Below are 57671 nucleotides of genomic sequence, written 5' to 3' on the forward strand. Positions count from 1 at the left end.
AGCCCTGGATCTTCTTGCCACAGTCTTTGTAATAATCTGAAGCTCGAACCACTTGTACTAATAGAAAATTGGGGATATAGAGGTAATATAACGAGATGTTCTATTTGGTCTTGGGTGATTTTGGCGATCGCTTCTTCTGTGTAAGGATGCCAGTAGCGCATACCAACGTAAATATTAGCTTCTTGCCCTTGGACGCGAAGTTGTTCTTTCAGGGCTTCCCCTTGAGCTTCAGTAATTCGCCGTAATGGTGAACCCCCGCCTATCTGCTTGTAGTTTTCTTGGGATTTCTTTGTACGCCGTGAGGAAATCAACCAGGCTAGTGGTCGTTGCAACCAGGGAAACGGTAGGCGAATAATTTCTGGATCTGAAAACAGGTTGTACAAAAAGGGTCCAACATCCTCTAATTTATCTGGACCACCGAGATTGAGAAGTAAGACGCCTACGCGACCCATAGCAGTTACTATCCCCAAATCTTTTCAGCTTTTTTACTAATGTTAACAATATATCTTGATTGAATAGCTAAGTTAACAACAAGGAAAGAAACTGTGGCAACAATTTTACGAGATTGGAGTTACCGGTACCAATGGCTCTATGACGGTATATCCCGTGTAGCTGCTTTGAGTGTAGGCGGGGAAAGGCATTTCCGGCAACTGACTTTACAAGATGTCGCAATTGACTCAGATACTAAAGTCCTAGATTTATGTTGCGGCAGTGGACAAGCAACACAATTTTTAGTGAAATCTTCACAAAACGTAACTGGTTTGGATGCTTCCCCATTGTCTCTCAAACGGGCACGTAAAAATGTTCCCCAAGCGCAGTACGTAGAAGCTTTTGCTGAGGATATGCCATTTGCAGATAATGAATTTGATATTGTGCATACGAGTGTAGCACTCCATGAAATGGAACCACAGCAACTACGACGGATTGTTCGAGAAGTTTACCGGGTGCTGAAGCCTAAAGGGGTATTTACGCTCATGGATTTCCACAATCCCACGAATCCCTTATTTTTACCCGGTCTATGGATATTTTTACTTTTGTTTGAGACAGAGACTGCTTGGCAATTGCTAAAAACTGATTTGACTGGATTATTGGTAGAAACTGGATTTAACGTGGATAAGCCAAAATTGTACGCAGGTGGCAGTTTGCAGGTGATTCAAGCTAGGAAATAAGTAGGTCGGTAAGAAACAACGTCATTGGTTAGGGACCGTCCTTTGTCATTTGTCATTAGTCATTTGTGATTTGTCCTTAGTCCTCAGCCATTTGTCATGGGTTAGGGTATCAGAGATATTTACAATTTGTAATGTATTTCTGTTTATTCCTGCCCACTGACTGAATACACCTATATCTGGCATTGGTTTCATCTCTGTTTCAATAACACAAATTTAGGGCAAGCACAATGCTTACCCCAAACAAAATATGCTTAAGTTTTTGCTCGACTTAACGCCGCCAGAACCAGCCTAAAAGTATGCTACCTAGCGCCAGTTTTACTGCTTCTAATACCCAGTAACTTATATGTAATAAGTTCATAATTGCTGGAGTATCAATAGCCGTTTCAAAGAGATTCAGTTGAAGACCGAGAGCGGACATTTGCGGAGTCAGGAAATAAGTATCAACTAGAGCTATGGCTAGTAATACCACGGATAGAACAATTGCACTCCGACGCCATTTAGCTTCGGTATTACACCAAGCTAACACACTAGTTAATACCAAGCTGGCAAACAATAATTCGATGCGATTAAAATTCCAGAAAATTACGTAACCTGCTGATGCAAAACCGGGCTGACCCATCATACCCGAAACGTATAAGCTAGGCATAATTACCCAACTTAAGAGAAGGCTCGCACCGAGCCAAAAGCCCAAAGTGATTACAGCAACTGCTTGCCAAATTGGTCGTTTGAGTTCGACGTTAGAAATAGCATTCATAGGAAAATTGCATAGATTTATATCTCCAGTCTCTAACTTAACAAATCCTTTTGACAACAAGTATCAATTATCTTTTACAATTGGTAGCAATTTGACAAAGAATTACGGTTATCTCTAGTTATTCCGTACCTTATCTCAATAACTTCTTAATAATACTTAAATATTGTTATTAACAGGAAACAGGGAGCCCCTATAGATAAGGAACGAGATTTTATTTTATTTATAAAGAAATTCAGGGAAGTCTTCGCATCTGGTAGATTGCAGTGCTGGAAGTGTTAGTATATTAGGTGTATGTACGTAAAATATTAAAGTATCGAGCAGGGTGTGGAACCTGTTGTCTCTCTAAACGATAGGAAGCAATGCGCGTTGTATATTTACTCAGTACAGCAATGGCTTGTACGGTAGCAATTGGTGATTGGTCGGGAAACTTGAGTCAAGCAGTTCAGTTACAGGATGGGAAGGTGTATTTCACTCAACCACCATCCCTTGTAGAGGCAGTTACAACTTATAAGAACGTCAATGCATGGGGTGCGACATACTACTTCACTGTTAGCCTACCGGAAACTGCTGGTGAACCCCTACAAAAGATAACAATTAATCAACGAGAGGGCGTGGATCGTATTCGCTTTGACCTTAAAGACAGTGTTGCTTTTGAAGGCACCCGTTCTAATAAAGGACAGCGAGTGGAACTGAAAGATATGAGTAGCGATCGCAAGACAAAAACAGTATCGCTGACGTTCGAGCCACCTTTGTTACCTGGTAAAACCGTTACCATAGGTTTAAAGCCAAGACGAAACCCAATGGTTTCCGGAGTTTATCTTTTTGGAGTGACAGCGTTTCCACCAGGAGACAAAGCCCACGGTCAATTTCTTGGCTATGGAAGGTTACATTTCTACAATAATGGATTTGATTCTATAGCTCCATCTGGATTTTTTAGAGGTTGGCATTAAAGAAGTCAGTTAGCGACCCACCAATCTCTGAGATGGTGGGCAGTACCTATCCTGGGTAAGGGCAAATATTTATGTATTAACTTTAACGAAAGTATTGGGAATAGTTTCAGTAGATGCACCATGACAAACAGAATTTATTTTTCCTTAAAAGTCCATACCCCGTCATCCCAATCACTATCTGACGGAGGTTTCTGCAGCCAGTAGTGACAGCGCTGTAAATGTAACATTGCAGCTTGGTCTTTGCTATCGATTTCTAAGACTTTAGCAAATTCATTTCTAGCATGGGTAAATTGTCGCCTTATATAATGTTCGCGACCTAGATGATAATGCTCAATGATTTGCAGTTTTTTACTAGTAATAGGATCGGAACGCAAGCCAACAAGTTCATAAATGGCAACTGGTTCTTGTCTCCCTTTGACGCGAATAAAATCGAGTTCTCGCGCCCACACTTGAGATCGGCAAGGTTCATAGGTATTGTCGCTAATAATAATGTCGCATCCGTACTGTTTGCTAACGCTTTCTAGTCTAGAACCAAGGTTGACACCATCACCGATCGCTGTAAATTCCATCCGTTTGCTAGAACCAATGTTACCGCTGATTACAATATCAGAGTTGATGCCAATACCAATGTTGATTTTTGGTTTGTTAGCGGCGTGACGGCGTGCATTAAATTCTTGCAACCGATGGCGCATTTCTATAGAGGATTGGACTGCCATCCAAGCGTGTTCCTGTAAAGGCAATGGAGAACCGTATACAGCCATAATGGCATCACCAATATATTTATCTAGGGTGCCTTTGTATTGGAAAACTGCCTCTACCATTGATTCAAAATATTCGTTGAGCATACTCACCACTTCCTCTGCTTCTAGGTTTTCTGTTAAAGTGGTGTAGCCTCGAATATCAGAAAATAAAATCGAAACTTCTTTTCGATCGCCCCCCAACTTCGCATCATCCAATTTCAGGAGTTCTTCTGCTAATTCCTGAGTCATGTAGCGGTACATGGTACTCTTGGGTTTATCCAGGTCATAAACTTAGGTAAAACGGCGTTGTGGTGACACAAAATTACGGGCTCTCGAAATCCATTGAGATTAGAGAGCCTTAATTATTTAAATTTAAATATTGGATGTGAAGGCTGATAGTAGTTATTGGTTAGTGGCAAAATATCAGCTTCTCAAGCCATAGAGGCACTCACTACTTCACTACTAACCACCAACAACCGAAACCTTCTGAAAAATTGTGGCTGCGCTCTTCAGCGGAAAAATTTGTGTAAGCTCTTCTTAATTTTGGGAACAAATACGCGTTAGAATCGCAGGAATTAGGTTAAATTATGGTTAAAGCTGTAAGAAATTGTTACAAGTAATTGATTCCGTGTTTTCAGCTTCGGTCTTTAAACTTAACAACGGTTTAACACTGATTCATCAAGAAATTCCTACTACCCCTGTAGTAGTAGCAGATATTTGGGTACGTGCTGGTGCAAAAGTTGAGCCAGAACCCTTATTTGGTATAGCTCACTTTTTAGAACACATGATTTTTAAGGGGACAGCAAAACTACCGCCTGGAGTGTTCGACCAAAGGATCGAAAACCGGGGCGGGGTGACTAATGCGGCGACAAGCCATGATTACGCCCATTATTCTCTCACCACAGCTTCTTCATACTTAAAAGATACGTTACCTTACTTAGGAGAGTTGCTGTTGAACGCAGCAATACCAGAGGATGAATTTATTCGCGAACGGGATGTTGTTTTCGAGGAAATTCGTCAAGCATACGACGATCCCGATTGGATAGGATTTCAATGTCTGGTGAACAGTATCTACCAACATCACCCTTACGGACGTTCGGTGTTGGGGGGCGAGGAAGAATTGATGCAAACCTCACCAGAGATTGTGCGCTGTTTTCACCGGACTCACTATCAACCAGAAAATATGACGGTGGTGATAGTAGGGGGAATAGACCAAGAACAATCCTTAGACTTGGTCAGCCAAACTTTTACTGATGTTGCCCAACACAATTGCGATCGCCTGCCAAGCCAGAAAGAAGTTGTAGAGCCAATTATAGCTGGAATTCGCCGTCAAGAATTACACTTACCGCGATTAGAACAAGCACGGTTGTTAATGGGGTGGACCGGACCTGGAGTAGAAAAACTCCGAACCTCTTATGGTTTGGATTTACTCTCAGTCCTTTTGGCGGAAGGAAGGACATCACGTCTGGTGAGGGATCTGCGAGAAGAACAGCAGTTGGTACAAGGTATTTGCAGTAATTTTTCCCTACAGCGTGATTCGAGTTTATTTACCATTACAGCTTGGTTGGAACCAGAAAATTTAGAGCGTGTAGAAGCTTTGATTCGCTTGCACTTAAATGATTTGCAAACCAATGGTATTACCAATCAGGAATTAGTCCGATGTCAGCGGTTGCTATGTAACGACTACGCCTTTTCAACCGAGGCTCCAAATCAACTTGCAGGGCTGTATGGTTACTACAACACGATTGCAAAAGCTGAATTAGCTGTAACCTATCCCCACCAAATAAAATCCTACACGACTCAAGAACTGCAAAAATTAGCACAAGAATTTCTTTCTCCCAACCATTACGCGGTAACAGTTTTGAAACCTTGTTAGTCATTAGTCATTCGTCATTAGTCATTCGGACAAATGACAAATGACAAAGGACAACTAACAAATGACAAATGACAAAGGACAACTAACAAATGACAAATTCGCTGCAAAAATCCTCTATCCAACGCTCAGTATTAAATAATGGCATTGTGGTTTTGGTAGCAGAAAATCCGGCTGCGGATATTGTTGCAGCGCGGATTTTTGTACGTGCTGGAAGTTGTTATGAAAACCAAGAGCAAGCTGGTTTGGCGCATTTGCTATCAACAGTACTTACTAAGGGATGTGATGGGCTTTCCAGTCTGGCGATTGCTGAAAAAGTAGAGTCTGTGGGAGCAAGCTTGAGTGCAGATACAACGGCTGACTATTTCCTAGTATCTTTGAAAACAGTTACATCAGATTTTGCAGAAATCCTGAAACTTGCAGGGCGAATTTTGCGCCAACCGACGTTTCCAGAAGCAGAAGTGGAATTAGAAAAGCGTATTGCTCTACAAGATATTCGCTCCCAACAAGAACAGCCGTTTACAATTGCTTTTGACCAACTTAGGTATGTGATGTACTCCAATCATCCCTATGCTAAATCGGCATTGGGAGATGAAACAACTATGAGCCGCCTAACTCGTAGAAATTTAGTGCAGTTTTATGAAACTCATTTTCGTCCAGATAACATCGTTATCAGTATTGCTGGGCGAATTACAGCAAGCGATGCAACGACGCTTGTAGAAGAAGTTTTTGGAGATTGGCAAGTTCCTTCCAATCAACCTCAACCAGTACTCAATTTACCAGACCTTAAGGTAGAACCTCAGGTGAAAATTACACCCAAGCAAACACAACAATCCATTGTCATGCTGGGTTATTTAGGTCCATCCGTAAGTTCTGATGAGTATGCGGCGTTGAAATTGCTGTCTACTTATTTAGGAAACGGTCTTTCCAGTCGCTTGTTTGTTGAACTGCGGGAAAAACGGGGTTTAGCTTACGAGGTATCTGCATTTTATCCAACAAGGATTTTTCCTGCTTCATTTGTTGTGTACATGGGGACAGCACCAGAAAACACCAAGATAGCCCTTTCTGGGCTGTGGAAAGAAGTTGATTTACTGTCTGCAAGTCTGTTAGACGAAGAGTCCCTCCAAACCGCTAAGAACAAAATACTGGGACAGTACGCTTTGGGTAAACAAACTAACGCCCAAATTGCTCAGATTTATGGCTGGTATGAAATTTTGGGGCTGGGAATTGATTTTGATAGGGAATTTCAGAAGGCGGTTGCATCTGTGAGTGCTTCAGACGCAATGGAAACGGCTTGTCGGTATTTACGGGAACCTTATGTGTCTCTAGTCGGTCAAGAACAAGCGGTTTATAGTGCAATCGAGTAGCCGTTCGCTTTAATCCTTAAGAGGGATTGTATCAGACTGGTTTCTAAGTTGCATTCTACACCAATATATAGATAAGTATATAAACATGAGATTTCCCAGGGGCAATTTTCATGAAAAGCAGCATCAAGACAAGTCTTTTAAACGGCTTAAGATTCCCTTATCTTCTGGTAAATGGTTGTAGAATCCAGCACAAGCAAAGATCGAAATCCCGATTGAGTATGGAAGTATTAATGTGTATTTCTGTACCTGTACTCCTTGGTTTTTCTCCTACGCTATCAGTTGCAGCACCAACACAAACCGTTGCACAAGCATCTCCTAGAGTAGGAGTGAACCGCCCTAATCTTAAAGTAGGCAGCCAGGGAGAACCAGTTTCAGAACTGCAAGCAGCGCTCAAACTTTTGGGCTTCTATACAGGTACAGTAGATGGGGTTTATAGCGAAAGTACTGCGATCGCTGTTTCTCAATTCCAGCAAGCCGCCGGTTTAAAGCCAGATGGTGTTGTTAATGCTACCACATGGCAAAGACTTTTCCCCAGTGAATCGGTTGCATCGTCTTCTGTCTCTTCTTCTAACTCTGAAAGCTTCCCCATTCCATCTCAAACTTCAAGGAATAATACAGTTGTCATTCCCAGCACCGAGCAAAGAACAACTACGACGACTACCACTAATACGAATAACAGAGCTGAGAATTTAAAACCAGAGCCAAGACCTGTAACCGCCACTACCAGCAGATCGGTTACTGCAAAGCCCGAACCAAGACCCACAACAAGAGTTGCAACAAGTACGTCAGACAAACCCTCTTCAAGACTAACATCATCTACTCGGTCTGGTTCATCTACTTCTTCCCGACAAGCGACTCGAAGCCGACAGAGCACGAGTTCTCAGTCATCTAATTCTCGCCAAACGACTCGAAACCAACAATCAGCCCGTTCTGGCTCGTCCGCTAGAACTCAGCAAATCGCATCTCTTCAGTATACTTCAGATGGATTGCCGATTTTACGTCCGGGAATGCGTGGTTCTGAAGTTGCCCAGTTACAACGACGACTGCAAAGACTTGGTTATTTAGACGCAGGGGCTGTTGATGGAGACTTTGGTTCAGCAACAACGGCTGCAGTTATATCTTTACAGAAACGTTATGGCTTAGAAGCAGATGGTGTTGTAGGAGGAGCCACTTGGGAAATTCTCAATCGGCGACGGGAACGTTAAGCAATATCGGGTTTGGTTGAATAAGACGAGCATGGGGACGCGGGGTAGTCGATGGGAAATGTTTCGGCGCAGTCCCCAAATTCAAATAGTCATTTTTCGCTGTTGTGTCTCAGAAACTGCGGATACGAACGAATCCAATTTAGGTTGGACACCATTGTTGTGAAGCGGTAATCTTGATGCTAGTAATACAGCAGTAGCTCTCGAAACCATCGAGCGTAACACAAAGTGACAAGTCCAACTGATTGCAAAGCTGAAAGCTCAGGAGAAGGAAAGGGAGCAACTTTTACCGTCACGCTGCCTTTTGTGCCGACTCCGATTTCAACAACCCAGGAGGTGGCATTTATGCAAGACGCACTCACTTTGCAGGGGATTCAGGTTCTGACCGTGGATGACGACACAGACAATTTGGAGTTAATTACCTTTATTCTGGAACAAGCAGGTGCCAGTGTGATTTCCGTGTCCTCTGCAGAAGATGCGCTGCAAATGCTCCATCAAGCTAAATCTGATATTTTGATTGCCGATATCGGTATGCCTCACATGGATGGTTATACCATGCTGCGCCATGTGCGGGCTATGCCACCAGAACAAGGAGGGCAAATTCCCGCAATCGCCCTCACTGCCTATGCAGGAGAAATCAATGAGCAGCAGGCATTAGCAGCAGGATTTCAGTTGCATATTCCCAAACCCGTCGATCCGGAAATCTTGGTGAAAGCGATCGCTCACATTATGAAGCCAGCTAATTGTGAGAATGCATAATGATTGTTCCTAAGACTGTTATTTTCTATACAAAATTCCAAAATTGCTATTGCTACATCGAAATTTGATCCCAAAATTGTAACGTCATTGAGAATTGTGTCAAATCAGCCATCGGTCGCTAAGATGGTATCTGACCGCTCTTTCGATGCTTGCTCAATAAAAAAATGTCAGGAGAATACTAATGACACAGGCGAAACATGGTGATACCGTAATGGTTCACTACGAGGGTAAACTATCCGACGGCACAGTATTTGATGCCTCTACAGACGGTAGCCCTTTGCAGTTCACAATCGGTGAAGGAGAAATCATTCTTGGATTTGAACAAGCAGTTCTGGGTATGAGTGTTGGCGAAACAAAAACCGCAGAAATTCCTTCAGATCAAGCTTACGGTCCACATCAACCAGAATTAGTACTCAACGTTGAGCGCAACCAGTTACCCCCAGACTTTGAGGTCGAAGTTGGTCAGCAGTTGCAAATTCAGCAAGCCCCCGGACAATTCATACCTGTTACAGTCACTGATGTCTCAAGCGAAAATGTGACCTTAGATGCCAATCATCCATTAGCAGGAAAAGACCTAGTCTTCGATATCCAGCTTGTAGACATCGCCGCTTAAAAGTTTTATTTCTTACCGGGCAAAGGCATCTAGAATTTAGATGCCATGCTAACCTAAATATAAAAAGCAGATGCACCCCAAACAGAGATTCTGCTAAGGTCATATTTATAATTCCCAAAATTTACAAAAAAATAACATTAGTCATTAGTCATTTGTTATTTGTAAGAACACACGTAGGTTGGGTTGAGGCACGAAACCCAACTTTACCAAATTTTGCCTCAAATTTCCGAAAATATACGTAGATTCAGTTGAAGAACAAAACCCAACACTATGTGAAAATTTTTTTACTTCGGAATGTATTATCTGCATCTGTCTTGAGCAGCGATCGCCATTATCGCTTTTTCTGTCTGCGGCAGGGTTAATCTCTCGTGGTGGATTTATTAAATATTGTAAAGCAGGTGATAGTAAATCACCTTGAAAACACTGAAAAGCGATCGTGCATTTGAGCAATTGGAGATTATTATGACTTTTACTTCTGATGCAAAAACAAAGCAGCTTGTACAACAGTTCCGCAGCTTTGATGCAGATACTCAACTCGCCCTTCTTTGGTTTGGCTACCTAGATATCAAAGACCAACTGACACCAGCAAACCAGACTTCCGCACAAGATACCGCAGCAGCTGTATACGATACAATCCGCGCACTGCCTAAAGAACAGCAGCTTCAAGCACAGCGCGATATCGTTAGTGGTGCAAATAGCGATATCAGCCATGCCTACAAAGCTTTAAGCTCCAGCGGTAAATTGGATTTGTGGCTCAGACTCGGAAGAGCTATGGAAGATGGTACCGTCATTCAAGTGCCCTCCGACTATCAACTACCCTCTCAAACACAAGAGTTTGCGAACAATATCAAAGGCTTGGATTTTGAACAGCGCATTGATTTTACCCGTAGCGCTGTATTCGAGATGGGTGCTTAGGTAGCGGCGCAATGCCTTGAGCCAATAACTAACAAATAATAAAAAGAGCCCGGTTTTATAGAAAAACTGGGCTTTTCAAGTTTATTGACTCACATCTTGCACCACCATTTCCCAAGCGAAAATAATAGGCTAAAAAGCTTATTTTTTCGTAGCTTATTTTTTCGTAGGGCTGGCAGTGCCCACCCTACGAAACTTTTCAATTAAGGGGTGGTGGGCAGTGCCCACCCTACGGCACTAATACTAAATTGAAAAAAGAACGCAACACACGGATAATACCCCTCCCCAACCCTCCCCTTAGTAAGGGGAGGGTGCCCGATAGGGCGGGTGGGGTCGTTTATGTATCAGAGTTAATACTGAAGAACGGTTATTCCTACACCTTAAACTTCTCGGTAATGCGCTTCATTGCTTCCTCAACGTTTTCCCGGCTGTTGAAAGCGGAAATACGGAAGTAACCTTCACCTGCAGCACCAAAACCAGAACCGGGTGTACCGACAACGTTACAGGTGTGCAGCAGTTTGTCGAAGAAATCCCAACTGGACAAACCATTGGGAGTTCTTACCCAAACGTAAGGCGCATTGACACCCCCGTAAACTGCCAATCCGGCTGCTGTCAGTTTTTCGCGAATAATTCTGGCATTTTCCAGGTAGAAGCTTACGAGTTGCTTGATTTGTGCTTGACCTTCTTCTGAGTAAACTGCCTCTGCTCCACGTTGTACGATGTAAGATACTCCATTGAATTTGGTGGACTGGCGGCGATTCCAGAGTTTCCACAGTTCTACGTCGGAACCATCGCCTGCTTTTGCCGTGAGTGTTTTTGGCACAACAGTTAGCGCACAACGGGTTCCGGTAAAGCCTGCATTCTTGGAGAAAGAACGAAACTCGATCGCACAGTCTCTTGCTCCTTCAATCTCATAAATGGAGTGGGGCAGTTCTGGATCTGTAATATAGGCTTCGTAGGCTGCATCGAAGAAAATGATGGAACCATTGGCTTTGGCATAATCCACCCATGCCTTCAGGTGTTCCTTAGTAGCGGTTGCTCCTGTAGGGTTGTTGGGGAAGCAAAGGTAAATTAAATCGACTTTTTGTGAGGGAATTGTTGCGGTGAAGTTGTTTTCAGCAGTAACGGGCAGATAAACTAAGCCCTCGAACTCCCCTTTATCGTTGGCAGGCCCAGTATGACCCGCCATGACATTAGTGTCAACATATACAGGATAAACGGGGTCGGTTACTGCAATAACGTTGTTATCGCCAAAGATATCGAGAATGTTGCCATTATCACATTTGGAACCGTCAGAGATAAAAATTTCGTCAGCCTGAACTTCGCACCCCCGTGCTTGAAAATCACGGGCAGCTATTTTCTCCCGCAACCAAGCATAACCTTGCTCTGGGCCGTAACCTTTGAAGGTAGAGCGATCGCCCATTTCTTCAACGGCTTTAATCATAGCTGTGCGGCAAGCTTCCGGCAAAGGTTCTGTAACATCACCAATCCCCAACCGAATAATCTTGGCATCAGGATTTGCTTCTGCAAAGGCATTCACCCGTCGCGCAATTTCAGGGAACAAGTAACCTGCTTTCAGCTTGAGGTAATTATCGTTAATAGTTGCCATAGTAGATCGTGAAAAACGCCACAAATAAACAGCTTACTGCTAATTGCCATGTGTTATTTGATGAATGAGTTGCGGCAAATCCTCAAACGCTATCAAAACTCTGAATTGCTGTAAACCCTTCAGCCTCAAATGAGTGATTTCCTGGGCGGATGGAAAAGAGCGTTTGCATCCTAGCAGTTCGAGCTGCTTTCAATTCAGCCGTGACATCAGAGATAAAAAGAATTTTTTCCGGCACACATCCAATGGCATTGGCTATTTTACGATAGCTCTCGGCTTCCCGTTTATTCCCAGTTTGAGTGTCAAAGTAACCGGTGATAAAACTCGTGAGGTCTCCCTCTTCACTGTAGCGAAACAGAAGTTGTTGTGCTTGAACACTTCCAGAGGAGAAGATAAACAGTTGTTTGCCAGCATTTGTCCAGCGTTGAAAGGCAGGTTTAACGTCTGCAAAGATTTGCGATCGCAGCGTCCCATTCCGATACCCTTGATTCCAAATTTTACCTTGTAACGATTTCAACCCTGTAGATTTACGGTCAATGGAAATCAGATAATCGATATAAGGAACTGCAGCCGTAACTCCAGAGTGCCAATTGGGTACTGGCAAACCCTGCGCCAAGTCTTTTTCATACTCTTGTCTCAACCATTGCAGGTCAGTTTGAACCTCGCTATCCTGGTGGTGGGCTGTGAGAAAATCAGCAACGCGATCGCGAACAAACGGAAATAACACCCCGAAGACATAATCAACTGGGGTAGTTGTCCCTTCAATATCTAGGAGGATAACGTCTGCGGTATGGGAATGGGGTACAATCATGACTGAGTAATTAGTGATTCGTAGTTAACGCAATAACACATTAACGGCACCCCAAACTATCGCGAGTTGCCACCCCTGTAACGGGATTCACCCCATCAGCACGCTCGCACATCAACTTCACCTCGTAAGTATCGAGAATGGCATCGGAAAAATCCGCTCCCGTAATCTTTGCATCGTAGAAGCGACTGCTTGTGAGAATGGCATCGGTGAAAATGGCATTCGTTAAATCGGCTTCAGCAAAGATGACGCGGTCGGCAAACGTTTGCCTAAGATTTGCTCCACTCAAGTTGGCTTTGAGGAACGAGCTCTTAGTCAGAATCGTTCCTGTAAGATTTGCCCCTTGGAAGTTTGCCTCCTGCATATTAGCACCCGCCAAGGAGGTTCCTTCTAAATTTTTGTAGGAAAAGTCTTGATATCGTAAGTCAGCAAGAGTGTAGTTGACGGTATTTTCCTGTGCCAGAACAACGGGAGTATTCACACAAAACCAGCATCCTGTTAGCAAAAGAACAAGCAGAACGCCGAAAACAGATTTTAACCAAGTCTTTACCTTGCGCTTCATTGAGAGTTTTTAGAACTTGTAACCAATTCACATCCTACTGCTGTTCAGCATGACCTGAATGAGCAATTTGCTCAGTACTTAAGCTAGCAAAGTCAAACAACTGGGGATCGGCGAGATGGGATGGGCAAACATTCTGAAGGCTGCGAAACAAACTTTCAGTCCTCCCTGGGTAGGTTTTTTCCCAAGCTTGCAACATCTGTTTTATTTGTGCCCGTTGCAGGTTCTCTTGTGAACCACAAAGACTGCAGGGAATAATCGGGAATTTTCTGAGGTTGGCGTATTGCTCAATGTCGCTCTCGGAACAGTAGGCTAATGGTCGGATGACTACGTGTTTTCTGTCGTCACTCAACAGCTTGGGTGGCATAGCTTTGAGTTTTCCAGTATGGAACATATTGAGAAACAGGGTTTCCACAATATCGTCTCGATGGTGCCCAAGGGCAATTTTCGTAGCACCTTCAGAGCTAGCAACTCGATAGAGAATGCCACGGCGCAGGCGCGAACACAAACCGCACATGGTCTTCCCTTCGGGAATAACACGTTTTACAATACTATATGTATCTTCTTCTATGATTCTGTAGGGCACTCCCAGAGATTTTAAATACTCTGGCAGTACGTGTTCTGGAAACCCAGGCTGCTTCTGGTCTAAGTTCACGGCAAGAATATCAAATTTCACTGGGGCTTTGCGCTGAAGGGCGAGCAGTAGGTCAAGCAAAGTATATGAATCTTTACCTCCAGATACGCATACCATAACGCGATCGCCATCCTCAATCATGTTGTAATTGTGAATGGCTTGTCCTACCAAACCACGCAAATGCCCTTCTAGTTTTCTCAACGCTTTCGAGGTAAGAACCTCCGTTACTTCCATGCGATATCCCCTTAATCTTGAACAATGCTCCTACAACAATCTCAGGTAAAAATTTAGAACGCCGTTCAGCAGCTTCTCATATTCGTGACATATCTTAGTATGAACTACTCATGAGTGAGCCATTTTCTTACAGACAAAAAATTGGTATCTCTAAAAGGTAGCATTCTTAATTTTGCCCCTGCAAAAGCGACACTCAAAAAGTTAACTTTGCATTTTTGAATCAAGGAGCGATCGCCAATGTCAGAATTACCCCCAATTTCACTTCGTCCGATGGATGAATACAACCAGACATTGGTATCCTACGTCCATCCACCAACTTGGGTCAATCCTCAACCTGCCGATTGTTACGATTTAGTAGTCATTGGTGCCGGTACAGCGGGATTAGTGATAGCAGGAGGTGCAGCACTTTTAAATGTGGGTTTAAAAGTTGCTCTTATTGAAAAACACCTTATGGGAGGGGATTGTCTGAATTTTGGCTGCGTACCATCCAAGTCCATCATCCGTTCTTCTCGCGTAGTTAGCGAAATGTGGAATGCCAAACAGTTTGGCATTAATGCACCAAAATACGTTGACGTAGATTTTCCGGCTGTCATGGAAAGGATGCGGCGTATAAGAGCTAACATTAGCCATCATGACTCAGCGGAACGCTTTCAAAAAATGGGGGTGGATGTCTTTTTAGGTAGTGCTCGGTTTGCAAGCGATGATACTGTGGAAGTTGGCGATAAGACTCTCCGCTTCAGAAAAGCAGCGATCGCAACAGGAGCTAGAGCCGCACAACCCCCAATTTCAGGAATTAAAGAGGCAGGATATCTCACAAGCGAAACGGTTTTTTCCCTCATCCAAAAGCCTCAACGTCTAGCGGTGATTGGTGGTGGTCCAGTTGGTTGTGAATTAGCACAAGCTTTTCGACGGTTTGGTTGCGAAGTCACCCTCTTCCACCAAGGAACTCACATCCTGAATAAAGAAGATACTGATGCGTCTGATATTATGCACAAGGTTTTTCTTAGAGAAGGAATTCGCTTAGTGTTGGGGGGAAAAATAGAGGAAGTAGAAAAGACTATTGAGGGCAAAACCCTTTACTTCAGTCGTAATGGTAAGCAGGATGTTATTTCAGTAGATGAGATACTAGTAGGTACGGGACGGGTTCCAAATGTAGAAGGGCTGAACTTAGATGCCATTGGGGTAGAGTACGATCCCCGCCAAGGTGTTAAGGTGAACGATTATCTTCAAACCACAAATCCCAGAATTTATGCAGCTGGCGATATCTGCATGAACTGGAAATTTACTCATGCTGCTGATGCAGCTGCGCGAATAGTCATCCGAAATGCGCTGTTTTCCCCATTTGGATTGGGGCGTCAAAAACTGAGCAACCTAGTGATGCCTTGGGTTACCTACACAGATCCTGAAATTGCCCATGTAGGGATGTACGAACATGAGGCGCAGGAAAGGGGTATTGATGTTGCGACAATTAAAATTCCTTTGACTAATGTAGATCGAGCACTCACTGACAGTGAGGAAGAAGGATTTGTCAAAATTCTTCTTCCTAAAGAGTCCGATACGATTCTAGGGGCGACTATTGTTGCTCGTCATGCAGGTGAGATGATTTCACAAATAACGATGGCAATTGTTAACAAGATAGGTTTGAGTAAATTAAATCAGGTCATTTATCCTTATCCAACTCAAGCTGAAGCGATTAAGAAAGCAGCAGATGCTTATTATCTCTCTACCGCCCTTACACCAACTACCAAAGGATTATTAGCTTGGGTGAAAAAGTTTTCTTAACCTAGAGACGCGTCATGGCGCGTCTCTACTCTACATTTGTGTGTTGCACTTAGCATTTGATAATGATGTGATGTTTGGAATCCAAAAGGATATCACCTTGCTTTTGTAACTTACCTAAGATTCTAGTAATTGTTACCCTAGTAGTACAGCAAGCACTGGCAAAATCTTCATGAGTAAAACGGGTATTCAAGCGAATTCCTTCAGCAACTGGTTGACCAATTTCTTTTTTTAATAGTTGTAACAAATCGTGAAATCGGTCTTGTACCCGTCGTCTACTTGCAATGGCTAAAAAAGCTTCGGTTTGTTGTAATCGTTGATTAATTTTTGGTAATATATGTTGACAAATAGTTGGTGAAGCAGTGATTTCTGTCAAATTAATTGATACTAACTCCACATTAGATAAGGCTGTTGCTTGATAGGTATGCAGTGAAGTTAGGCTCGAACTAAAAACCATTCCTTGTGTTGCTAACCCAACGAGAACTTCTTCACCTGTCTCACACAACGTACTCAGCTTAACCAAACCCTGTTGAACGCACAAAATTGTTCCTGGGTGAAGAGGGATAGTTTCTCCCTTACAATACTTATATATAGAACGTCCTTGACTGAGGTCAAATTTCTCCTCAGAAAAAGTTAACTCCGTCAACTTGCGTTTTGTGATATCCCGTATTAGCCAACGCAAAGCTATTGGGTTCCTCTTTTCATTACAAACAACTCCCACCGAAATTGCAGCCTCAAAAAACTCTCCATTGCGTTTTTGCCAAGATAGTACCAACTCTGTGACTTTGTCACATTTGCTTAATTGAAACAAGTAGTTGCGAAAATTTTGACGTTCTTGCAATGCCACGTAGTTAATTATTGGTTTGCCCAGTAAATACTGTTGTGGAACGTTAAACAAATGACTAGCTGCATGGTTGACTTCTTGAATGATGCCAGTCATATCGGTTACTAAATAGGCGTCTGGTGCAAATTCAAATAAATCCTGATAACGTTGCTGTTCTGCCTCAAGTAAATTTCGTGTTTTTATCAGTTCTTCATTTTGCTGGTATATTTCTTCCGTAGCAAGCTTCACCATTTCAGAAGCATTACCCAGTTCAACAAGTGCTTTTGGCACAAGGTTTGGTGCTACAGGTGTAGTGCTGCTAATACTTTCATACAAGTTTGTTAGCCGCCTGTGCATTCCTTGGGCGCGTTGCGTGAATGTGTCTGTCTCTAAGTCTATATTCACTAGAAAATCCCTATCCCATTACAAAGCCTGCAAAACTTAAGCAATTTATCTGAAGAAAAGGCTAAAGGCAAACAACAAAAAAGGATAAAGGATGAAGGATAAAGGATAAAAAATAAGTTGATAGATGGATACTTACCCACGGCAGTTGCTTTAATCTTTGGGAAACAAGCCAACGAACTGCCTCCTCAATTTGTTGATGGGATCTACTTCATACTTCATCCTTCATACTTTATCCTTCAGTTAACTGGTTATAATTACGTGCCTAATTATACAAAAAATCTGACCGCTTGACTTCCCAATTGATAATGGTAATAGATATATATGCTACATTGCTTCTATCTTTGGTGAGAAATTTTTGCAGTTGAGGAGTGGTGCCCACTAAGATTCGGGAGCGGTTTTGTCTATTTCACCTAATTCTTAAGGAATTCTGTATCAAAACTAACTTTTTCTATATATTAATGTCAGTTGGTAATTGACGAAAACCAGTTGCTGTTTTCAATATCAATTCTTTTTGGGGATGAAGAAAAGGCTAACTCTACCTCATTGTATTTAGGTAAAGTACACTCTCAAAGTACCACTTTCAATATATTCTATGCAATCGCAAAACGTTATAAATTCTACTCTTCAAAATATGTCACGCAGGGAACTACGAGATTTAGTTAGAGTGCAACTGCAAATGTTACTACAAGCAGGAGACTTGCAGGGAGCAAAATCTATTCTAGTCCCCGTACAGCCTGTGGATATTGCCGAAGCAATAGAAGGGTTGCCAGAAACAATGCACGCTTTGGCATTCCGTTTGCTTTCCAAACACGAGGCTATTGAAGTTTATGAGTATCTGGACTACAGCGTTCAAGAACGACTGCTAGAGGAATTAAAGAGTCAGGAAGTTCTTCATATTGTCGATAAAATGTCACCAGACGATCGCGCTAGGTTATTTGATGAACTACCAGCAAAAGTTGTCAATCGTTTGCTAGAACAGCTGAGTTTGCAAGAACGGCAAGCAACAGCTCAACTACTCGGTTATGAACCAGGAACAGCTGGGCGCATCATGACCCCAGAATTAATCTCTCTTAAAGAGAATTTCACGGTAACTGAAACCCTAGAGCGAATTCGCCGCTTGGCTAATGCAAGTGAGATGATTTATTACCTCTATGTGACTGATGGGGCAAGGCGCTTAACAGGAATTTTGTCTCTACGAGAGTTAGTCACAGCCCAACCACAGCAACAGATTGGTGAGGTTATGACACGTGAGGCGGTTTTTGTCTACACTGATACAAACCAGGAAGAAGTTGCCAGATTGATACAAAGATACGACTTTTTAGCTGTGCCTGTAGTGGATCGAGAACAGCGTTTAGTTGGTATTATCACTGTAGATGATGTGATTGATATCCTGCAAGAAGAGACTACAAAGGATATATATGCCTTAGGTGGTGGAGTGCAATCTGAAGGTGACAATTACTTTCAGTCAAGTTTACTCAAAATTGCCCGCAAACGGGTTGTGTGGTTGCTGGTTTTACTTGTTACCAATACGGTGACGGGGACTATCATTAAATCCCAAGAGGATATTTTATCACAAGTGGTGGTTTTGGCAGCATTTATTCCCTTGCTTACTGGTACGGGTGGTAATGTCGGTGCCCAATCATCTACTGTGGTCATTCGCGGGATGAATACCGAAGAAATTCGTTCCCTTGGTCCATTGCAAGTCGTTGGGCGGGAAGGGCTGGCTGGTGCTTTGCTTGGGGGAATGTTAGGCATCATCGCTACCATTTGGGCTTTTGTGCTAGAACAGAATTTAGAGGTAGCTATTGCAGTAGGAACAAGCCTCATAGCCATTTCGATTTTGGCTTCTATTTCCGGTTCTGCATTGCCATTTTTATTCCGCCTACTCCGTTTAGATCCGGCATTGATGTCAGCACCATTTATCACCACAGCAGTCGATGTTTTAGGTGTTTTGATTTACTTTAATTTGGCTCGGGTTATTTTGAAAATATGAAAATATTGTAGTTAGTGGTTGTGAGTTAGCAGTTTGTCAAAGCAGACTACCACTAACCATTAACCCTCCGGGTTCGCCAGTCCCCCTACGGTGGAAAACCCGCCTAAAGGGCTGGACTCACCACTAACCACGCTTAAAGTTCTGATGGCGTATCTGGGGCAACGACTTCACCAGTACCTATAGTCAATATCATGTCTCTGTCAGTAATCAAATCTGAGAGTTCCTTAACTTGTAAATTCATTTCTTCACACGCTTGTCGCAATTCTCGCGCAAAGGTGTTAAGGTCATCTCCATAGCCGCATTGATGAGCAGCAGTTTCAATTCCCTGCTTGGCATTTGCTCTTGCACTGGTCGTATTTGCGTAAATCTACAAAAGGTGAGTCATTAGTCATTGGTCATTGGTCATTAGTCATTGGTCATTTGTAGAGACGCGACATGGCACATCTCTACGATTTTTGACTTTACTGTGTTACTGTAATTTGTTTGGTCGGGGATGGTGATTGTGGAACAGGTTGGGATGCATTATTTAAGCGACCGTTGTGTTGGCGTAATTCGTAGAGTTTAACACCAATTTGATATTCATATTGGCTTAAAAGGCGTCCGTAGATGTATCCGGCTTTGCCATCTAAAAAACCGCGTTGAATGATGTAGAACAAAACAAATCGCAAAAACGGTTTAAATGGCAATCGCACCCAAAGTTTTTTTAAGAAACGCTTGCGTTGTACCGCATCTCCAAAGAGACTTGCGCCAATAGTACCGTTGTCGTCTTTGCCTGTAAGCAGATTGTGGTAAACACGGGCTTCCCAGTTAGAGTAACGGTTGTGTCTTTCTATCCAATGGTAGAGGTCGCGGAAATCCTCGTGTAACATGTCATTTTTCAGATACCCAACTTTGCCATTCAAAATAACGTGTTCGTGAACTTCGTTATCACCTGTATTGGGGATATCCTCAGTATTGAGGTTTTCGTAGCGACCTTTCTCGTGCTTAAACAACCGTAAATTCCAGTCAGGATATTTACCACCGTGACGAATCCACGTACCTAAGAAAAAGACGCGGCGGTTGAGGTAATAACCGTTGTATTCAGGATTTTGAATTGCTTGGGCAATTTCATCCCACAATTCGGGGGTAATACGTTCGTCACAATCGACAATGAGAACCCATTCGTTGCGGAAAGAGAGGTTCTCTATGGACCAATTTTTCTTTTTCGGCCAGCGTCCATTAAAATAGAATTGCACAACATTTGCGCCGTAGCTTTGGGCTATTTCAACGCTTTTGTCGCTACTCTGGGAATCAACAACAAAAACCTCATCTGCTCTTTGGACGCTTTCCAGACAGGCTGGCAAGTTGGCTTGTTCGTTTTTTGCTGGAATGAGTACGCTTACTGGTATTTTTGAGTACATAATAAATAATTGTTACTTGTGATCTTTTTTGGATGTGGATAGAAGACCCTTGATAGCAGCGTTTAAATAACCAATTTGACCATAGGCATATACAAGTTTATCAAAGCGTTCTGCCGGGTCGGAAAAATACTGTAATGATTTATACAGACCACGCAGAAAGCGCTCGCTGCCACGCAGCAATTGACCCATACCAGCTTTACCAATTAGTTCTTCCCGATAGCAATCACTGATACCTTGCCACCAGCCTCTGTTAAGGAACCATGAGCGCTGAAGCCTCTCTGGAGCAACGTTATGAGCCACAAGTGCGTCTGGAATGTAAGCAACTTGCATTCCTCTTTCAAGAGCAAGTTCAGTCATTTGCAATTCTTCATGCGATAGTAACTTTGTACCAATTCGACCGAGATTAGTATCAAAACCCCCTATTTCTTCTAGGAAACTACGACGTATGGAGTAATTCAAGCCTCTAGGGGTCGATCCCGGATCGCTGATGTAAACTATGTTATCGCCTAAATCGTATGCTCCTAAGTTAGCGGCTAATCCCGTTGACAGCCAAGGTGGGGCATAATGACCTTTGGGCCACAATAGGGTGACTTTGCCACCAGCAATTGCTAATTTGGGATTGTCTTGATACGCCGACCACAAAACTTGCAGCCAGCGCGGGCTTGCTTCTGCATCATCGTCCAGGTATGCCAAAATTTCCCCACTAGCAATTTTAGCTCCAGTGTTACGAGCGACAGAAAGTCCAAGAACTGGCTCAAAAACATATTTGAGTCGGGGATCGTGGCTTCGTTGTTCTACAACTTCACGGGTGCGATCGCTCGATCCATTGTCCACAACTACCACTTCAAAGTCTCCAGCAAAATCTTGTGCCAAAAGACTATCTATGGCAGCCCCTAAATACAGGTCTCGGTTATGAGTACAAATAACGGCAGAGATTGGCATTTGTGGCATATCAGTCATCAGTTATCAGTTATCAGTATCAGTTGTCAGTTATCAGTCATGACTGGTAACTGTTTACTGATTACTGTTTTAGCCTGCTCTGGAGCTAATCTATACCAAAGATTTCCAACTCACCAACCGAGTTTTTTCGGAGAAATCGAGATAATCCTTAATTTTTCTGGTATTTGCTTGGAAAAACGGTGTTTGCAAACGTTAATTAAACTTTTGAGTTCTTTCCGGGGGAAGAACCGGAAAGCCTCAACTTTTGTGTTATTGTCCTTGGATGTGACCGTGCAAAATCACAAGAGTTTCTGCCAGTTGAGCAAGACGGGTTTCTAAATATTGCTTGCGTCCTAAGAGTTGGCGCAACTTTTGGTAACGTGCGATCGCCATACTAACACTTGCAACCTGTTCTGTTGGGCATGGACGCGACCACACTTGACCAGAAGCATCCAATCCACACAGACGATATCCTGTGCGGGGCGATTGACAGGCAACTTTCTTATCCGTACAAATTTCTTCCACATAATCCATCAGTCGATCGACTTCTGCATGACGCAGTGTTGCAGTTCCTCCTGCATCCGGTTCGCGATCGTGGGACTCCAACCAACCATTGACAATGGGTCCTGCTAAATAAATATCTTGAATTTGCTTAACAATTTTTTGTAATTCTCTTTGCCAAGAAGCAACTATTTCTTCGATGTCTTGCAATATATTCATAGCCAATGCCGGATTAGCTGCATTCCGATGGCTTGTAAAGCTAGGAGTTTTTAACTTTGGTAGACTTGGCGCTTTGCAACCGTTCTCTTGTGCTGGAAAAGTCTGTACGCAATTATCTTGGGGAGGTACATTCTGCTCCTGTTGTGTGGTTACCTCACTTTGAGATGGTTTTTCTTTTCCAGAAGATGACTCTGATGTCCCAACGCTAATCCGAAACGATAGAGAGTTCTTTGTTGTACTATCTGGTTCGGTGGAAGCAGTGCTGCGAGTTCCCAGATCGTGTAGAGTTGCCTCTATGCGTTTTACTCCTGCTTTCATATAAAGATCTCTTTGATAAGGGTAAAGTATCAAGGGTATAAGGATGAAGAATCAAGCAAAAAGGATAATGATTTTACACTTCATACTTCACACTTCAACCTTCAGATAAGCCCAATCTTTCTATTTAAAGTGATCTGGGCAACAAAATACCAGTCTTGAAATGAAAAATTTTGGAAAATAGCTGATAGCTTTTTAAACAGTACAACCTTAAAAGTAAAAGATACGCGGTAAATCGTTTTGAGTAAAGTTATTTTAGTAACCGGACCTGCACGTTCTGGTAAGAGTGAATGGGCAGAAACTCTGGCAGCGCAGTCCCAGAAAGCAGTTGTCTACATTGCAACGGCAACTGTTGGTGCAGACGATCGAGAGTGGGAGCAACGCATTCAACAGCACCAACAACGCCGTCCCCAAGATTGGGTCACGTTGGAAGTTCCTGATGAATTGTCTGTCGCACTTGCTCAAACCAAGCCAGATACCTGCCTTTTGGTAGATTCTTTGGGAACTTGGGTTGCTAATCTTTTAGACCGGGATGAGTGGAACTGGCAAAATACCGTTGAAGAGTTTTTAGAAACCGTGCAGCTTGTTGCGGCTGATATGATTTTTGTTGCAGAGGAAACAGGCTGGGGTGTGGTACCTGCTTATTCTGCGGGCAGAATATTTCGCGATCGGTTGGGTTCTTTAGTACGTCAGTTAGGAGCAATTTCCGATACTGTTTACTTGGTCACTGGGGGTTATGTTCTCAATCTAACTTTAGTTGGTTCTCCGTTACCTAATAAGCAACGCTAGAGCCCCCAGCCCAGTCTTCAAAAATTATGCTAAAGGTATAACGCTGTCAGCACAGCCTTCTGAATTTTCTTTAGCTTCCTTGAGAAGAATGCCACTCCGTTGCTGCTGAGTGTTACACCCAACATACCAACTACCAGGATTCCCAAAACAGTTGTCGGTTCAGGAATCGCAGATGCTTTAACCCGATTGGTGCTCGAATCGAGTAATTGACTATAGTCTGCTGTAGTATTTTGATAAAGATAATAGGTTGCTCCTGGAGAGATGAAGATACGGCCAGGAGCCTCAACATTGCTGAGAAAAAAATCACCTATGCCAGTACCAGTGCCTACATCAAAAGCCCCAAAGAAATTGCCTGTAGTCGTGTCAAAGTTAAACTCAAAAAACTGATTGCTTGATACACCATTAACAACCTCGTTGTTAGTTCCAATTAGCTCCTTTGATGGATTGAAAAAAGAAACAGATAGTGATTCCAAGACTTTTGTAGATCCCGCACCACTTTCGGAAATTATAGCTGGGGCGGTGGTTTCATCGTAGCTGAACGACCCAGAAGCCGAATAACCAGCATCACCCTTCCAGTAAAATGTTAAATCAGCAGCTTGAGCCAGATTGGTAAAAGCAATGATGGAAGTCGTACAGAGTACCAAACTAGTTGCTACCTGCGCTGCAGCTAGAGGGAAAAAGCTTTTCATTAATTCAATAGCCTCCAATGGACAAATTACCGCAAGTGAGTGTAATCGGGTGGCACGCCACTAAGAGCCGAATTTCTGATAAAGAAATCAAAAACTGCCAAAAATTGTAGATTCTATCAAAATTGCAATAGTTAAAGAACATAATCCCTTCATTAATAGATTTTATACTAGAACCTAGAGCTTTTGTACACGAAGCAATCGCAAGATTTTTTGCTAATAACAAATACAACAACCAAGTTTTTGTAATAGGATAGCTTCTATTGATTGACTGATAAAGCTTCTAGAGATTGCCCTCTCGGAGAGTGACAGAAGAGGGGCTATACGCGTTGCCGATAGGCGCTAGCCGTGGCGTCAGCCATAGGCTATGGCCTTTGGGCTCTTGCCGTAGACTATGCCTTTTGGACTATACGCCAGTCGCCAGGATCGGGCTAACCTTCCTATGGCACAAAGGTGCCAGACACAAGGGAACGGACTGGGCTTACTGCCTGCAGCACGTTCACTCACTACCTGCTTTCCCTGGACTCACTAATGACAAATGACAAAGGACGACCAAAACCCGTTAACTTTATTTTTACCTATCTACTTACCTAGGGCTGATGCTTTTGATTTATGAATAATCTCTAATAATTTACAACTATTCTTAATTGTTTATTCAAGATTCTCAATTAAAAAAACCCGATACAAACTGTAAAATTGTACTATGGCATCAAAAGAAGACGTTAAACGATACTTAGCCTACTGGTTTCAGTTAGGCAAGAGAGTTGTCATAGACAACGGTGCTGCAACCTTGCAGCCGCAAGAGGTCATTAAAGATGACCGTTACAGTGATGAGTTTGAAAAATGTTGGCAAAGAATTACCTCGCCAGATGCAGGTGACTGTTATCTGGAGGGGACTCATGAAACAATAGCGGAGTTACTGACACAAGCTTGGGACGTCTCTCCCTGTGCTCGTTGCAATATGCCAATACCTGTTAAAAATGTTGGTATGCCTCCGTTGGCTTGCCCCTGCTTTGATTTAACCAACTGGCCTAATTCAGAATTGCCACCGCCCCGATGCCCAATTGATACCCAGGAGCAATTGAAGATGATTCGCGATCGGCTTTTGAGGGGTCTATCCTCAGCAAGGCAGTAATTGGTTAATTTGTATAACTTGGTCAAAAATTTCCACAATCTTCTTGACGTTTGGCAGATGGTAAGTAAGGTTGCACAATCAAGTAGAGCAACCAAATTAAATGTAAGATGCTTGTTGTCAGAAACCCAGTTTCTTGGTTTGGAAACTGGGTTTCTACTTATATGTATTTTTAGGAAATAGATTGCTTCCCAATTCTACAAATTTTTTTCTTAACTAGGTAATTAAGTTTGCAGGAAATGTAAATGATTACTTAGTTACTGCTTGATATTTTATAAATGTAAGCAAAAAGTTGAGTGGCTATAAAGAAACAATCAAATTTTTGCTTACGGTTAATTTCACTTAATGTTACTTGAGGAGAAAAACCATGCTAGTTACCGAAAAGAAACAACTATTTGCTGAAGTTTCTGCTGAAGACTCTGCTACCGTTAGCGGTGGTCAGACCGATCTCTCATTTCACCTCGATGATTATATTTTCTATTTAGGAGCTGGCACTCTCTTTGGTAATCCTGGTCTAACATCTGACGAAATTCAGCATGGCTGGGAAAATTCAATTTATGGAGGTTCAATGACTGTGGGTATAGGCTTGTAGTCAAATTTTCCAGGGTGTTTGCGTTCACCGACATCTTGAAGGAATTATCAATTCAGGAGAAAATTATGCAAGTTATCGAAAAGAAAAAGTTGTTCACTGAAGTTTCTGCTGAAGACTCTGCTACCGTTAGCGGAGGTCAGACCGATCTTTCATTTCACCTTGATGATTACATTTTCTATTTAGGAGCTGGTACTCTATTTGGTAACCCTGGTTTGACACCAACGGAAATCCAGTATGGCTGGGAAAATTCAATTTATCCTGATTCTGGTTTAGCCTTATAGTGGTCTTTTCCAAAGTACTTTTTTGAACGTACTTTTAGGAGCATTATTAGGATTTTCCGAAATTACCCTAGAGATTATTGCGTAAATATAGCACTTTTATCTGAGTCGAAAAAAGCTCCTTTGTAGGAGGAGTTGGATAGTATAAAACTGGCTTAAGTCCTATACCTGGGCTTAATTCAAATGTTGACAAGTCATGTAGAGGTGCTATATGAGTTTGCTAAATACTGGGGCATCTAAAGATGTTCCAGTATTTAGATTAATGACCGGAAAAAATTTTTAAATGTTAATAACGCAGCTCGAGGAGGGAAAAATGGTAACAATTGAAAAACGTCCACTTTTTACAGCAGTAACAACTGAAGAATCTGCTGTTGTTCGTGGTGGAGACTCATCTGCAATACCCATTGATGGTATCCGACGTAATTTAGCTGTTAAGAACCCCAATTTTGGGACAGGGAAGTTTACATTTGTGGAATTATCAGAACCTACCCAGACTGTTGAAATTTTAAATTCTCAACTGCATATAGGTCCCTGGCCCTATTAGCCAAAATCATGGGTGATAAATCAACAACAAGAGTGAGACAACTTTTTATTTAAGCCCGAGCAGATCGCTCTTTTAACTCGTGTCCCTCGGTTGTCAGGTAGTTCATCGTTAAACTCATTTATAATTAGCAAGCGATGGAAGAAGAAAAAAGCCCACTTTTCACAGAACTAAGTTCTGAAGAATCTGCTGCCGTCAGTGGAGGACGTTCTCGGGCTAGTTTCGATGTTAATACTTATCTGTTTATATTAGGGGCTGGTCTTTTATTTGGCAACCCTGGGCTTACTTCAGAAGAAATTCAGTTTGCTTGGGAGCAATCATTTGTCTCTAAACGGCCAAAGTCTCGAAGAAAAAAACGCTTCCTGTGGTGGTAATCGCGATCGCTTTTTGATGGATAGAGCTTAGGCAAAGCCCACGATAAATTGGTGGTTTGGCAGAACTGCAACACGTGAAATACACAAAATAGCCTTAAGTTTGCCTCAGCCCTGATGGAGTAACAGGGAAATAATAACAAGCATACTGGGTATGTTATGAAATACACTCACGTTTTACAGCATAGCGAAGAAGATTGTGGTGCAGCTTGTCTTGCTGCGATCGCCAAACATTATGGACGTACTTTTACCCTGAATCGTGTTCGTGAAGCAGTAGGAACCGGACAACTTGGAACAACTTTACTAGGGTTAAAACGGGGAGCGGAGACACTAGGTTTTAATGCTCGCCCAGTCAAAACGTCCCCAGAACTTTTAAATCGACTGAATGAAGCATCCCTACCCGCCATTATTCATTGGAAGGGGAACCACTGGGTCGTTTTACACGGCAAAGAAGGTAAAAAATGTGTCGTTTCCGATCCTGCTGTAGGCATCCGCTATCTTTCCAGACAGGATTTAGCAGAGGGTTGGACAGATTGGTTAATGCTTTTACTAGAGCCCGATCCAATACGTTTTTTTGACCAACAAAATGATAAGGTTGGAGGTTTTTGGCGTTTCTTAAAGCGGATTTGGATATATAGGACTATTCTGGCGCAGGCTTTACCTTTAAACCTGATTTTAGGGGTACTGTCCTTAGCTTCACCATTCCTACTGCAAATCTTGACTGATGATGTCTTGGTTAGGGGTGATACAAAGTTACTGACAACTGTTGCGATCGCAGTGGTAGTGATGAACTTGATTGGCAGCAGTCTTTCTTGGGTACAATCTAACCTAATTGCTCACTTTGCACAACGACTGCAATTGGGACTAGTTCTGGAATTTGGACGGCAAATTTTGCGTTTACCTCTTTCTTACTATGAAGCTCGTCGCAGTGGAGAAATTGTCAGCCGCCTGCGAGACATAAACCAAATTAATCAACTAGTTGCTCAAGTTGTCGTCAGTTTGCCCAGCCAATTTTTTATTGCGCTGGTTTCTTTAGGCTTTATGGTTTTCTACAGTTGGAAGCTAACGGTAGTGGCTTTATTCATTGCTTGCGTAATGACATTATCTACAGTTATCTTCCAACCCACTTTACAGCAAAAAACTCGCGATGTTTTAATTACAGAAGCAGAAAACCAAGGCGTTTTGGTGGAAACTTTTAAAGGAGCGCTCACCCTAAAAACCACGACAGCAGCCCCACAGTTTTGGGATGAATTTCAAAGTCGTTTTGGTCGTCTTTCTAACCTGACGTTACGTACAATTCAAATCGGTATTATCAACAATACCTTTTCGGGCTTTGTTTCTGCAACTGGTAGCATTTTTTTGCTTTGGTTTGGTGGCAATTTGGTCATTAACCCAATTGAACATTTAAGTATAGGGCAACTGCTTGCCTTTAATTCCATGAATCACAATTTTCTAGGATTCATTGGCACTGTTATCACTTTTGTAGACGAATTTACTCATGCCAAGACTGCAATTCAACGCTTAACAGAAGTTATCGATGCTACACCAGAAAATGAAGGTGATGGCAGAAAACCTTTTGCCAAAATTGTGAGCGATGCTGACATTGTTTGTACCAATGTTAATTTTCACTATGCTGGTCGGGTTGAGTTATTAGAAGACTTTTCTTTAACTATTCCCGGAGGTCAGGTGATTGCTCTCATAGGCAAATCTGGATGTGGAAAGAGCACTTTAGCAAAATTAATTGCGGGGTTATATCAACTCCAATCTGGGAATATTCGTATTGGAATTTACAACCTCAATGACCTTGCTCTTGATTGTCTGCGACAGCAGGTAGTTCTTGTGCCACAAGAAGCTCACTTTTGGAGTCGTTCTATTATTGAAAACTTTCGTATGGGAGCGCCCTATGTGACTTTTGAGCAAATAGTGAAAGCTTGTCAAATGAGTAATGCTGATGATTTTATTAGCAAACTTCCTGATAAGTATCAAACTATTTTAGGAGAATTTGGAGCAAATATTTCTGGTGGTCAGCGCCAAAGACTTGCCATAGCAAGGGCGATTGTTACTGACCCAGCAGTTCTCATTTTGGATGAATCTACCTCTGGTCTCGACCCAGTCAGTGAATCGCAAGTTTTGGATAGACTGCTACAACATCGCCGTGGAAAAACCACAATTTTAATTACCCACAGACCTAAGGTTATTAATAGAGCCAATTGGGTTGTTGTCTTGGAGCAGGGAAAATTGAAAATCCAGGGTTCTTTAGAAGAGTTACGCTCCATTCCAGGAGAACACTTAGACTTTTTAATTCCTTAGCTAACAGCTAATTGTAGAGTCAAAAACACAATTAGCCATTAATAATTAGGTGCGAGTTATGCTTTATACCCACACGCAAAAACTTCTTCCCGGTACTTATTGCGACGAGTTTCTTCCTCCTGTCAGTCATTGGACCTCTTTAGCTGGAATATCTCTCATGGGAACTGTGGGTGCAGCGGTTGCTCTCTCCTCTTATGTTAAATACAATGTCACTGTGAAGGCTGCAGCTACAGTTCGTCCTGCAGGTGATATCCGTTTAGTCCAACCGGAAATAGATGGCACTATTAAAGATATTTTTGCTAAAGAAAATCAGATTGTCAAACAAGGCGATGTTATTGCTCGTCTTGATGATTTAGAACTGCACATTAAAAATGGTCAACTACACGATAATCTCCAAGAAGGAAATTTACAAATTACTCAAATTGATGCCCAAATTACAGATCTAAACAATCAAATTGAGGCGGAAAAGAAAGTCATAGAATGGACGATCGCTTCTGCTAAATCTGATTTAACACGCCATCAAAGAGACTATCAAGAACAGCAAATTAAAACTCAAAGTGAATTACAAGCAGCACGAGCCAACTTGCAAAAAACAAAAGCAAATTTACAAAAAGCTAAGGCAGATTTAGATTTTGCCCTTTTGGATCGCGAGCGCTACCAACAGCTTGCAGAAATTGGAGCAATTAGTCAGCGGGAATTTGAGCAAAGACAATTAGCTGTTGAGCAAGCAAAATCAGTGGTCAATTCCGAAGAAAAAGCGATTGACATTGCCCAAGCTAATCTAGAATCTGCTAAAGCAGCTATCAATCCCTCTATAGCAATGCTGGCAATAGCCAAACAAAAAATTTCCCAAGAAACAGCCAAAGGAAAATCAACAATTGCTGCTTTTCTTCGTGAAAAAAATGCTTTAATTCAGAAGCGAATTGAAATGAAAAACCAAATTCAACAAGCTAAAAAAGAACTTGAAAAAAATCATCTTCAACTTCAGAGTACCCTAATTCGCGCTACCAGTGACGGTATTATTCTGAAGCTGAATCTGCGAAATTCCGGTCAAGTTGTACGACCATCAGAACCTGTTGCTGAAATTGTGCCTCATAATGCGCCTTTAGTCATTAAAGCAATGGTTCCTGCTGCTGATATCCAAAATGTTGAAGTCGGTCAAAACGTGCAATTGCGTGTTGATGCTTGTCCCTATCCAGATTACGGTACTCTCAAAGGTGTTGTCACCGCTGTTTCACCAGACGCCATAAAACCTCAGAATAACAGCACATCTTCTCCCATACCTAGTTCTACAGCTCCTGTTGTGAGTTACTTTGAAGCCACAATCAAACCGGAAAGTCGCTCTTTTGGCAACGCTCGTCTTACTTGCCACATACAAGCTGGAATGGATACTAAAGCTGACATTATTTCTAAAGAAGAAACTGTACTAGAATTTATGCTGAGAAAAGCAAGATTAATCACAGATTTATGAGAAATTTGTTAGGGTTTAAGTAGGTCGGTCAGAAAAAATCGATTTTTTGTGAGGCTGGATTGTGTACGATCGTTATATTTTCAATTATCTACTGCATTACCCTCATCATCTTTGTTGCATCTTACTATAAAACCCAAGAGGCATTACATTGGTGGTCTTACAGACAATCTATAAAACTTTTTTTAGAAGCTGAAGCAATTCGGGACAGCTTATTACAAGAATCTTTTATAATACGTCGCAGTTTAGAACTTTTACCAAGTGATGATTTGGAGCTATCAGCCCATCAAACTCAAGAATGTTTAAAAAAAGTTGATAATTTACATCAATCTCTTACTCGATTGAGCGAGCGTTTATTTCCAGAGTACTTTCAAGGGAGCTTGCCTTTAGCAATTCAAGGCGTATTACAAACTTGGGCTATCTCTCATCCAGATATATGCTTCAATATCAGTTTACCAATGAGGTGGCAACACGAACCAATTGAACGTAGCTTGATAGTTGCCTGGTCTTTAGAGGAGTTACTGAGAATAACTGTACCAGAAGTTTTAACTCCAACATCAATTTATATCCATTTACAAGAACGAAAAAATAGAGCTAAATTCATAGTTCAAATGACTTATCCCGATGTATCTGTTTCTACATCAATCTTGTATTATAGTCAGTTGGAATTTAAATTTCTTAGTAAAAGTTTTAGAATTTTAACATCAGGTCAATGTTTTTACCTTCACAAAAGTCTAAACATAACTTGGTACTTCTGCTGGTAATGATGGCGATTGCTTGCAACAAGGTTGTCTATAGGACTTTACTCAATCTTTTCTAGATAGACCAAAGCCGAAAATTAAATATCAGTAAATTTCCCCTTGAAAAGTTAAGAATTATATACTAAATTCCTGAATCTTTTGCAGCAATAGGAATAGTAGAATACATACATATTTTGCTTATAGATTCTAGGGTTTTATATAAGGGATTTCCAACAAATAAATTACCCCGGAATGTGGGATGGGCGTCCTTGCCCGTCCTGTATAAGTGGCGGGCTAAAAGCCCGTACCACAAGAAATTTCAACGGAGGTAAAAAATATGAAACAAGCTATATCAGACAAGGCATTGCTTAGTATTTTAGTTATTGACGATCATGAATCAGTTTTAAGTGGAACTATAGATGTGTTACAAAAACACTATCCAGAGGCTAAATTCATGACTGCTCTAACTGCTAAGAACGCCCTCAATCAAGTTATAAGCTTAACACCAGATGTTGTTGTTATGGATTTATCTATTCCAGAAAGCCCCGGTATGTTAGCACGACCTGATACAGGTGTTCAACTTCTGAAAACCTTAATGAAAAAATTTCCCACCCTGAATATTGTTGTCCAAAGTGTTCACGCTAGAACACTGGTGCGAATCCGACCTGACATTGATACTCATAAAGGGGGGTTTACCGTAGCAGATAAAAGTCTTTCCAGTAAAGAAATGTTGATTAGAGTTGATTGGGCTTTACAGGGGTTAACTCATACTAAAGACATTAAAGGAATTCACGCTGGGTTGGAGGTGAAACCAGAGTGGCTGAGGGTACTAACTCTGGCTTTTGAGCAAGGATTACAAGATAAAGCGATCGCCGAACAAATGTGCCTATCCGAACGGATGGTGCGTCATTACTGGAGTAAGCTGCAAGATGCTTTAAATGTTTATCCTGAAGAGGGAAAAAACATCCGCATTCAAACGGAAATGCGAGCTAGAGAAGAAGGTTTAATTGATTAGTTCGTAGTAAGTAGTTATTTACCAATAACCACTTACTACTCAAAACATAAATTTATGCAGCCTGAATTTTGGAAAAAAGTAAAAGAAGAAATTACCATCTGGCGTGTAGGCGCATTACCTGGCATTGTGGTGATTGGGTTGGTAATAGCTACCCGTCTCGCAGGTTGCATGCAAGCCTTAGAGTGGTTATTTTTTGATAATTTTCTTCGTCTGCGACCTCAAGAACCTATTGATGAACGCGTTATTATTATAGGTATAAACGAAGAGGATATTAATGATATAGGAACTTATCCTATACCAGATAAAGAACTGGCTATATTGTTAAGAAAATTGCACGATCTCAATCCTCGAGCGATCGGTCTTGATATCTTTAGAAATTTACCGGTTGAACCAGGATACAGCGAACTAGCTACAGCATTTCACGAGATTAAAGATTTGATTGCTATAGAAAAAGTTTTACCAGAACAAGTCTCTCCACCAATGGAATTATCAACAGAACAAGTTGGTTTTGCCGACCAAATTATTGATAATGATGGGAAATTGAGACGTAGCTTGCTAGCAACACCAACGACTAAAGGTTACAAATTCTCGTTGTCTCTTAATTTAGCTACAGCTTATCTAAGTCGTGAAAGAATCGTTTTAGAAAACGGGATTCATGATGAAAACACTATTAGATTTGGCAATACCGAATTACCTAGATTTTTATCTAACTCTGGAGGCTACGTTCAAGCGGATGATGGTGGAGTTCAGGTACTACTCAATTTTCGGAGTGGTCAAGAACGATTTAGAATTCTCTCTCTTCAGGATATTAAAACAGGAAATTTTAAGCCGGACTGGATACGCGATCGCGTTGTCATTATTGGGGTCGTTGCTTCTAGTGTGAAAGATTTGATAACAACTTCCGCAATTTCATCTACTAAACCTGCACCGGGACGAGTGTATGGAGTAGAAATCCTGGCACATAATACCTCTCAAATTATCAGTACAGTACTTGACGGAAGACCCTTCTTGCATACTTGGTCGGAAGGGTGGGAATATATATGGATTCTGTGTTGGGGTTTGTTAGGAATTACTTTTGCTAGGCTAACGAAATCGCCTCTCATCAATCTTTTAGCTGTTTTCTTTGCGAGCATTAATCTTGTATTTGCCAGTTATATACTTCTTCTGTTTTGGGGTTTGTGGGTTCCGATTACACCAGCAATGCTTGTTTTGGCTTTGAATGGTGTTGGGATGACAGCCTTATATCAGTACGATCGAGCCTTGCGTTCTAGAATGAATGCTCGCCAAAGTTTGATAGAACGCACATTTGAAACAATTCATAATGGACCACTACAAACTCTAGCGAAAACTTTAAAGCTTGTCAGAGACAGGGATTTACCAGCAAACGAATTAGTTGCACAACTAGAAAGAGAACTGGAAAAATTAAATCACGAGCTAAGAGGAATTTATGAATTTTTACAACAAGAACCCATAACTCAAGATAGTTGTCTGTATTTAGGAAAAGGATTAATCCTCAATTTGGAAGACCCAATTCATGAAGTTCTCTATCAAGTTTATAACTCTACTTTAGAACGAGACTTTCCCTGTTTTAAAACACTCAAAGTGAAAATCCGTACCTTCGATCCTATAGGCGATCGCTACTTAAGTATAGAGCAAAAGCTAAGTCTTTGCCGCTTTTTGGAAGAAGCTTTGTGCAATGTTGGCAAACACGCTATAGGAGTCAGCTGTCTTGAGGTCACTTGCACTAGCTACGAGGGCTGGTGTACTTTAAGTATCCTAGATGATGGTCTGGGTATTAACTCATCTAAAGAGGGTAGGGGAACACAGCAGTTTAGAAATTTGGCTAGACAATTAAAAGGAAAATTTAGGCGTTCTTCCCGTTTTCCAAAAGGTACTCTCTGCGAGTTATCTTGGCCTATTAAGAGTTTTTACCGATGGTAATGGATAGACTGTGCAGCCATCAGAATTTTCTTGCTAATTATTTCTGCAACAAACTTGTTCTTCCTTCAACGCTAGAATAAGAGTGGTTTGATGGTTCTTACTTTAAATAAGTCTCGCTTGAATTAGAGAATATTTATTACGAACAAAGAATAAATCCTTGATGAGATATTATGTAAATTGTGAGAATTAAGAATTAAAAAAAACAAGTTAGTGAGTTAATTTTGGTATTAGAATAAGTATATATAAACAATAAAAAAATTACTTTTTCTCAGTGTAATGCCGGGGAGGATGTGAATATGACTCACAGGAAATGGCTTTTACACAAACTGTTAAATACTGGGCTGTTAACAACTTGTATTTTGACAATTGTGCTTTCTTTTACTCATGTGGGGCTAGCCGAATACCGACCACCTAGCAATCAAAAACCACCAGGTACCAATACAGACTCATCGGGTACGAGATTTTTAGCTCAATTCGGGCAGAACCGATTTCGAGTGCAAAACTAGGTATTTTTCTGGCATTCAGTCCAAAGACGATCCACATTGGCATGATGCAACCAGAAAATTGCCGTCAGTTTAGTGCGGTGAGTGCCAATATATAAATATTGGTGCTAAATTCAGCAAGAGGAAGGCAAAATAAAGCTGTGCAGATAACATTTCTAGGGACGAGTTCCGGTGTACCTACGCGAGCACGCAATGTTTCCAGTGTAGCCCTGAGACTACCACAACGGGCTCAGATGTGGTTATTTGACTGTGGTGAAGGGACTCAGCATCAAATTTTGCGGTTCTTTCTTTTAGTCTTAAATTTATGTGCTGTAAGTAAGCTTATTTGCGGTTTACTCGTACAGGTGCAAGATGTGAGATACGCTATTTATATTGGGGTGGAATGCCGACACGACCCGATTTATCGGGCGTGACATTATGGTAAAGCAATAGCTGCAAAGTCTCCAGGATTTGTACAATCTGAATTGCAACGCAAAGCTGAAATTGCTGGCGGTCAATTCATCACCTTTTCTACTTCATATACTGCACTATTACAAACTCATTTGAATGGGCAACGTATCAAGAAAAGTCTATCAGAACGTGTCCATAAAGATGTAACAGGTAAAGCAGTTATGCACCGCGACCTCTTCAGCGCGTATTTGAGTAGACTTGTTAATGAGGATCAGCTTCTATGGGAAAGTGCTGCTCGTCAGTATTCGGGGACGGAGCCGTCCCTTGTGGATGCCTGGAAGCGTTATGAAAACCAAACTGCAAGTCGAGTAGGCAAGTCCGTTCGCGAAGCGTGCGCGCCAGCGCATAAGCGGGAAGACTCATTTTCCCTTAAAGCAGTTATCCCAGAAAGGCAAAAAGTCTAGCCAGATAGTCAGTAAGGACGAAAAGCTAGACCCAAATTTGCCCGAATCCGCGTAGCTTCAGCTCGCGGAGTGGCTCAAGCCAACAAGGTTTTGCGAGAGTACAGCATCATTGCGGGAAGATTGATTTCCGGTTCTGAGCGATCGCGTCTGTTACAGATTGCCAAAATGGAATTCTACCTTGATTCAGGATGCGATAGCCTAATTGCAGAAGCCTTGGAGTGGGCAGCTGCTAATCCTGGTTGCTTGCCGTTTACGTTGTCAGCAGCTTTTCAAGAACGAGGCGGTTCGTAGCGTATTAGCAATGACACTGTGGTCGGGTAGTAGGGCTAGGAGGCTCAAGTTTTATGTATGCTTATAGGTGTGTTTGGATTTTCCCTCGATCTGTTTATTGGCAATACTTATTAACTTAATTGAAGTTTTCAATAGTTACTAAGTTTATATCCTTTATCTTTCCCCACTTTTAATGTATGAGTTTACAAAATTGGAGACGTAAACGTGGCGTTGCACTTACCCCCAAGGGGTTGGAAAAACTTCAGGAGGCGAAGCGTAAATCAGAAGCGGAAGAAAATTTTGGCAACAGGTACACCTTTGAAGAAATAAGTGCCCGTTCTGGGCTATATACCGGTACGGTCTCCAAAGTAATGAATCGTGAAGGAGGGGTTGACAAACGGACGATTGAGGAGTTATACAGAGCTTTTAATTTAAAACTTGAAAAAAGTGACTATTTAAGTTCTAATACGCGCTTGGATTTGGGAGAAGCTATCTGTACCTCAATTTTTTATGGACGCACAGAAGAATTTGTCACTTTAGAGCAATGGGTTATCCATGAGCGCTGCCGATTGGTGGCAGTATTGGGAATGGGTGGCATTGGTAAAACGGCTCTGTCTGTAAAGTTTTCTCAACAAATTCAGGAGAGCTTTGAGTACGTTATCTGGCGTTCTCTACGAGAAGCCCCGCCACTTCAAGCTATCCTGGCTAACCTAATCCAATTCTTGTCCAACGAGCAAGTTTCAGAAGCTAATTTGCCAGAAAACTTAAGTGACAAAGTATCACTATTACTTGATTATCTACGGAATCATCGCTGTCTGCTTATACTTGATAATGCAGAGTCAATTTTAAGCAGTGGCACTAGAACTGGAAAATATCGAGAGGGATATGAGGGATATGGTGAGTTCTTCAAACGGGTGGGAGAAGCAACTCACACCAGCTGCTTGGTATTGACTAGTCGAGAAAAACCTAAAGAAGTGGCATCCTTGGAAGGAAAAGGGCTACCTGTTCGTTCACTCCAACTGGGAGGTTTGAAGGTGGAGGAAGGACAGGAAATTTTTCAAGTCAAAGGGCTATCTGCAGCAAAGAGCGAATGGGAAGTCATGGTTAAACGTTATGCAGGTAATCCATTAGCTTTAAAGATAGTCTCTACAACGATTCAAGATATCTTTGGTGGTAATGTTACTGAATTTTTGCGGCAAGACACGGCTGTTTTTGGAGACATTCGCGATATTATAGAACAGCAGTTCGATCGCTTGTCAGATTTAGAAAAGGACATCATGTACTGGCTAGCAATTAATCGCGAGCCGATCGCACTCTCAGAATTGCAAAAAGACATGGCTTCACCAATACCATTACCAAAATTACTGGAAGCTGTGGAGTCGTTAGGACGGCGAGTGCTAGTTGAGAGAAGCGAATTACTCTTTACACTACAACCAGTGCTCATGGAGTACGTTACTCAGCGATTTGTAGAGCAATTTTGTGAAGAGATTGTTACTCAAAATATCAAACTTTTCAAGAGCCATGCGCTGATAAAGGCGCAGGGGAAGGACTATGTCAGAGAGGCACAAGTTCGTCTTATCCTCCAGCCTGTCCTTGATGGACTACTCAACGACTTGAAGAACAAGCAAGGTGTTGAGGAACAGTTAACTCAAGTGGTAGCTCGGCTGAGACAGACATCGCTACGGGAACCTGGGTACACGGCTGGTAATATTATTAATTTACTGTATCAACAGGGAACTAATTTGAGAGGCTATGACTTCTCATATTTAACGATTTGGCAAGCTGACCTCAAGCACGCACAGTTGCAAGAAGCTAATTTTGCTCATGCTGATTTGGCAAAATCTGTTTTTGCTGAAACCTTCGGTGGGGTGTTATCGGTAGCGTTTAGCCCAGATGGAAAAGTTTTTGCTACAGGTGATACCAATGGAGAGATTTGCTTGCGGCAAGTTGCGGATGGGGAACAACTTCTTACCTGTAAGGGTCACAGCAGCTGGGTTTTATCAATCACCTTCAGTTCTGATGGCAGAACTTTTGCTAGCAGTAGTACTGACTGTACTGTGAAGCTGTGGGATATTGGTACAGGTCAATGTCTTCAAACATTGCGGGAACATGAGAATGAGGTTTGGTCAGTTGCTTTTAGTCCGGATGGTAATACATTAGCCAGTGGCAGTGATGATACTTCGGTGAGGCTATGGTGTGTCAGGACTGGTGAATGCAAAAGAGTATTGCGGGGACATACGAACTGGGTATTATCAGTTACCTTTAGCTCGGATGGACAGACAGTCTTTAGTGGTAGTGATGACAACACAATCAGGTTTTGGGATGTCAGCACTGGTGAATGCAAAAGAATTTTGCAGGGACATCGCGATGGGGTACGGTCAATCAGCCTCAGCCCTGACGATCTAACGCTGGCTAGTGGTAGTGATGACAATACAATCCGGTTGTGGGATGTCAGTACGGGTAAATGCAAAAGAATTTTACAGGAACATTCCAATGCGGTATGGTCTGTTACTTTCAACCCAAAAGGTGATATGTTGGCTAGTGGCAGTCATGACTTCTCAGTAAAACTCTGGAGTGTTGACAGTGGCGAATGTATTAGAAGTTTCCAAGCACATACTAATTGGGTGTTTTCAATCGCCTTCAACCCACAGGGTAATATATTAGCTAGTGGCAGTCGTGACCAGACGGTGAGGCTGTGGAGCGTTGATAACGGGGAATGTATCAAAACTTTCCAGGGATATACCAATCAGATACTTTCAGTTACCTTTAGTTCTGATGGTCGGATACTGGCCAGTAGCAGTCATGACCAAAAGGTGAGGTTGTGGGATGCTAGCACAGGTCAAGCCTTAAAAACTCTCCACGGGCATACTAATTGGGTATACTCAGTTGCCTTTAGCCCACAAGGCAATACCCTGGTCAGTGGTAGTGGAGACAAAACGGTGAAGCTGTGGGATGTTAGTACGGGTCAAGCTTTGAGAACTTTCCAGGGACATACTGCTGTAGTCTGGTCAGTTGCTTTCAGTTCTGACGGTCAGATGGTGGCGAGTAGTAGTGAAGACCAAACAATAAGGTTGTGGGATGTGAGTACAGGTCAAGCCCTGAAAACTCTCCAAGGACACAGTGCCGCAATCTGGTCTGTTACCTTTAGTCCTCAAGGGAGAATACTAGCCAGTGGCGCTTTGGATCAAACAATAAGGTTGTGGGATGTTAGCACTGGTGAGTGTAACAAAACTTTAGAGGGGCATACAAGTTGGGCTTGGTCTATTGCCTTTAATCCGGATGGCGACACTTTGGCAAGTACCAGTCCGGATAGAACGTTAAGGTTATGGAGTGTCAGCACTGGTGAATGCCAAAAAATTTTGCAGATAAATACAGGTTGGTTACAATTTGTTGCCTTTAGTCCCGACAGCCAGACGCTAGCTACTAGCAGTCAAGATTACACAGTTAAATTGTGGGATGTTAGCACTGGTGAGTGCAAAAGAACTTTGCACGGCCACACAGGTTGGATCTGGTCAGTCAACTTTTGTTCTGATAATCAAACTCTGGTTAGTGGCAGCGAAGATGAGACAATCAGACTTTGGGATGTCACAACAGGTGAGTGCTTAAAAATTTTGAAAGCTGAGAAACCTTATGAGCGCATGAACATTATGGGGGTTACAGGTTTAACTGAAGCAACTATTGCTACGTTAAAAGCGCTGGGAGCAGTTTAAGACAACCGTTTAGGTTTGGTCATTTAGCTTGAACGGCTATTCATCCCACATCTTACCCGTAGGGAAGTGTGGGATGAATAGCCGGACAAAAAGATTGCAATCCCCGACCCTCCGGGTAAGCAGTTGCTTTATGCCGGGAGATCCGTCCACCGCACTGCTTACCTATATTAACTGTCAGTTAATGCGGGAGCGGGATTAGCAATCTTTTTGGAAAGCTCGCCGGACAGAAGATTCTGTCCGGCAGACTTTCCGTCTATCTCCGATATTTTTAATGAATCAATCAAGTCTTCTATTACGTGGGTCATCGTCGTATCCTTCATCGCTGCATATAATCTTAACTTATCCATTCTCTTCTTACTCATCCGTATTCTTAAATAATCATCTTTCATAAAATCTCCTCAATATCTCCTCATTTATGCTACCATGAGTACAACAAATAAAAAACAAGGAGGTAAAAATAGAGCCAAGGCAGTAAAACAACTTGCATTGCAACACAAAAAAGTTGCTGATAAGAGAAAAGATTTTCATTTCAAAACTGCTAATGCGCTGCTAAAAAAGTACGACGTGATAGCACATGAAGATTTGAATATTAAGGGATTGGCAAAGTCTAAGCTGGCAAAATCAATACATGATGCGGCTTGGTCGAGTTTCTTATCAATTCTTGCAAACAAAGCGAAAATGCTGGTTTGTTGGTAATAGCTGTCAACCCCAAAAATACATCTCAAGATTGTTCTGGTTGTGGTGCTAAAGTTCCAAAAAAACTACATGAAAAATGACACAGATGTCCTCATTGTTCATGTAGCTTGGACAGGGATCATAACGCAGCGATCAATATAAGAAAAAGAGCGGAAGGGCATACCGTTCTTAAAGCTCAGAGTCTACGCACAGCAGTAGCCGGATTGTCTGAGAAGCCCACACTTACCGCAAGCGGTAAGTGTGGGAGAGTGTCACAGGAAGAACCGGAAATTATCAAACACCAGCAAGGAGGTCGGTTGGTAATCCTTGCTCGAATTCATTGGCTAAAATCCATTCCAGGTCAATTTCCATGCTATTGAACTGACTAATAAGATCCAGGCTCAAAAACTGTTGTCCGATAGCTGTAATTGTTGTGGTCATCATTGTATTCTCCTTATAGTTTATAGTTGTTTTCAACGGTACAATCAAAAATGTTTGAGATAAGCTATTTAAAGCTCTCTGGTTACTTTGCGTTTCAAATGAAAATCAGATATTGCCTGTTGGCGAGTATGGGACTTTAGTGGTGTTAACGCATTCTGGAGTTCTTCTTCTGATATGTAGCCATCCTTGTGTTGGTTAAAGCACAATAGTGCAGTTTCGTAACAAGCAATAGCTACGCGGGCACGCTCTTCAGGAGAGAGCCCTGCAACAACCTCAACTATCGCCTCCACGTGCTCCACATCGCTGCCAATACCACTATGTACGCGCAGGTAACGAGTAGCATGAGTACCTGGAGGAAGTAAAGCTTCCACTCGCTGAATGTACTCTTTTCCAATACCTAACGATAGACGCTCCATCGTATAGCAATAGCCAACACAAGCTATTGGGTCAGGAAATTGCACACTTCGGATAAAGTAATCCATCAAAGCTATGGCGGCAGGAGGAACGAGTACTTCCACCACAGCTTGTGCTTGATATCCCATTGCTTGAATATCAAGTAGAGCAAGTTGGTCATGTCCTTTTTCCTCAATAGCTTTCTGTGCAGCCCACTGCGCTAAACTTCTATGTCCTGCTTTTGCAAAGCGTTCTCTCGCTTCCTCCATCAGTCGAGGGGTGGAATGACACAGATGGTAGGAAGCGGCAAGTCTCCATACCCAGCGCAACCGAGTCAAGGCAGGTGGTTTACTACTCGGCAATACAGCTTTCCTGGCAAATGTTATGGCTCCATCCAATAGCTTTTTGGTCGTTGCTGCACTGTCTACACTGACCTTCTGTTGGTTGAGGAAAGCGCTGTTCTTTACGGAACTGAGTCGATGTAACCCACTGCTGTTGACAGTCGTTACCATTATTTTATTAGCCGCAATACATCTTGATTGCATATCAACTAAAGAATTCATGGTGCGATTTGCAACTATTTTGACACTACAACATTAAGCTTGAATAATTACAAGCCCAGACGATAGAAGAAAGCACAAACTGTGTGAACTGGTAACTTACGATTTAAACGACTAGTTAGGTGTTACCTGTTTCTAACCCAAATCCGATATTGAATTGTTCACTCTTGCTGCCCGATAATGGTCTTACTCAGGCGTTATGGCTATGAGAGTAAGCCCATCAATGCTCCGCTCAGTTCATCTCCACTAGAAGTTAAATATGGTAAACAAACTCATGTTCTCGCGCAGCAAACGCCGTAGAAGCAAGACATGGGCTGTAGTATAGATGAATCTTGATACGTTGTCCCTAAGATATGCTATACTCTTAAGTAGTTGGTTCAAAACGGTTCGCTCACTCTGAAAATAAGAGAAAAAAGACCAAGATAAGGTGAAAGAATTGGACATAACACTGCTTCGGGTTTGTAAACATCTGGGGACGCAGTAAGCAATTCCGAACTTTTGTGAGTCCGTAACCTTTGGCTTATTAGAAAAATTGGTCTTTTCTATAGGGTTCGTCCTTTTTACTTAACGTTTCGGAGGTGGTGGGGTTGTATTGTTCCATCTTTTTGAATAACAAAGTTTCTAGCAGGTCGTAGATGTGTATCTTTGACTTGACTTTACATACAACCATCTTGATATATATTCAACCATCATAAAACTATTTTAGCCTATTGCACATCGGGAAGTTGATCCGGAAGTTAAGCTAACGATGAACTCAAAAAGGTTTGTAAAGATATTTTAAGCAGGTATTGACTGAGTACGACCTCCTAAGTTACCTGCGTGTAAGCTTAAATAGCGGGCGACAGGGCAAGACGAACGAAGCCCTTTACACGCACCTAAGTTTCACGAGCACAAGCGCTTATCTACAAAACTCCTTGACTGAAACCGCGCTTTTTGTGGAACAGAAACGCCCCAAGCCCAAATTTTGCTCCAGCCAAGGCTGAAAGTTGTTAACTTTTTCCAACAAACAGTCGTGGGCTTTACACTTCTCAAGTGTAAATGTCCTCACTCAATCTGCAGTAAAATTTTGGTTTTTTTTTATAAAGAAAACGGCTGAAAACCCTTGAAGATGTATCTCTCCGCCACGCTACGAGCTACATCTGTGCTTCAGACAAGGGATGAAAGCCGTGAGCGTCCTTTAGAGGTCGAGCCGAGATACGGATACCGTTGTATTGAGACAATAATTAATCGGGAAAGGATAGAGTTGACATAAAACCGTCCGGACGGTATAGTAAATTCAAGCAGCGTTTAAATAATATTGTTGCCATGCCTACAGTTAAAGTCTCCTCTGAAACTCGTGATGCTATCCTTCAAGCAGCCAGTCAAATAGTTCTCACCAGTGGGACTGACAAACTAACTTTGGAAGCTGTTGCCCGTGAAGCTGGTGTTAGTAAGGGCGGTCTGCTCTACCATTTTCCAAATAAAGAAGCACTGATTGCTGGGATGATTAGTCAGATCATCAACGACTTGAATGCTAAGCTCTCCCTAGAGTTTAATCAGGATCGAGATAGCGACACATCTAAACGTTTGCTGCGGGCTTATATTCGTGCCAACTTCCCCTGCGATCGCCAACTGGTGAAAATTGGTGCAGGTTTACTTGCTGCCATCGCCGTCAACCCAAATTTGCTTCAGCCTGTACGTGCTGACTTCGATCAAATACAACAAAAGATTGAGGAAAGTGGAGCCGATCCTGTGGTTGCCACAATCATTCGGTTAGCTGTTGATGGTTTATGGATGGCAGATATGTTCGGCTTGGCAGCGCCTGACGAATCATCACGCCAAAAGGTTATGGAAGCTCTTTTAGCTTTGACCTAAAAAGTTAGGTAATGAAAAATGTCTTTTGATATCAGTAATTCCAAGGCTAGTGCAATTTGATATTCTTTTCTCTTGCCTTATGCCTAAGACCGTTGACTGTGAGCAATATCGCAAAAAACTACTCAGTAAGAGCTTTGATTTATTTGCTAAAAAAGGGTACAGATCTACCACAATGCGTGAAATTGCTCAATTTATAGGTGTTTCTACTGGAAAGCTATATCACTACTTTCCCAGTAAACAAGCACTTTTTGAGCAATTGGTAGAAGAAATAAGTCAGCAAGATGAGTTAAAAGTAACTTTCGACTTCGACAAACACCAAACTTGGGAAGAACGACTGGAAACCTTTGAGACCTTCTTAGTTAAGCAGAAAGAATCTCTTATTAAAAGGATGTATATCTTGATTGATTTTTATCGATGTCAAGATTCTAATGAGGGATTAAACAGCAAGATTTCTCAGCAAATTATTGAGCGTTCTTTACTGGAAATACATGATTTTTTAGGAATTGAAGATCCAGTGCTAGCCTCCTTTACATTTTCCCTTATTAATGGCTTAATTATTGAGCATATACGGGGGAATGAGAGGGTTTCAATTCCCGAGCAATGTACTTTGTTCAAGAAAATACTAAAAGCCTATTTAGAGCAGGGAATCTCTAAGAATAGGGAAAAACTAATTGTTCATTGAAAAATTAGCAATTAGTAATACTAATCAAGGAATACTTTTGTAATTTTAGTTAATGCACAAACAATTTACAAAAAGCACAGGCTATGACTTTTAAACTGTTGTCCAAACCTTCAAATCGTCAGTTGATTGGATTGATCGTTACTAGTACTGCCATCACGGGTGGAATTATTGTTTATGGCATTTCTCAGTTTGGTATAGTAGGTCAAAAACCTTCTCCTCAACCTATAGCAACTGAACCACTTATAAAAAAAGTGACCGCATTAGGGCGACTTGAGCCAGAAGCTGAAGTTATTCGCCTGTCTACACCAATCGATTTGGAGAGCGATCGCGTTGCGAAACTCCTAGTTAAGGAGAGTGACGAAGTAAAAGCCGGACAGGTTGTGGCAATTCTTAACTCCCGCTATAAACTACAAGACGCCGTGCTACAGGCGCAACAACAAGTTAACGTTGCCAAAGCTAGACTTGCACAGATAAAAGCCGGAGCGAAAGCAGGGGAAATTCAGGCACAACAGGCAACTATAAACCGCTTGCAGGTAGAAAAGGAGACAGAAATCAAAGCTCAAAAAGCAGCTATTGCTCGCCTGCAAGCAGAACAAAGCACGGAAATTGAGGCACAAAAAGCGACTATCATGCAGATGGAGGCACAATTAAAAAATGCTCAAGTGGAAAATGAACGCTATCAAACACTGTATCGAGAGGGAGCGATTTCTGCTTCCTTGCGGGATAGCAAACACTTAGCTTTTGAAACAGCGCAGCAACAACTCAACGAAGCACGTGCTAATCTCCGACGCATCCAAGCATCTCGAGAGGAACAACTCAACGAAGCACGCGCCAACCTCCGACGCATCCAAGCATCCCGACAACAAGAAATAAAAGAAGCTAGAGCTACCCTAGACAGAATTGCCGAAGTCCGACCAGTGGATGTACAAATAGCGCAAGAGGAAGTAGAAAACGCAATGGCTGCACTAAAACAGGCAAAAACCAATCTAGAGCAAACTCACATTCGCGCACCAATGGCAGGACAGATTCTCAAAATTCATACGCGAGTTGGAGAAAGGATTGGTGAAACTGGCATAGCTGACTTAGCACAAACCAACCAGATGATGGCAGTAGCAGAAGTCTATCAAACTGACATTGGTAAAGTTAAAGCCGGACAAAAAGCAAAAGTAACAAGTCCAGCTTTTACTGGAGAATTGCAGGGAGTCGTGACACAGATTGGCTTGCAGGTAGACCGACAAAACATTTTCAGCAATCAGCCAGGGGAAAAGTTGGATAGCCGAGTAGTCGAAGTGAAAATTCGCTTGAATCCAGAACACAGCAAGCAAGTAGCTGGTTTGACTAACTTGCAGGTGCAGACAGCGATTGAGCTATAGAGTTTATCTACTCAAACGAGAATAAAAAATTTTCATCTGGAAGCCGATGGCTTACAGTAACTGTTCTTCATCAAAGGTCATTCAAGGTTGTTCAACTATGTTTCGCAAATGGCTTTGTAAAACGCCGTTAGCATTGCGGCAGGTGATGAAACAAAAAACTCGTCTGGCAGTGGCAGTGGCAGGGATTGCTTTTGCAGATATTCTTATATTTGCTCAGATGGGATTTGAAGCCTCTCTTTATGAAAGTTCGATGGCTCCGCAAAAGAGCTTAGACGCGGATTTGGTAGTGCTGAACCCTCACTTTGAGACTATGTTTACGCCAAAAAGCTTTTTAAGAGAGCGGTTGTATCAGGCGCAAGCTATTGAAGGCGTACAGTCAGTAAGCCCGTTGTACATTGCTTCCGGACAATGGAAAAACCCTGAAAATCTCCGCACGCAGACAATTTTAGTGTTTGGCACTGACCCTTCAACTAAGGCATTTAAGTTTCCTGAGGTCAATCAAAACCGCCATCAACTGCAAATGTTGAATACAGTTCTGTTTGACCAAGCATCTTTGCCAGATTTTGGACCTATCGCCACTCTCTTTAAAGAACATGCAACTGTTGAAACCGAATTAAATAATATAAATGTTCGAGTCAGCGGTTTATTTACCTTGGGTGCATCCTTTGCTGCCTATGGCAATTTGATTACAAGCGATTCTACGTTTTTGCACGTCTTTTCCAATCGCAATCCCAACGACATTGAAGTGGGTTTGATTAAGTTAAAATCAGGTGCAAACACAGAACTGGTAGCAAAAAATTTAAGGGCTGCTTTACCTGAGGATGTGACAGTTTTGACTCTTGAAGGTTTTGCAGAGGTGGAAAAAAACTATTGGGCAAGAGTCAGTCCCATTGGTTTCATCTTTGGTTTGGGTGTCATGGTTTCCTTTATTGTCGGAATCGTAATTGTTTACCAAATTATTTATTCCGATGTTGCCGATCATCTACCTGAGTATGCTACATTGAAAGCAATGGGATATACGGATAATTACTTGCTGGGAATTATCGTCCAAGAAGCCCTGATACTAGCAGTGTTGGGCTATATGCCAGCTTTTGTTTTTGCAATTGGGCTCTATCAACTAACAGCTACTGCTACCATGCTCCCAATTTTTATGACTGTTGAACGGGGTGTAACCGTGTTTATTTTAACACTCACGATGTGCTTTATTTCGGGAGCGATCGCCATGCGAAAACTGCACTCTGCTGACCCTGCCGACGTTTTTTAGTCGAAAAATCAAACTCAAACAAATTAAAAATCTTGTCGTTAGAAGCTGTTTCTTTTCCCTGTTGCTATAACAGATGGCGATAGTCTAAAACCGTCTGCTAAAGTGCTTAGAATTTACCCTCTGACAAGTTCAATCCTGTAATTCTTTTCCCGTTACTATAACCATCTTGTACAAAAAGGAAGCGCATTATGAGAGTACACGAAAATATTGATTTATCTAGCTCTGCGTTCCAAGCAAATCCCTATCCTACTTACGCTTACTTACGTAAAAATGCTCCAATTTATCAAGTGATGCAGTCAAATGGTAGACCATTATGGTTAGTCACGCGATATGAAGACGCTATAGCAGTACTTAGAGATCCGCGTTTTGTAAAGGATTTCCGTAACGCCATAATGCCGGAGGAACTTGCAGAATTGCCTCCAGATGAACCAACATTAACGCTTTTAGAGCGTAGTATGCTTGACAGCGATCCCCCAAATCACACGCGGCTGCGCGGTCTTGTTTCTAAAGCATTCACACCCCGACGAATTGAGCAACTTGGAGCACGCATTCAAGAGATTGCTGAAGAATTGTTGGATGCAGTACAAGACAAAGGCTCGATGGATTTGATTGCAGAGTATGCCTTTCCTTTGCCCATGAATGTCATCTCGGAAATGCTTGGTATTCCTGATGAAGATTGCGATAAATTTCACAATTGGTCGAAGGCACTGGTTGAGGGAATAAATGTTATGGACCCTTACTTTGATAAAACAGCCCTTGCTGTAGCGGCAGAATTCTTTGAATACATTCGTATATTGTTGGACAAGAGGCGTAAGACTCCTGCTGACGATTTGATAAGCACTTTAATTATGGCAGAAGAGCAAAGCGACAAGCTCAATGAAGACGAACTTATTTCAATGATTCATCTTCTGATCCTTGCTGGTCACGAAACCACCATCAACTTAATTGGTAATGGTGTATTAGCGTTGCTACAACATCCCGACCAGCTTGCCCTACTCAAGAATAATCCGTCACTCATTAAGCCAGCAGTTGAGGAATTTTTGCGCTACGAGGCTTCTGTCCAGACCGCATCATCACGTTACACTAAAGAAGATGTGGAAATTGACGGGCAAATCATTCCTAGAGGTGAGTTAGTACTGGTGGTGCTAGGTGCTGCTAATCATGACCCAAAACACTTTAACAAACCTGATGAACTCAACATTACTCGTCAAAACAATCAGCACATTGCATTTGGCTACGGTATCCACCATTGTTTGGGTGCACAACTGGCACGTTTAGAAGGACAGATTGCAATTAACACCCTGCTGCGTCGTCTTCCAAATATAAAACTAGCTGTTGCACCGGAAGAATTACGTTGGCGTCCTGGTTTGAATATCCGTGGTCTCGAAGCTCTGCCTGTTAAGTTTTGAGCCTTCTTGTTGGCTTCTGTCGTAGTTCAGCAAAAATCAGCACAAACCAGTTGCCATTCAAACTTTCTTTCATTATGAACCATTGTCATTGGTACAAGCACTGGCTTTGCATCAAGCAAAGTACAATCAGTAAAAAGTGTTGGCTGCAAGGATTGGCATTAGGGTGTTTGTCTACAGTGTTAACCGTTATCCCTGCCTTGGGGGCTGAGCGAGTCTCTTTCTCCTCCAATCTAGGAGAGTTCTCTATTTCTGTCACTTCCTTAGAAACTTATGCACGAGAAGGCAAAAAGGACGGGGAATTAAGTTTCTACGCTCAGCATATTCCGCCACAAAAATTGGCGAAATTACGCTCCGTTCTGGGATATCGAGTTGAGTTAACCCCACTCATGGTTGCTCAACTCCTCTATTCTTCAATGGGAGAACAGTTGTTACAGTATCTGGGTGAATTGATTAGGACTGATTCTCGACTAAATGGCTTTTATGCACTCCGCGCCTCGCTAATTCTCGCTGCAGCCGATCCAGAAGGGTTAACTCTGGTCAACGTGCTTAAAAAACTGCCTTCTCCGACAATTCGCATCAACTCTACTCTTGCTTTTGAAATTGTGGATGTATTTGATTCGCTGATTCATCAAACTGATAAAGCAACTGCACTGATTGAACAACAATCGCAAATTGAAGCCATTGCATCTCAATCTGTCAATCTTGCCCAACCTATTAACTTGCAGCTGCCCGGTTTGGTGAAATGGCGAAAAGAAACACTTGCATTTAAAGACCATATTCGGAGCCGCTCCTTTGTAACTGACCTCTACCTGCCTCAACAGGCTTCTCCTGCTCCTGTACTGGTCATTTCTCACGGGTTCGGATCTGACCGCAAAGATTTTGCCTATTTAGCACAACATCTGGTATCTCATGGTTTTGCCGTTGCTGCCGTTGAACATCCAGGGAGCAATAACCAGCAATTACAAAGTCTGCTTAAAGGCGCGGTAAAGGAAGCCGTTGAAGCCAAAGAATTCATTAACCGACCTCAAGATATTAGTTATTTGCTGGATGAACTTCAACGTCTGAATCAATCCAGCCCTTCAATCCAAGGTCGGTTGAATCTGCAACAAGTGGGTGTCTTGGGGCACTCGTTTGGTGGCTACACTGCACTAGCTTTAGCGGGAGCAAAACTGAATTTTGAACAACTTAAGCAAGAGTGCCGAGTTGATAATTTCAACTTGAATGCAGCAAATGTTTCATTGTTACTTCAGTGCTTAGCGCTTAACTTGCCCGATAAAGCACACTATCCCTTGCAAGACAAGCGCATTCGAGCAGTCTTCGCCATGAACCCTGTCATCAGTGGTATTTTTGGGCAAAAAGGTCTAAGCCAAGTTCGGGTTCCTGTCATGCTAGTTGCAGGTAGCCATGATGCCGTCACACCTGCTTTAGTGGAACAAATTTGCCCCTTTACCTGGCTCACCAGTGATAATAAGTATTTGCTTAAGATTCAAGGTGGAACCCACGTTTATGACAACCAAGAATTTGCTAGTGCTTTCCCTATTCCTGATAAGTTAGCTAACCCCAATCCAGCTCTTACCCGTCGCTATCTCAAAGCAATGAGTTTGGCTTTTGCAAAAACTCATGTAGCTGGTCAATCTGAATATCGTGATTACCTTAATCCATCATATGCAGAAAGCATCAGTCAATCGCCTCTACCTCTAAGATTTGTACGTTCTTTAACTGCAACTCAGTTATCTCCAACACAGAATCTTTCTTGTCCAGGGGCGCAAAAGTTCTAATTACAATTCCTATCAAGATTGCCCTCATTGCTCATACCGATTCTCCATAGTTAGAAGCTTTATTCGACCCCCCTGTAGTCCTCCATTAATTAAGAGGGATGCCGGAGGCGGGGGGTCATTATGAACCTCACAAATTAATAAAATCCTATGCAAACCCTTTTCTCCCCTGACTCCAACCAATCCCAAGTTAGTGAACCCGTGATTTCTGCTCGTAATCTCAATCATTACTTTGGTGAGGGACAACTTCGCAAACAAGCGTTGTTCGATATTAACCTAAATATTTACTCTGGTGACATTGTCATTATGACTGGTCCTAGTGGTTCAGGAAAAACCACGCTATTAACACTAATGGGTGGACTGCGTTCTGCCCAAGAAGGTAGTTTGAAGATATTAGGACAAGAAATTTGTGGTGCAAGCAAGCAGCAGTTGACACAAATTCGCCGTCAAATTGGCTATATATTCCAAGCGCATAACCTAATGACGTTCTTGACAGCTAAAGAAAATGTGCGAATGTCCCTAGAGTTGCATGAGAAAATGCTGAATCAGGATATGGACGCAATGGCGATCTCCATGCTGGAGAGTGTAGGGTTGGGACATCGTGCCAATTACTACCCAGAAAATATGTCGGGTGGACAGAAGCAAAGGGTAGCGATCGCTCGTGCGCTCGTGAGCCAACCTAAAATCATTTTGGCAGACGAACCCACTGCTGCACTTGACAAAAAATCTGGGCGCGATGCCTAATGCTTTAGCACGGTACATTGCAATGTCAGCGTCACGGATGAGTTCTTCTGCCTGCTGATAAGTTGTGGCGCTGAAAGCGATGCCAATACTGATACTAGTAAATACTTCCTGTCCACCGAGATTGAAAGTTTCTGCCAAGGCTACATTTATTCTGTTAACTATATGTGTGACATCATTTAAGCCTTTGATATCCTCCAATAGGATTGTGAACTCATCTCCTCCTAAGCGGGCAACTGTATCTCCTGCACTCAGGCACCTTTCTAATCGCCGTGCCAGCGCAGTTAGCAATTGATCCCCGATGATGTGACCAAGACTATCGTTAATCACTTTAAAGCGATCCACATCTAGGAACAGGACAGCGAATCTGTAGTCTGAATGACTCTTTGTTAACTCAAGCGCATGTTCCAACCGTTCGAGGAAGAAGGCACGGTTTGGCAGTCCAGTGAGTGAATCGTGAAAAGCGTCATGAATTAATTGTGCTTCGGCTTCTTTTTGCTTTGTAATATTCAACACCGTACCACTGAAACGTAGCGGTTTTCCGTTGGCATCAAAGTAGGCTTGCCCTTTTGCCCTCAGCCAGCGTTCAACTTTATCCTGAATGCCGATTGTTCGATACTCAGTGTCATAAGAGCCACCCGACGCCGGATTGAGCGTCTCTTGAATAATTTTCCGAAGGCGAACGCGCTCATCAAGATGTAAGCCCTCAAAAAACACCTCTATGGTAATCTCGGCATCGGGGGGTAACCCAAACATGGCTTTGCAGCCGATATCCCATTTCAATTTTCCTGTCACCAGATTCCAATCCCAAGTTCCTAATTGGGCAGAGGCGATTGCTATCCGCAAACGATCTTCATTCTCCCGCAGGGCTGACTCGGCTTTTTTGCGATCGCTAATATCCTTGAACAGGACGGCAACTTTGTGGTTCTCTGGCTGCTCGATGCGAAATGCATAAACATCTAACCAGCGTTTCATGTCTTCAGAGCCATTTTCAAAGCGAACGGGTTCACCCGTTAAAGCCACTCTGCCATAAGTCTCAAACCAGAATTGTTCCAGATTGGGAAGGAGTTGGCGTGCCGTTTTACCCACTGCCTGTTGGAGCCCGGTTTGTCGCTCAAATGCAGGGTTTATTTCCAGAAAGCGATAATCGATGGGTGTAGTATTTTCATCAAACAGGACTTCGATGACACAAAAGCCATCTTCCATCGTTTCAAATAGCGTGCGATAGCGTTCTTCCGAGCGTTGCTGGGCTTCCTCGGCTTTTTTGCGAGCGGTTATATCTCGTGAAATAGACAGTAGCTGTCTCACTTGTCCATCCGCATCTTGTATTGGTGTAACGATAACATCCCACCATTTCGGTCTACCTTTTGGCGTTAGACAGAACCCCTGAAATCGTCCAACTCCTCCCGCTTTGGTGGCAGCCGCAATTGCCTCTTCTACCTTGGCTCGATTGTCACCCTCCCAAAAAGCAGTCCACTTAGCATTGCGAACAGACTCGAAATTGTCGTAATCCATCAAACACAGCCCTGCCTGATTGACGTAAAGCAGCCGTCCGTCAATATCTAAGACTTTGATGCAGTCGTTACTGCTCTCTAACATACGTTGCTTAAACTCTTCGCTCTCCCGCAATGCCGCCTTTAGCTGCTCTAACTGGGCAGCTTTTTCGGCAACACGCTGTTCTAGTTCACAGTTAGCGCGTTGTAGGGCGGCTTGGGTCTTTTTTTGCTCTGTCTTGTCACGGGCAATGCAGTACATCACTCCCCTATCAAGCTGCGGCGATCCCGTCCATGCCAGCCATCGGTAGCAGCCATCCTTCGTGCGATAACGATTCTCGAAATTGAGTGTTGGTATCCCCGCATTCAGCTTTTCCATTTCTGCCAGTGTGGCGGAGTAGTCGTCTGGATGCACGAAGGAAAGAAAAGGATTGGCTAATAATTCTGCTTCTGAGTAACCGAGGATTTGGGTAAATACAGGGTTGATCCGCTTAAAGTAGCCATCCAGACTAATGACCGACAGCAGATCGAGCGATCGCTCAAAGAAAAAAGCTTCTTCGGATAAAACCAATTGATTCACGGATGAGGCAACAGGAGCAGAGGTCATAACAGAATTACAGAGCAGGGAAAGCGCAATTATCTCACTTCATTACAATTGTAATTATTTTAACATGCAACAGAGAATAGAGAATAGATAATAGAGAAAAATCATGGTTTTTTTAAGAGGATATACCAATTAAAAATGTATTAATTTATTCATTTAAGACTTCAAATTACTTTATCGCCTGAGCCGATAACAGAGAAAAAATTTTTGTATTGAAGTTTACAATGTGTCTCTTCAGCCCTCTGCCTTTCTTCAGTAATTAATAAGGGTTGTAAGTATATTTACGTTTCTTCACTTGCGTTCTGTTGATTGCTGTAAATTTACTTAGATTGATATGAAAAATCTAAAACATAGAAATCAATTTTCTGAAAACAAGAGTTTTACCTTTAATTTGGTGACTCTACTTATTGATACTCCCCGCCCTAAAGGGTCGGGGATTCTACATTCATCGTCAGCACTTGCTCTAGCAGGCTTTCGCCAACCAAAGTAGAGGTTCCAACTCCTGTAGCGTTTGTTCCCGGATGCCCTCCGGTACCTTGACGAGCAAGATTTAGAATATTAATTGCTGCAATAAATTAGTTATATTTAAGTTGTAAGAATTATTAACCGCCATAGTCTATAGCCCAAAGGGCATAGCCTACGGCAACGCGGAGCGTGGGCTATGCGCTTAGCAATGATTGTAGACTTTTTCCGTCGCAATCAGAAAGGTCGCTGGGAACTTTTTTCTTATGGAAAAGACGAAGAAGTACATCTAGAAAGTGTTGATTTTCGCTGTTCCATAGCAGCGATATATGAAGATGTCACTTTAAAGGATGCAATTAGTGAATAGTGAAGCTGTGATTTAAAGAAAAGGGACGAGGTTCTGCAATTCCATAGCCTTGAGCATAATTGACTCCCAGTGTTTTAACTTTTTGTAAAATGGCATCATTTTCCACAAACTCGGCAATGGTTTGGATGCCCATAACTTGCCCAATTTGATGTATCGCTTCTACCATGACTGAGTCTATTGGATCGTCCACAATATCTTTAATAAACTCACCGTCAATCTTAAGGTAATCAACAGGTAAATGTTTGAGATAAGCAAAGGAAGACATTCCATTGCCAAAGTCATCTAAAGCAAATCGACAACCTAAATTGCGAAGTTCTCGAATGAATTGAGCTGCTTTACTCAAGTTTGCGATCGCCACAGTCTCGGTAATTTCAAAACAAATAAGAGAGGGGGGAATTTGGTGTAAGGCAAACTGTTCGTAGAGGAACTCAATGAATTGTTCGTCATTGATGCTAGCTCCAGAAAGATTGATGGCATACAAATAATTGCATTCACACTTTGATGACTGACAACAGCTCCAGATTTCTCGATAGTGCTCTGCTTGAGTAGCAAACAGTGTTTGGATCACCCAGCGATCGATGAGGTGCATGAGGTTATAGCGTTCTGCGGCTGGAATAAATGCCATTGGCAGAATCAAATGTCCCGCTTTGTCTTGCAGGCGCACGAGCACCTCATAATGCTCTCCTTTTACCTGAGGCGATGCAGTCGGAACAATAGACTGATAGTACAGACACAACCGATTTTCTTCTAACGCCTGAGTAATTTGCCCCACCCATTGCATTTCCCCGTGCTGACGTACCAAATCGATATCGTCACTTTGGTAAATATGTACTCGATTCCGTCCATTGTTCTTAGCTGCATAGCAGGTAGCATCGGCAGCGCTGAGGACTGTGGCAATGTTCTTAGTGTCTTTGTCAATAACAGCTAGTCCAATACTGACGCCAAGGGTAAAAGGTTTGTCTTGCCATACAAACCGAAATTCTCGAATTTGCTCGCGCACAGCATTCGCGATTTGCACTGCCCGATCTAAAGAGCATTGATTAAGCAAAATACCAAACTCATCACCGCCTAAACGAGCCAGTGTATCTGTTTTGCGAATCTGGGATTGAAACAACGTTGTGGCTTGACGTAAAAGTTCATCGCCTGCAGTGTGACCACAGGTATCGTTAACGATTTTGAAATTATCTAAATCTAGGTAGCACAAGACGTGAGTTTGATGTTGTGCCTTAGCCGAAATCAGTGCTTGCTCTAAACAGTTGTCAAACTCGCGACGGTTGACCAATCCAGTCAAAGCATCATGAGTTGCTTGCCAAGACAACTGACGAGTCAGGCTGCGGATATGGGAAATATCATGAAACACCATAACGGCTCCAATAACCCGCCCATCCTTCATACAAATAGGTGCTGCAGAGTCATCAATTGGAAGTTCATTCCCATCACGACCAATCAGAACCGTATGTTGGGGAAGTTTTGCAATACGTCCTTCACGTAATGCGATTTCGACAGGATTTTCAACTGGCTGACGAGTCTGTTCGTGGACAATCTGAAAAACTTCTGTGATGGGTAATCCTTTTGCCTCTGAATGACTCCAACCTGTGAGGGTTTCTGCCACTCGGTTTAGATGTTGAATTTTACCTAGGGCATTGGTGGTAATGACTGCGTCTCCAATGGATTGCAAGGTGACTTGTGCTAACTCTTTTTCCTCAAAGAGTGCTCGCTCAGCTCGTCTCCGCTCAAAAAGTTCTCGCTGTAAATAATCATTTGCTTGAACTAATTCATGGGTTCGCTCTGCAACGCGAATTTCCAGTTCCTCTTTTGCCTGTCTCAAGGCTTGCTCAACTTGTTTGCGTTCGTTAATCTCAATTGTTAGTTGTTCGACAGCCTGCTGTAATTTTGCAGTCTTTGCCTGGACAAGCATTTCAAGCTCATGATTGAGCTTTTGCAAACTAGTCTCTGCTCGTTTGCGCTCAGTGATGTCAACAGCAACGCCACCGACAAACCGTTGCCCAGACAGGTCTGTCATGGGAAATTTAAAGGTTAACCAGTAATGCAGACAATTATCTGGGGTAGGAATAATTTCAATAGTCTCGATTGGTTTATCTGTGGCAAGAACGATTCGATCGTTCTCATCGACTTGCTTTGCTGTCTCTTCTGGTAACCAATCGTAATCGGTCTTGCCTTGTAAATCGCTCTGTTTAAGCTTAAAGATGCGCTCCATCAGCTCGTTGACATAAACATAACGCCCATTTTCATCCTTAATGAAGGACACCGTAGGACTGTGGTTCATAAATGCTTGAAAGCGAGCATCGTTGAGTTGATTCAGTCTCTCTAATTCACGAACCTTTGCTTGAGTACCTTGATGAAGGCGCGATTGACGTAGGGCGATCGCACACTGAATTGCAACCTGCTGCACCAATTCTACTTCCATCTCTTCAAAAGTTTGCTGTTGCGGTTTTAACAACCACAAGTTACCCAAAATTCCTTGGTCATCTAAAATGGGGCAAACCAGGATAACTGCTTTAGTCTGATTGGTGCTAACAGAATGTTTTGTCGTAAAACAAAACTGACATAAATGCCCCTGCAATAAATGGCTGTCGAGATGGGGAGCGCAAGCATCTGCAATCGCATATACGCAATCTTGAACGGAGTTTGGCACAAGAGGGTATTCATGGTAGATAGTTGAAGCAGTGTAGTCAGTGTGATGGAGTCCAACATGACAACATTCAGCCTTCAAGGTCGTTGCCAATTCCCGCACAACTGTTTGTAAAATGTGATTTTCATCAAGACTACTGCGAACTTTATGGGTAATGCATTTGAGAGTGCTTTCAAAATCGAGAGCATGTTGTAGGTAGTAGGTTTGCTGTTGAACCTGCTCCTCCAAATAAGTTTTAACCTGAAGCTTGACTTGCTGATAAAGTTGCCGCTGCCGAATAGCATAGCCGAGGGATCGCTCTAAAATTTGAACATTAATTTCACGCTTAGATAAACAATCTACCGCACCTAATTCCATGATTTCTGAGCCAGGACCATGATTTGAGGACGAGCTTGTCAGTATAATCACGGGGATTTCACAATTGCTTTGCAATGCTTCTCGAAGTAAATCTAAGTCGTTGTGAGTACATATGTGATAGTCAATCAAATAGATATCGTGCTCCTGACGGGCGATTGCCTCCAACGCCGTTTCATAAGTTGATACCCATTCCAAATCAAAGCGAGTTACCTCAACATCAGCCAATAAGTTACGAGTCATGATGTAGTCATCTTCGCTATTGTCTATAAGGAGGACTCGAACTAAGCTTTTGTCCATAAGGTTACTGGGGCTTTAGGTAAGTATATTTAAGGTCTGGTGTCTGGACTGATAGCAGTGTGTAATTCCATCAAGTACATGAGTAGGGACGTTCCTGCTGTTTGCCCTGACACTCAGGCGTTGCTAGGTATACCTTATCCATATGAAAACTGCTATTATTGGCGGTTAACCTGAGTTTGAGTTTTTCCTAAACGAGTTTAGTATCATGATGCAAGAATCTACCTTAGGTAAGCAGCGCTCAGAAGAATTTTATTCTAGCTTTAGAAGTTATTAAAGCTACAACAGTATTTTCTCTGACCTGGAATTATTTTAATTTTCTCTTAAGCTTTTATCGTGTTTTTCCATTGTTGAAACTACGGTTTAAAAAAAATAAATAGGTATAAAGATATGCAAAATAAAGTTAAAATATCAGTATTGATATGCGATCGCTGCAAAGGTTTTAAAGCGGGGCAACTCACGTAAATTTGCGTAAAAATTTATGTAATTATGTATTAACTTGTTACAGTACTTTGATACT

Annotated in this window: 49 protein-coding genes and 5 pseudogenes (1 of these 54 only partly in view); 35 read left to right on the forward strand and 19 right to left on the reverse strand. The window is 42.3% G+C overall.

The window, feature by feature from the left end; translation table 11 throughout:
- Positions 1 to 452: the beginning of a ferrochelatase gene (hemH, locus tag ACYRY3_RS22615; protein WP_460203889.1), read on the reverse strand. Its footprint begins 712 nt before the window's first position; the window shows 452 of its 1164 coding nt (coding positions 1–452); the start codon lies at positions 450 to 452; its stop codon lies beyond the left edge, outside the window.
- 93 nt (positions 453 to 545) lie between these two features.
- On the opposite strand from hemH, the gene ACYRY3_RS22620 reads away from it, so the two are divergent.
- Complete coding sequence (locus ACYRY3_RS22620) at positions 546 to 1169, forward strand: class I SAM-dependent methyltransferase (protein ID WP_460203890.1); 624 nt, start codon at positions 546 to 548, stop codon at positions 1167 to 1169.
- A gap of 268 nt (positions 1170 to 1437) precedes the next feature.
- On the opposite strand, the gene ACYRY3_RS22625 is transcribed toward ACYRY3_RS22620, so the two are convergent.
- Complete coding sequence (locus tag ACYRY3_RS22625; RefSeq protein ID WP_460203891.1) at positions 1438 to 1923, reverse strand: DUF4149 domain-containing protein; 486 nt, start codon at positions 1921 to 1923, stop codon at positions 1438 to 1440.
- A gap of 359 nt (positions 1924 to 2282) precedes the next feature.
- On the opposite strand from ACYRY3_RS22625, the gene ACYRY3_RS22630 reads away from it, so the two are divergent.
- Positions 2283 to 2873: a DUF2808 domain-containing protein gene (locus tag ACYRY3_RS22630; protein WP_460203892.1), complete on the forward strand. Its 591-nt coding sequence runs from the start codon at positions 2283 to 2285 to the stop codon at positions 2871 to 2873.
- 134 nt (positions 2874 to 3007) lie between these two features.
- On the opposite strand, the pseudogene ACYRY3_RS22635 reads toward ACYRY3_RS22630, so the two are convergent.
- A pseudogene (locus ACYRY3_RS22635) lies at positions 3008 to 3889 on the reverse strand (adenylate/guanylate cyclase domain-containing protein); the annotation flags it as partial.
- Positions 3890 to 4241: 352 nt separating this feature from the next.
- Here ACYRY3_RS22635 and ACYRY3_RS22640 point away from each other — a divergent pair.
- From ACYRY3_RS22640 to ACYRY3_RS22665, 6 genes are all read left to right on the forward strand, one after another.
- The gene (locus ACYRY3_RS22640; protein ID WP_460203893.1) at positions 4242 to 5489 is read left to right on the forward strand and encodes a M16 family metallopeptidase; all 1248 of its coding nucleotides are present in this window, start codon (positions 4242 to 4244) and stop codon (positions 5487 to 5489) included.
- Positions 5490 to 5578: 89 nt separating this feature from the next.
- Positions 5579 to 6853, forward strand: a complete 1275-nt coding sequence (locus tag ACYRY3_RS22645) for a M16 family metallopeptidase (RefSeq protein WP_460203894.1) — start codon at positions 5579 to 5581, stop codon at positions 6851 to 6853.
- Positions 6854 to 7071: 218 nt separating this feature from the next.
- A complete protein-coding gene (locus ACYRY3_RS22650; RefSeq protein WP_460203895.1) occupies positions 7072 to 8058 on the forward strand; it encodes a peptidoglycan-binding domain-containing protein in 987 nt (328 codons plus the stop codon).
- 225 nt (positions 8059 to 8283) lie between these two features.
- Positions 8284 to 8814 (forward strand): response regulator, encoded by a 531-nt coding sequence (locus tag ACYRY3_RS22655; RefSeq protein WP_460203896.1) that lies wholly within the window; start codon positions 8284 to 8286, stop codon positions 8812 to 8814.
- A 181-nt stretch (positions 8815 to 8995) separates the two neighbouring features.
- Positions 8996 to 9427, forward strand: coding sequence for an FKBP-type peptidyl-prolyl cis-trans isomerase (locus ACYRY3_RS22660; RefSeq protein WP_460203897.1), 432 nt, complete (start codon positions 8996 to 8998; stop codon positions 9425 to 9427).
- 462 nt (positions 9428 to 9889) lie between these two features.
- Positions 9890 to 10342, forward strand: a complete 453-nt coding sequence (locus tag ACYRY3_RS22665; RefSeq protein ID WP_460203970.1) for an orange carotenoid protein N-terminal domain-containing protein — start codon at positions 9890 to 9892, stop codon at positions 10340 to 10342.
- A 370-nt stretch (positions 10343 to 10712) separates the two neighbouring features.
- On the opposite strand, the gene ACYRY3_RS22670 is transcribed toward ACYRY3_RS22665, so the two are convergent.
- From ACYRY3_RS22670 to ttcA, 4 genes are all read right to left on the reverse strand, one after another.
- Complete coding sequence (locus ACYRY3_RS22670; protein WP_460203898.1) at positions 10713 to 11948, reverse strand: LL-diaminopimelate aminotransferase; 1236 nt, start codon at positions 11946 to 11948, stop codon at positions 10713 to 10715.
- An 82-nt stretch (positions 11949 to 12030) separates the two neighbouring features.
- Positions 12031 to 12756 carry an acireductone synthase gene (gene mtnC, locus ACYRY3_RS22675; RefSeq protein WP_460203899.1) on the reverse strand — a complete coding sequence of 242 codons (726 nt, stop codon included), beginning with the start codon at positions 12754 to 12756 and terminating at the stop codon, positions 12031 to 12033.
- A gap of 40 nt (positions 12757 to 12796) precedes the next feature.
- Positions 12797 to 13315 (reverse strand): pentapeptide repeat-containing protein, encoded by a 519-nt coding sequence (locus ACYRY3_RS22680; RefSeq protein ID WP_460203900.1) that lies wholly within the window; start codon positions 13313 to 13315, stop codon positions 12797 to 12799.
- 34 nt (positions 13316 to 13349) lie between these two features.
- Complete coding sequence (ttcA, locus tag ACYRY3_RS22685) at positions 13350 to 14180, reverse strand: tRNA 2-thiocytidine(32) synthetase TtcA (protein ID WP_460203901.1); 831 nt, start codon at positions 14178 to 14180, stop codon at positions 13350 to 13352.
- 237 nt (positions 14181 to 14417) lie between these two features.
- Between ttcA and ACYRY3_RS22690 the strand changes: the two genes are divergently transcribed.
- The gene (locus tag ACYRY3_RS22690) at positions 14418 to 15962 is read left to right on the forward strand and encodes a mercuric reductase (protein ID WP_460203902.1); all 1545 of its coding nucleotides are present in this window, start codon (positions 14418 to 14420) and stop codon (positions 15960 to 15962) included.
- Between the two features lie 49 nt (positions 15963 to 16011).
- Here the strand turns inward: ACYRY3_RS22690 and ACYRY3_RS22695 are convergent, their stop codons facing one another.
- Positions 16012 to 17139, reverse strand: coding sequence for a PAS domain S-box protein (locus ACYRY3_RS22695; RefSeq protein ID WP_460203971.1), 1128 nt, complete (start codon positions 17137 to 17139; stop codon positions 16012 to 16014).
- A gap of 640 nt (positions 17140 to 17779) precedes the next feature.
- Between ACYRY3_RS22695 and mgtE the strand changes: the two genes are divergently transcribed.
- The gene (mgtE, locus tag ACYRY3_RS22700) at positions 17780 to 19180 is read left to right on the forward strand and encodes a magnesium transporter (protein WP_460203903.1); all 1401 of its coding nucleotides are present in this window, start codon (positions 17780 to 17782) and stop codon (positions 19178 to 19180) included.
- Between the two features lie 133 nt (positions 19181 to 19313).
- Here mgtE and ACYRY3_RS22705 read toward each other — a convergent pair whose 3' ends face one another.
- From ACYRY3_RS22705 to ACYRY3_RS22720, 4 genes are all read right to left on the reverse strand, one after another.
- Complete coding sequence (locus tag ACYRY3_RS22705) at positions 19314 to 19547, reverse strand: hypothetical protein (RefSeq protein WP_460203972.1); 234 nt, start codon at positions 19545 to 19547, stop codon at positions 19314 to 19316.
- 94 nt (positions 19548 to 19641) lie between these two features.
- The gene (locus ACYRY3_RS22710; protein WP_460203904.1) at positions 19642 to 20580 is read right to left on the reverse strand and encodes a glycosyltransferase family 2 protein; all 939 of its coding nucleotides are present in this window, start codon (positions 20578 to 20580) and stop codon (positions 19642 to 19644) included.
- A 12-nt stretch (positions 20581 to 20592) separates the two neighbouring features.
- Positions 20593 to 21531 carry a glycosyltransferase family 2 protein gene (locus tag ACYRY3_RS22715; protein ID WP_460203973.1) on the reverse strand — a complete coding sequence of 313 codons (939 nt, stop codon included), beginning with the start codon at positions 21529 to 21531 and terminating at the stop codon, positions 20593 to 20595.
- A 258-nt stretch (positions 21532 to 21789) separates the two neighbouring features.
- Positions 21790 to 22557 (reverse strand): hypothetical protein, encoded by a 768-nt coding sequence (locus ACYRY3_RS22720; RefSeq protein WP_460203905.1) that lies wholly within the window; start codon positions 22555 to 22557, stop codon positions 21790 to 21792.
- A 237-nt stretch (positions 22558 to 22794) separates the two neighbouring features.
- Here ACYRY3_RS22720 and cobU point away from each other — a divergent pair, with 237 nt between their 5' ends.
- Positions 22795 to 23343: a bifunctional adenosylcobinamide kinase/adenosylcobinamide-phosphate guanylyltransferase gene (gene cobU, locus ACYRY3_RS22725; RefSeq protein WP_460203906.1), complete on the forward strand. Its 549-nt coding sequence runs from the start codon at positions 22795 to 22797 to the stop codon at positions 23341 to 23343.
- Between the two features lie 29 nt (positions 23344 to 23372).
- On the opposite strand, the gene ACYRY3_RS22730 is transcribed toward cobU, so the two are convergent.
- Positions 23373 to 24032, reverse strand: a complete 660-nt coding sequence (locus ACYRY3_RS22730; RefSeq protein WP_460203908.1) for a PEP-CTERM sorting domain-containing protein — start codon at positions 24030 to 24032, stop codon at positions 23373 to 23375.
- A 700-nt stretch (positions 24033 to 24732) separates the two neighbouring features.
- Between ACYRY3_RS22730 and ACYRY3_RS22735 the strand changes: the two genes are divergently transcribed.
- The 11 genes from ACYRY3_RS22735 to ACYRY3_RS22785 all read left to right on the forward strand — a co-directional run bounded on the left by ACYRY3_RS22735 (position 24733) and on the right by ACYRY3_RS22785 (position 34923).
- Complete coding sequence (locus tag ACYRY3_RS22735) at positions 24733 to 25164, forward strand: hypothetical protein (protein ID WP_460203909.1); 432 nt, start codon at positions 24733 to 24735, stop codon at positions 25162 to 25164.
- A gap of 364 nt (positions 25165 to 25528) precedes the next feature.
- Positions 25529 to 25753 carry a hypothetical protein gene (locus tag ACYRY3_RS22740; RefSeq protein ID WP_460203910.1) on the forward strand — a complete coding sequence of 75 codons (225 nt, stop codon included), beginning with the start codon at positions 25529 to 25531 and terminating at the stop codon, positions 25751 to 25753.
- Positions 25754 to 25818: 65 nt separating this feature from the next.
- Positions 25819 to 26034, forward strand: a complete 216-nt coding sequence (locus ACYRY3_RS22745; protein WP_460203911.1) for a hypothetical protein — start codon at positions 25819 to 25821, stop codon at positions 26032 to 26034.
- A 310-nt stretch (positions 26035 to 26344) separates the two neighbouring features.
- The gene (locus ACYRY3_RS22750) at positions 26345 to 26575 is read left to right on the forward strand and encodes a hypothetical protein (RefSeq protein WP_460203912.1); all 231 of its coding nucleotides are present in this window, start codon (positions 26345 to 26347) and stop codon (positions 26573 to 26575) included.
- A 134-nt stretch (positions 26576 to 26709) separates the two neighbouring features.
- On the forward strand, positions 26710 to 26946 hold the full coding sequence (locus ACYRY3_RS22755; protein WP_460203913.1) for a hypothetical protein: 237 nt from the start codon (positions 26710 to 26712) through the stop codon (positions 26944 to 26946).
- A gap of 156 nt (positions 26947 to 27102) precedes the next feature.
- Complete coding sequence (locus ACYRY3_RS22760) at positions 27103 to 29253, forward strand: peptidase domain-containing ABC transporter (protein WP_460203914.1); 2151 nt, start codon at positions 27103 to 27105, stop codon at positions 29251 to 29253.
- 58 nt (positions 29254 to 29311) lie between these two features.
- The gene (locus ACYRY3_RS22765) at positions 29312 to 30724 is read left to right on the forward strand and encodes an HlyD family secretion protein (protein WP_460203916.1); all 1413 of its coding nucleotides are present in this window, start codon (positions 29312 to 29314) and stop codon (positions 30722 to 30724) included.
- A gap of 59 nt (positions 30725 to 30783) precedes the next feature.
- Positions 30784 to 31485: a hypothetical protein gene (locus ACYRY3_RS22770; RefSeq protein ID WP_460203918.1), complete on the forward strand. Its 702-nt coding sequence runs from the start codon at positions 30784 to 30786 to the stop codon at positions 31483 to 31485.
- Positions 31486 to 31798: 313 nt separating this feature from the next.
- Entirely contained in the window at positions 31799 to 32476 is a 678-nt protein-coding gene (locus ACYRY3_RS22775) for a response regulator (protein WP_460203919.1), read from the forward strand.
- Positions 32477 to 32530: 54 nt separating this feature from the next.
- On the forward strand, positions 32531 to 34417 hold the full coding sequence (locus ACYRY3_RS22780) for a CHASE2 domain-containing protein (protein ID WP_460203921.1): 1887 nt from the start codon (positions 32531 to 32533) through the stop codon (positions 34415 to 34417).
- A 296-nt stretch (positions 34418 to 34713) separates the two neighbouring features.
- Positions 34714 to 34923 carry a hypothetical protein gene (locus tag ACYRY3_RS22785; RefSeq protein ID WP_460203922.1) on the forward strand — a complete coding sequence of 70 codons (210 nt, stop codon included), beginning with the start codon at positions 34714 to 34716 and terminating at the stop codon, positions 34921 to 34923.
- Here ACYRY3_RS22785 and ACYRY3_RS22790 read toward each other — a convergent pair.
- A complete protein-coding gene (locus ACYRY3_RS22790; protein WP_460203974.1) occupies positions 34920 to 35012 on the reverse strand; it encodes a tyrosinase family protein in 93 nt (30 codons plus the stop codon). The two genes, ACYRY3_RS22785 and ACYRY3_RS22790, sit on opposite strands and share 4 nt — an antisense overlap.
- Positions 35013 to 35060: 48 nt before the next feature.
- Between ACYRY3_RS22790 and ACYRY3_RS22795 the strand changes: the two are divergent.
- The 4 genes and pseudogenes from ACYRY3_RS22795 to ACYRY3_RS22810 form a co-directional block, all read left to right on the forward strand.
- Positions 35061 to 35234: pseudogene (locus ACYRY3_RS22795) on the forward strand (ribonuclease Z); the annotation flags it as partial.
- A gap of 150 nt (positions 35235 to 35384) precedes the next feature.
- The gene (locus tag ACYRY3_RS22800) at positions 35385 to 35774 is read left to right on the forward strand and encodes a hypothetical protein (RefSeq protein ID WP_460203923.1); all 390 of its coding nucleotides are present in this window, start codon (positions 35385 to 35387) and stop codon (positions 35772 to 35774) included.
- A gap of 69 nt (positions 35775 to 35843) precedes the next feature.
- Positions 35844 to 36065 (forward strand): hypothetical protein, encoded by a 222-nt coding sequence (locus tag ACYRY3_RS22805; protein WP_460203924.1) that lies wholly within the window; start codon positions 35844 to 35846, stop codon positions 36063 to 36065.
- Positions 36066 to 36241: 176 nt separating this feature from the next.
- Entirely contained in the window at positions 36242 to 39754 is a 3513-nt protein-coding gene (locus ACYRY3_RS22810) for a WD40 domain-containing protein (RefSeq protein ID WP_460203925.1), read from the forward strand.
- 167 nt (positions 39755 to 39921) lie between these two features.
- Here ACYRY3_RS22810 and ACYRY3_RS22815 read toward each other — a convergent pair whose 3' ends face one another.
- A complete protein-coding gene (locus ACYRY3_RS22815) occupies positions 39922 to 40143 on the reverse strand; it encodes a hypothetical protein (RefSeq protein ID WP_460203926.1) in 222 nt (73 codons plus the stop codon).
- A 67-nt stretch (positions 40144 to 40210) separates the two neighbouring features.
- Between ACYRY3_RS22815 and ACYRY3_RS22820 the strand changes: the two are divergent.
- Positions 40211 to 40661 (forward strand): annotated as a pseudogene (locus ACYRY3_RS22820) (RNA-guided endonuclease InsQ/TnpB family protein); the annotation flags it as partial.
- 62 nt (positions 40662 to 40723) lie between these two features.
- Here ACYRY3_RS22820 and ACYRY3_RS22825 read toward each other — a convergent pair.
- Together ACYRY3_RS22825 and ACYRY3_RS22830 are read right to left on the reverse strand one after the other, a co-directional pair.
- Complete coding sequence (locus ACYRY3_RS22825) at positions 40724 to 40873, reverse strand: hypothetical protein (RefSeq protein ID WP_460203928.1); 150 nt, start codon at positions 40871 to 40873, stop codon at positions 40724 to 40726.
- A gap of 65 nt (positions 40874 to 40938) precedes the next feature.
- On the reverse strand, positions 40939 to 41826 hold the full coding sequence (locus tag ACYRY3_RS22830) for a hypothetical protein (RefSeq protein WP_460203929.1): 888 nt from the start codon (positions 41824 to 41826) through the stop codon (positions 40939 to 40941).
- A 1302-nt stretch (positions 41827 to 43128) separates the two neighbouring features.
- Here ACYRY3_RS22830 and ACYRY3_RS22835 point away from each other — a divergent pair.
- From ACYRY3_RS22835 to ACYRY3_RS22865, 7 genes and pseudogenes are all read left to right on the forward strand, one after another.
- The gene (locus ACYRY3_RS22835; RefSeq protein WP_460203930.1) at positions 43129 to 43677 is read left to right on the forward strand and encodes a TetR/AcrR family transcriptional regulator; all 549 of its coding nucleotides are present in this window, start codon (positions 43129 to 43131) and stop codon (positions 43675 to 43677) included.
- A gap of 49 nt (positions 43678 to 43726) precedes the next feature.
- Complete coding sequence (locus ACYRY3_RS22840; protein ID WP_460203931.1) at positions 43727 to 44359, forward strand: TetR/AcrR family transcriptional regulator; 633 nt, start codon at positions 43727 to 43729, stop codon at positions 44357 to 44359.
- Positions 44360 to 44442: 83 nt separating this feature from the next.
- Positions 44443 to 45732, forward strand: a complete 1290-nt coding sequence (locus ACYRY3_RS22845; RefSeq protein ID WP_460203932.1) for an ABC exporter membrane fusion protein — start codon at positions 44443 to 44445, stop codon at positions 45730 to 45732.
- 97 nt (positions 45733 to 45829) lie between these two features.
- Positions 45830 to 46996, forward strand: a complete 1167-nt coding sequence (gene devC / locus ACYRY3_RS22850) for an ABC transporter permease DevC (RefSeq protein WP_460203933.1) — start codon at positions 45830 to 45832, stop codon at positions 46994 to 46996.
- Between the two features lie 188 nt (positions 46997 to 47184).
- Positions 47185 to 48405 carry a cytochrome P450 family protein gene (locus ACYRY3_RS22855; protein ID WP_460203934.1) on the forward strand — a complete coding sequence of 407 codons (1221 nt, stop codon included), beginning with the start codon at positions 47185 to 47187 and terminating at the stop codon, positions 48403 to 48405.
- A 74-nt stretch (positions 48406 to 48479) separates the two neighbouring features.
- On the forward strand, positions 48480 to 50183 hold the full coding sequence (locus ACYRY3_RS22860) for an alpha/beta hydrolase (RefSeq protein ID WP_460203935.1): 1704 nt from the start codon (positions 48480 to 48482) through the stop codon (positions 50181 to 50183).
- A 147-nt stretch (positions 50184 to 50330) separates the two neighbouring features.
- Positions 50331 to 50918 (forward strand): annotated as a pseudogene (locus ACYRY3_RS22865) (ATP-binding cassette domain-containing protein); the annotation flags it as partial.
- 60 nt (positions 50919 to 50978) lie between these two features.
- Here the strand turns inward: ACYRY3_RS22865 and ACYRY3_RS22870 are convergent.
- Positions 50979 to 53021, reverse strand: a pseudogene (locus tag ACYRY3_RS22870) (PAS domain S-box protein); the annotation flags it as partial.
- A 658-nt stretch (positions 53022 to 53679) separates the two neighbouring features.
- Here ACYRY3_RS22870 and ACYRY3_RS22875 point away from each other — a divergent pair.
- A complete protein-coding gene (locus ACYRY3_RS22875; protein ID WP_460203936.1) occupies positions 53680 to 53847 on the forward strand; it encodes a hypothetical protein in 168 nt (55 codons plus the stop codon).
- Here ACYRY3_RS22875 and ACYRY3_RS22880 read toward each other — a convergent pair.
- Positions 53837 to 57154 carry an EAL domain-containing protein gene (locus tag ACYRY3_RS22880; protein ID WP_460203937.1) on the reverse strand — a complete coding sequence of 1106 codons (3318 nt, stop codon included), beginning with the start codon at positions 57152 to 57154 and terminating at the stop codon, positions 53837 to 53839. The genes ACYRY3_RS22875 and ACYRY3_RS22880 overlap by 11 nt on opposite strands.
- Positions 57155 to 57671: the final 517 nt, after the last annotated feature.

The sequence above is a fragment of the Scytonema sp. NUACC21 genome (assembly GCF_054684315.1).

Excerpts from the sequence above, each read along its gene's own strand:
- mtnC (WP_460203899.1), bottom strand. The coding sequence starts at position 12,756 with ATGATTGTACCCCATTCCCATACCGCAGACGTTATCCTCCTAGATATT.
- ACYRY3_RS22750 (WP_460203912.1), top strand. The coding sequence starts at position 26,345 with ATGGTAACAATTGAAAAACGTCCACTTTTTACAGCAGTAACAACTGAA.
- ACYRY3_RS22745 (WP_460203911.1), top strand. The coding sequence starts at position 25,819 with ATGCAAGTTATCGAAAAGAAAAAGTTGTTCACTGAAGTTTCTGCTGAA.
- ACYRY3_RS22645 (WP_460203894.1), top strand. The coding sequence starts at position 5,579 with ATGACAAATTCGCTGCAAAAATCCTCTATCCAACGCTCAGTATTAAAT.
- ACYRY3_RS22720 (WP_460203905.1), bottom strand. The coding sequence starts at position 22,557 with ATGAAAGCAGGAGTAAAACGCATAGAGGCAACTCTACACGATCTGGGA.
- ACYRY3_RS22780 (WP_460203921.1), top strand. The coding sequence starts at position 32,531 with ATGCAGCCTGAATTTTGGAAAAAAGTAAAAGAAGAAATTACCATCTGG.
- ACYRY3_RS22710 (WP_460203904.1), bottom strand. The coding sequence starts at position 20,580 with ATGTACTCAAAAATACCAGTAAGCGTACTCATTCCAGCAAAAAACGAA.
- ACYRY3_RS22670 (WP_460203898.1), bottom strand. The coding sequence starts at position 11,948 with ATGGCAACTATTAACGATAATTACCTCAAGCTGAAAGCAGGTTACTTG.
- ACYRY3_RS22825 (WP_460203928.1), bottom strand. The coding sequence starts at position 40,873 with ATGATGACCACAACAATTACAGCTATCGGACAACAGTTTTTGAGCCTG.
- ACYRY3_RS22625 (WP_460203891.1), bottom strand. The coding sequence starts at position 1,923 with ATGAATGCTATTTCTAACGTCGAACTCAAACGACCAATTTGGCAAGCA.
- ACYRY3_RS22630 (WP_460203892.1), top strand. The coding sequence starts at position 2,283 with ATGCGCGTTGTATATTTACTCAGTACAGCAATGGCTTGTACGGTAGCA.
- ACYRY3_RS22875 (WP_460203936.1), top strand. The coding sequence starts at position 53,680 with ATGCGCTTAGCAATGATTGTAGACTTTTTCCGTCGCAATCAGAAAGGT.
- ACYRY3_RS22755 (WP_460203913.1), top strand. The coding sequence starts at position 26,710 with ATGGAAGAAGAAAAAAGCCCACTTTTCACAGAACTAAGTTCTGAAGAA.
- ttcA (WP_460203901.1), bottom strand. The coding sequence starts at position 14,180 with ATGGAAGTAACGGAGGTTCTTACCTCGAAAGCGTTGAGAAAACTAGAA.
- mgtE (WP_460203903.1), top strand. The coding sequence starts at position 17,780 with ATGCAATCGCAAAACGTTATAAATTCTACTCTTCAAAATATGTCACGC.
- ACYRY3_RS22760 (WP_460203914.1), top strand. The coding sequence starts at position 27,103 with ATGAAATACACTCACGTTTTACAGCATAGCGAAGAAGATTGTGGTGCA.
- ACYRY3_RS22815 (WP_460203926.1), bottom strand. The coding sequence starts at position 40,143 with ATGAAAGATGATTATTTAAGAATACGGATGAGTAAGAAGAGAATGGAT.
- ACYRY3_RS22775 (WP_460203919.1), top strand. The coding sequence starts at position 31,799 with ATGAAACAAGCTATATCAGACAAGGCATTGCTTAGTATTTTAGTTATT.
- ACYRY3_RS22735 (WP_460203909.1), top strand. The coding sequence starts at position 24,733 with ATGGCATCAAAAGAAGACGTTAAACGATACTTAGCCTACTGGTTTCAG.
- ACYRY3_RS22830 (WP_460203929.1), bottom strand. The coding sequence starts at position 41,826 with ATGAATTCTTTAGTTGATATGCAATCAAGATGTATTGCGGCTAATAAA.
- ACYRY3_RS22690 (WP_460203902.1), top strand. The coding sequence starts at position 14,418 with ATGTCAGAATTACCCCCAATTTCACTTCGTCCGATGGATGAATACAAC.
- ACYRY3_RS22730 (WP_460203908.1), bottom strand. The coding sequence starts at position 24,032 with ATGAAAAGCTTTTTCCCTCTAGCTGCAGCGCAGGTAGCAACTAGTTTG.
- ACYRY3_RS22860 (WP_460203935.1), top strand. The coding sequence starts at position 48,480 with ATGAACCATTGTCATTGGTACAAGCACTGGCTTTGCATCAAGCAAAGT.
- ACYRY3_RS22835 (WP_460203930.1), top strand. The coding sequence starts at position 43,129 with ATGCCTACAGTTAAAGTCTCCTCTGAAACTCGTGATGCTATCCTTCAA.
- ACYRY3_RS22855 (WP_460203934.1), top strand. The coding sequence starts at position 47,185 with ATGAGAGTACACGAAAATATTGATTTATCTAGCTCTGCGTTCCAAGCA.
- ACYRY3_RS22740 (WP_460203910.1), top strand. The coding sequence starts at position 25,529 with ATGCTAGTTACCGAAAAGAAACAACTATTTGCTGAAGTTTCTGCTGAA.
- ACYRY3_RS22765 (WP_460203916.1), top strand. The coding sequence starts at position 29,312 with ATGCTTTATACCCACACGCAAAAACTTCTTCCCGGTACTTATTGCGAC.
- ACYRY3_RS22845 (WP_460203932.1), top strand. The coding sequence starts at position 44,443 with ATGACTTTTAAACTGTTGTCCAAACCTTCAAATCGTCAGTTGATTGGA.
- ACYRY3_RS22880 (WP_460203937.1), bottom strand. The coding sequence starts at position 57,154 with ATGGACAAAAGCTTAGTTCGAGTCCTCCTTATAGACAATAGCGAAGAT.
- devC (WP_460203933.1), top strand. The coding sequence starts at position 45,830 with ATGTTTCGCAAATGGCTTTGTAAAACGCCGTTAGCATTGCGGCAGGTG.
- ACYRY3_RS22680 (WP_460203900.1), bottom strand. The coding sequence starts at position 13,315 with ATGAAGCGCAAGGTAAAGACTTGGTTAAAATCTGTTTTCGGCGTTCTG.
- ACYRY3_RS22715 (WP_460203973.1), bottom strand. The coding sequence starts at position 21,531 with ATGCCACAAATGCCAATCTCTGCCGTTATTTGTACTCATAACCGAGAC.
- ACYRY3_RS22665 (WP_460203970.1), top strand. The coding sequence starts at position 9,890 with ATGACTTTTACTTCTGATGCAAAAACAAAGCAGCTTGTACAACAGTTC.
- ACYRY3_RS22810 (WP_460203925.1), top strand. The coding sequence starts at position 36,242 with ATGAGTTTACAAAATTGGAGACGTAAACGTGGCGTTGCACTTACCCCC.
- ACYRY3_RS22650 (WP_460203895.1), top strand. The coding sequence starts at position 7,072 with ATGGAAGTATTAATGTGTATTTCTGTACCTGTACTCCTTGGTTTTTCT.
- ACYRY3_RS22695 (WP_460203971.1), bottom strand. The coding sequence starts at position 17,139 with ATGCACAGGCGGCTAACAAACTTGTATGAAAGTATTAGCAGCACTACA.
- ACYRY3_RS22785 (WP_460203922.1), top strand. The coding sequence starts at position 34,714 with ATGACTCACAGGAAATGGCTTTTACACAAACTGTTAAATACTGGGCTG.
- ACYRY3_RS22660 (WP_460203897.1), top strand. The coding sequence starts at position 8,996 with ATGACACAGGCGAAACATGGTGATACCGTAATGGTTCACTACGAGGGT.